The following is a 54,134-nucleotide window of genomic DNA, read 5'->3' as shown; positions in this document are numbered from 1 at the left end:
GGTGGACGGGCCATACGCTCTCCTGATTTGGTCTGCTACCTCAGCAAGGTTCGACGCGGTCGAAGGGGCTGACAGCTTCGTGATCGTGAACGGCAAGATTGCCTTTCAGTCTATCCACTACGGGCTTAGGTCCTGACCGTCATTACCAACAGTGACAGACCGGAAAAGCCGCGCTATCCGCGATAGTTTGCGAGAGGACGAAGTCGCGATCGTTTCCGTCTCCGTCCGGCTCCCAGCCTTCGGAAGATCGGAGGACTAACCGAATCCAGATCGAGGCGGATGAACGATTTGAGAATCGACTAGAAAGTTTGGCATCGCGCGCCCAATGAATCACGCAGTCGAAATCCTTCGCCAGCCAATGGGTGAGATCAAGGGACGAGCGGCGATTGACGCTTACCGGACTGTCGACCTGAACAATCGCGACCTTATCGCTAGCGCGGCAGACCAGCTAATCGCGAGAAAATTACCGGCCTTACGGCGATCCAGGATCAGGCGCGGGCCGATGCCTCACGAATCGAAACCTTGCTCGCAAGTTCCCACATAACGGCCCTTACGGGTGCGGCCGTCCGGGTCGGCGCTGCTGTTGCCGCGTGGCGCGGCACCCAGCCTTTGGTGCAGAGGTGGAGTTCACGCGTTGCCGGCCCTATCGGAAGAACGACCAGGCACATGTCGAGCAGACGAACGGAGCGACCGTGCGTCGGATGATTGGATATCGACACTACGCCGGCATCGCCGCCCGCCCGAGAGTTGAGCCGGTTCTACCGAAGCATGCGCCTCTTCGTGAACTTCTTCCAGCCCTCGTTCAAATTGAGGGAGAAGCGCCGCGACGGCGCGCAGGTCACGAAGCGGTATCGTGCTGGCGGATCCCGACATCGCCCCAGACGGTCAAGGATGAACTCTCGGGCATATTCGGTGGGTTGGATCCTATCCCGACAGGTTGCTGCGAACCGTGCAGCGGCGGGTCAAGACCTGGCGCAGCGACATGGCTAAGGCCCTGGTGTTTGGCGACGCCGAAATGAAAGGCGCCGATAGGATGGCCACTAACGCCCTGCGCAATGTGATGGCTCCGCGCGTCAGTGGCCATCCCGAACTGACCGAGACACAAGATACGCCTCGCTCAGGAACATTATCATGAGGCAACAAAAAATCGCGTTCGGGAACATCCCGGGATGAGGCAATACGAATCTCACCTCGGCTGGCCTTCGGATACGCCATAATCAATGTCGACTTTCGGACGTTAGCCAGCACATCTTTAACGTCCGAGATGCAGCGCTAGGCGGACATGCCGGTTAAGCGGCACCCTTTGGCGTCCTGTGTTGCATCGGCCGGGGCCTAGTGCAACACTGCACGACCAGCGGAGGAGGACACCATGTGCCGCAACATTAAGCCGCTGTTTAACTTCGAACCGGCAGCGACCAAGAACGAGATGCACGACGCGGCCCTGCAGTTCGTGCGCAAGATCTCTGGATCCACTCGGCCCTCACAAGCAAATGAAGCCGCGTTTTATGACGCGGTGGAGGAAATCGAACGATCTGTGCACAAGCTCTTGCACGCTCTGGAAACCAAAGCACCGCCCAAAGACCGCGAGGTCATCGCTAATAGGGCGCGCGAGCGTCAGATGCAGAGGCCATCTGCGAGGCGGTAACACGGCCGACCATGCACTTTGTGCCGGTGAAGCCTCCCGAGCAGCAAAAATGTCATGATGCTTTACCGGGTCCGGTTGATGCTGCCAGCAGAAACAGATTGAACGCGTTCCGGGCACACCTATCCGAGTTCGGGGTCGTGGCGCCAATCGGGCGGAAGGGGGTTGAGCAACTGCTCGTGGTTATCAACGACGAAAACGACGCCAGGATACCAGGATACCGCTGACGCTCGGCTATGCCTGCGCATGCGCGAGGCGCAGCTCGGGATAGGTGGCAACCCGGCCCTATTGCGACGCGACGAAGCGCCCCAACTTGCCGAGGGTCTGCAGCCCCAATTCCATTGCCCCGAAGCCCTTCGCCTCCTGAAACTCGGCAGCCGTGCTGAATACCATGCCCAGCGTTACCTTGGTCGCTCCATCCTGATCCTCGAACGAGGCCCAGGCATCGGCATGTTTCGGCCCGTTCTCGCCCCATAGCAGCGTATAGCCGATCCTCTCCTCGGGGCGGACCTCGGCATAGAGATGGTGGTTCGGGAAGACCGTGCCATCGGGCGCGATCATGTCGAATACCCATTCCCCGTCCGCTCGCAGGTCAATCCTCTTCGTTCGGCAGGAAAACCCGTCCGGCCCCCACCATCGCGGCAGCGTCTCCGGGTTCATCCACGCTCCCCACACCAAGTTCCGAGGCGCCTGGATTACCCGCTGCAGCACCATGGTCCGCTCCGCCGCGCCCGCGAGGTTGTCCAATCCTGCGCTGAAGCCCTGTCGGTAGCCCGCCTCCATGTCATCGGTCAGCGAGGAAAGCTGCACCGTCACCACTATCCGGCTGCGCTCGCCCGTACCTAAGAAATCCGCCGTCACCAGCGCAGCCGATTGGTTCACGCCCTCGGAGGAGATCACTTCGTAGTTCACGCTGCATACCGCTGGCTGCAACTCCAGCCAGCCTCCTTCGCAGCGAATGTCTGGTTGGCCTTCTACCTTGCAGACCGAGACCTCGCGTCCACCCACTTTGGTGTCAGCCTCCAAAAACTTCACCGTGACGTCGGGCGTGGGCGCGGCCCAGACTGCCCGCGCGGCCGGCGCCGTCCAGGCCTGCCATAACACGGATAACGGCGCGGCCATTTCCCGTTCGAAGGTCAGCGTCGCAAAGCGGTCTGGCCTATCATCAGCCGCGGCATGGATTGTGCTGCTCGAATGCGGGTTCGATGTCATTCTGCGCGTTCCTTCATCACATTCATCACATAGGCGTCCAACCGGTCGAGCCGTGCTTCCCAAAGAGCCCGCTGTTCATCGAGCCATGTGCGCACCGGCTCCAGCGCCTCCGGCACGATGGCGCAGGTGCGTATCCGCCCGTCCTTGGACGTGGCGATCAACCCTGCCTCTTCCAGCACTGATAGGTGCCGCATCACCGTGGGCAACCGCAGGCCCGTGGGGCCTGCCAATGTCGTCACCCGCGCGGGCCTCTCAGCCAGCCTGCTCAGAATTGACCGACGGGTCGGGTCGGCCAGAGCATGGAAGAGTAATGAGATATCGGGATCATGCTTAGCCATATCGCTAACTATCTCCGGCTTTGCCATGGAACGCAAGGAAAAACTTCGTCAGATTGCTAAGTTTCCTCCCCCGGATCATCGAACGGTCGCGAGACGGCGGCGTCGGAGACCTTTGGTCAACGAGCCGTTCGCATCTTTATCGACGTCGGCATCGCCGTGGCTCTCGGCCTTTTGTTCTGCCAGCTGGCAGGTACTGTCTTGGAGGTTCTGGCATCGAGAGAGAATGCCGGTGCGGGCGGGCAGCCGGCCACCCGTGACCAAACCTTCGTGCCGCTGGTTCGGGCGGTTTAACGCCTTCATCATCGCCGCGACCGGCATGATCATCCTGGCTTGCTCGGCGTGAACATAGGGCCGCTTCTCGCGGGAGCCAGCATATTCGGCGTGGCCCTCGGCTTTGGATCGCAGGCGCTCGTCAAGCATATCATTTCAGGGATCTTTTTCTTGTGAGACGATGGGTTTCGCATCGGCGAGTACATCGAGACGGGCCAGGCGAAGGGCACGGTCGAGGCTATCTCTATCCGCTCGGTAAAGCTGCGCCATCCACGCGGGCCATCTTTACGGTGCCGTTTGGCGAGGTAGGGGTGGTCAACAACCAGAGTCGCGACTGGGCGCTGATCAAGCTGGAATTCCTGTCTGCCCGCGACGCATATCACCAAAAGCGGCGCGGCAGCCTGGGTTTGTTGTTCGTGAGGCCCGTGTCAGCCACCGGCGGTTTGGTCTATGGGTTAACGCCGCCCGCGCGCGGTCATCTGTGGCGGCCCCATACCCACCCGGCACGACAGGAAGCTAATGCATATATCCGCTATGGATGCGCGGCCTCTCTTCGATCTCGGCATCCGGCGCCGGCGAGCCAGTGCCGTCTAAAATCGGCTCGCTTGCCTCGAGCTCGATCGCTTCCTGTTCCGTGATGCTTTCCGCTGCCATGCGCAGCATGCAGGCAAGAGAATGCAGCTTGTCCTTTTTTACCGACGGAACCAGCCTGCCTGCAAGGGTCAGCAGGCAGGCTGCGGTCTCCAACTGGCTCTTCGAGAGCCTCTCGGGAAGAAAAAGCGTCTTGGGAGGACGCGAAGATTTATACATCACACAGCCCGCAGGTCAGATTGCTAGTCTGTCGACAATGAACGGCTTTTGCTCGCCACGGCGGACCAGCAGCGAATAATCGATGCCAAGCAAGCGGCGCACGCTTGCCAAAGCCTCTTCGACGACATCGGTGTAGGCAACGATGCACCACTCGCCGTCGACCACCTTCGCCAGCCCGCATGGCCGTACATTCCATCTCAGTCGACCATGATGGGTCATGAAGTAGGTCTTCTGGATGCCTCCAACCGCAGATAGAGCTTCCTCAAGCGCATATTCCATTACGGCACAGGAGAGCTGAGTGATCGTTCCCCTGACGCCGCGATCCGCCGCATCTCCATAGACATAGGTTCGCGTCCATTCCGCATAGTCCGGACGCCGTGGCACGCCTGTGAGTTCGCACATGTCGGGAAAGACTTCCGACACCAGATGCGGCTCGCTGGTCGGGATCAGCCGCGCCGAGGTGATCACATGGCCATCCTGCATACCCAGAATGTAGGTTGCCGCATCCGTGTCGAACTGATCGATCTCGCGCCCGTCTGGGCTTTCAGGGCGCCAATGCTTTTGACGCACGAATGCATCGTGGCGACGGCGCAGGAACTCGTCGAATTCGTTTTCGTATAGCGCCTTGTTGCGCGAAGTTACGATATGCGCCCGTATCATGATCAGCTCACCCGAACAGTGAGCCGATGATGGCAATGAGCCACACGATTGTCAGGTATCAAGGTCGATACCTTGACAGGCTTATGGACGGATAATTCTTCTCCGGATCGCTTCCACGACCGCCTGCATGGTGGTCGCAGTACCCAATACCTCACGCGCCTTCTTTTCGTGCTTGCGCACGGTTGCCTCGCTTATACCCAGGATGACGGAGGTGTCCCAGGCGGACTTGCCTTCGGCAGCCCATAGCAACACTTCCCTTTGACGGTCCGTAAGAGGATCATCCTCGATTTCGCCATGCGAAAGCGCTTCGATCGACATTCCGGCGTAAATCGCCATCGTGACAAGCAAGGACTGTTCATGCTCGGACATATAGCAGCGGGGCCGTCCGGATGCGAACGACACGACAGATTGCCAATGGCTGTAGGAGTGCATGGGAACCGCGAACCCGCTGCGGATACCGAACTCGGTCGCTTCGTCCTGCACCAGCCTGTTTTCGGGTGTGCCGGACCAGCGTTCCGGTATCTCATGCCACTCGAAGGGTAAGCGTGACTTGGCCGAATAGATGCATACGGCGTCGGACTTGGCGTGTTCCTTCTCGCAATATCGCTCGAACCACCCCTTTGGCCAGCCCATCAATTCGACCATAGGCGCGAGCTTCTGCCCGCCCACAGGCACGCCCGACAGGATGAGATGCTCAAAGCCGAGAGATTTGGCGCTCGCCAGCAGGTCCTTCAAAAGCGCCGCGGAGCTGCCGTGGCTGCGGCATCTCTCGATGAATCCGTAGGCATCCGCTCCGATCATGGTCCTCGCCTCCCACCCAGCGCGAAAGCATCAGTATTGGTCAAAAAGGTCTAAATCCTTTGTACTACCAATCCAAGGTAGAGAACATCTCATTTTTGATGTGAGGCGGCCAATCCCGCCCCTCCGATGGACCTGGACGTGTGGCTGGGTTCTATCGCGTTCGCCTGCGCGGCCTTGCGGCACCGCGCGCCCCGCTGTCGCTTCCTTCACTGAGTTCAAGCCCCGGGGAGCCGTTTGTGGCTTCTGGCGCGGCTGAATGCAACCTCCTGAGCCCGAGACCTTTGCCAAGCGCCGTGACTTCTCAGCCTGGCTGGCGCTGCTTCCATTTGCGACATCAATCGGCGGCAAGCAGAACTTTGGGCGATAGCGGTGGAAGGAGCGTATGGTACGACTGGACTTCGCCTTTATGGAGTGGCTCTGCTCTAGCGCAGCTACGATTGGCTCCTGCCCGACAGAGCACTGGCGGATTCAGCTTTGGATGTGGCTCCGCAAGCGAAGGTCGGGCCGATCCTCATCAGTCTTGCGACTGGCGTCTTGCTGGACGCTCTTGGTCGACTGCTATTTCGCTGTTTGCGGCATCTCTTCCGACCGGTGAACCAGATCAACGAAATGCCAAGCGTCGATTGCTGCCCTTCGAACGTAAGGTGTATAGGATTCCCGCTGCCGCTGCAGCCTCTTTAAAGAACCGAAGACCCTGCTCCGGCGGCATCCGAGCGGAAACTACCCTGCCGCACATCGCGATTGCTTCTCGCGCCTCGTGGTCCGGCTTCACCGGCCAGCTTCCGAGGAGGAAATCGAGCGCCTGCTCGGCCGAGAACACCACACGGACTGAAGCGATTGGATCGCCAGTTCGAACACATACAGGCTCAGGAAAACGGTGACGGAACATGATCCGACAACGCGCGCTGACCACTGTTGTTCCTCGGCGAGTACATCGGAATCGGCCTTACCATGGCAGGCAATCTATGCTGGCAGGAGGACTTCGCCTGTCAATGGCCATAGAATCGGACGCGGTATCGTCGCGTAAATCAAACCCAGCCTGTGATGACAAGGGCGCACCGTTTGCGCGTTGATGACGTCGCGCCAATGCAGAGCTTAGGAAATTGGCATTGAGCCATGCTGTATTGTTTTCCCGACCGCCGCGTCAGCCGGCCTGAACAAAAATCATCTTCGACGCTTTCTCGCGACGACCTTGAGATGGGCAGTCCACCCATCCCTCCACATCGGCGGGGCGTAGCGTAGAGTACCTTCAGGATGAGGGAGCCGGACACCGGCGCGCCTCTCCAAAAATTGATGCCCAAAACGAAGATTAGCTGGTATGCGGCCCGCTCACAGGGATTGTGACGACCATGACGCTGAATGCCCACGCAGACAATTTACTCTTGCCGGCCAATATACATCCCGCCCTGGCTTCCGCGCTCGCGGCCAAAGGCTATAGCCAGCTGACGCCAGTCCAGCTGGAGATGGCGAATGGCGGGTACGGCGAAGCCGACCTGCTGGTTTCGGCGCAAACCGGCTCGGGGAAGACGGTGGCCTTCGGAATTGCGATCGCGTCGGCGCTACTTGGAGAGGCCGAGCGTTTCGGCGCGCCCGGCCAGCCGCTCGGCCTGGTCATTGCACCCACCCGCGAACTCGCCATCCAGGTCCAGCGGGAACTTGACTGGCTCTACGCAGCTGCGCAGATCCGAACCGCGACCTGCGTTGGCGGCATGGACATGCGAAACGAACGCCGTGCCCTGGAGCGTGGTGCGCATCTGGTGGTCGGTACGCCGGGACGGCTGCGCGACCACATCACCAAGGGAGTGCTTGACCTTAGCGCGCTGCGCACCGTCGTGCTCGATGAAGCCGATGAGATGCTGGACCTAGGCTTCCGCGAAGACCTAGAATTCATCCTCGGGGTCACACCGGAACAGCGTCGGACGCTGCTGTTCTCGGCTACAGTGCCGCGCGGCATTGCCGAACTTGCCAAGACCTTCCAGCGAAACGCGTTGCGGATCGCGGCAACGGTATCAACCGCGCAGCACGCCGACATCGAGTACCAGCTGATGCTGGTGCGGCGTGACGAGCGCGAACATGCCATCATCAACACCCTACTGGAATCCGACAGCACGAGCGCTCTGGTGTTCTGCCATACGCGCGAAGCCGTTCGCCACCTGACCGCACGCCTCGCCAACCGGGGCTTCTCCGTGGTTTCGCTGTCGGGAGAGATGGCGCAATCCGAGCGATCGAACGCGCTGCAATCCATGCGTGTTGGCCGCGCGCATGTCTGCGTGGCCACGGACGTCGCGGCGCGCGGCATCGATCTTCCAAACCTTGACCTGGTGGTCCATGCTGACGTGCCCAGCAACCCCGCGACCCTGCTCCACCGATCCGGCCGAACCGGCCGTGCCGGTCGCAAGGGTATCTGCGTGCTGATCGTTCCCGAGTACCGGCTCGGCGCTGCGCGGCGTGTGCTCGCGCTGGCCAACCTGTCGGCAACCATGCGGGCGGCGCCCGGCATCGCCGAGATCGAAGCACGCTACCGCAAGCACATCCTGGACACCGCACTCGCCGCTCCGCATCCGGATGAAACGGAAGCGGCTTTCGTCGCCGAGTTGCTGAGCCAGGCCGCGCCGGAGCGGATTGCCGCTGCCTTCCTGCGCCAGCAACTCGCCGCTCGTCCTGTCCCGGAGGAACTTTGGCCGCTTCCAATCGACGCGATGCAGGCGCGAAAGCCCGACCGCGAAAGGCGGTTGAAGGGGGACCGCGGCACGGCGCTCTCTCGCGAGCCGCGCGGCCAGGCCGTGGAGGGTGGCGTCTGGTTCACGATTTCGCTAGGACGCAAGCAGCGAGCCGATCCGAAGTGGCTGCTGCCGATGATCTGCAAGGCCGGAGGCGTGGCGAAGGGCGACGTCGGCTCAATCAAGATCGACGACACCGAGACCCGCTTCGAGATCTCCGCTAACAAGGCCGCCGCCTATAAAGAAAAGCTCAGGCGTCCCGGCAGTACCGAAAGGAGTATCGTCATTGCGCCCGCTGGCGAGCATCACCACGGGCAGCTTGGGCAAGCGAAACCCAAGTTCAAGCACGCCAGCAAGCCAAGCCACAAGCGCAAGGGCACCAAACCGGGCCGCCCTGTCTGATTGCACGGCGCCTGTCTTTGGCGCCCCACGGCCTTCCTGCCCCGTTCGTGTGTTTCGGCATCCAATTTTGCACCGCGGATTGACAACAGGTTCCTACGGGGGATCCGGGATCCTTTTCCACAAGCACCCCACTAAGTCGAGACGTGTCCGCCGGAGGGGAGACGATCGTGCTCTGGGACATTGCCTCGCCAACTCGGGAAGGTTCGTCCTATTCAGTCGCCCCTAGCAAATCTGCTTGTGACAGAGCAGCGCGCCGGGCTGCGTTGCCGAGATCGGCATGCCGCTGATGGTTCAAACGGCACTATCCTCAAGTAGCCGCGATCTGGTGGTCTCGCCGGTTGTAATGACGGGACCGCACCGAGCGTTCTGCAGATGTCCTAACGCCCTCACGACGCCAGCCCGAGTCTTCCGGCCATGCGGGGCGACGCGAGGGCCTGCCATTCCCGTTCCAATTTCGATCTCACGATTCTGCACAGCTTGTCTCGCCCCAATGAACACTATGTCGGTAGGGACATACCCTCATGGCTATCTATCAAGGCATGTCTTTTTTCTATTTCACCGCCCTCTCGGCAGCGCCTAGTAGCTGGCGACCTCCCCAAATGGGAGCATCTCGCTCAGGAGACACGGACAATGAATGCAGGCATACAGTCGGACGATTTGCCCCGGCTTCAGGAAATGCACAATGGGGAGAAGGTCGTCCCCACCTTCAGCGAAACTGAGATGAAACGTCGACAGGATGGCCTGCGTCGAATGCTGGCGGATCTGAAGCTGGATGCGGCTCTGGTGACGTCGTACCACAACATTAATTACTTCGCCGACTTCATCTATTGTTCCTTCGCCCGCCGCTACGCGCTGATCGTGACGGACACCAAGGCGACCAGCATTTCCGCAGGCGTGGACGCCGGCCATCCCTGGCGCAGAACCTTTGGCGACAACATCACCTATACGGATTGGCGCAAGGACAACTATTTCCACGCGCTACAGCGACAATTGAAGGGGCTGAAGCGGGTCGGGATCGAGTTCGACCATGTCACGCTGGAGAGCCGCGCACTTCTGCAAGAGGCTTTTCCGGACGTGGAGTTCCGAGACATCGGACAGCCGATCATGTGGATGCGCACGATCAAATCGCCGGAGGAGATCGCCATCATCACCGAAGGCGCCCGCACGGCGGACGTTGGCGGTGCGGCAATCAAGGCGCTGGTCGCCGAAGGCGTCCCCGAATATGAGCTCGCGCTGGCCGGTACCCAGGCGATGGTACGTCACATCGCGCAGGTCTATCCGCACGCCGAACTTATGGACAGCTGGGTCTGGTTCCAGTCAGGCGTCAACACCGACGGCGCGCACAACCCGGTCACCAGCCGCCAGCTGCAGAAGGGCGACATCCTTTCGATGAACTGCTTCCCGATGATCGCGGGCTATTACACGGCGCTCGAGCGCACGATGTTCTTAGATCACGCTTCCGACGAGCAGTTGAGGATCTGGGAGATCAATTGCCAGGTCCACCGCCGCGGTCTCGGGCTTCTGAAGCCCGGCGCGCGCTGCGGCGACATTGCCGCCGAGCTGAACGAGCTTTATCGCGAGAACGGCCTTTTGAAGTACAGGTCGTTCGGTTACGGGCATTCCTTCGGCGTCATGTGCCATTATTACGGCCGCGAGGGAGGCGTGGAGCTGCGGGAGGATGTCAACACCATCCTGCAACCCAACATGGTCGTTTCGATGGAGCCCATGGTCTCCATCCCGGAAGGTAGCCAGGGGGCCGGCGGATACCGAGAGCACGACATTCTGGTGCTTCAGGAGAACGGCAACGAGAACATCACCAAGTTCCCGTTTGGACCAGAACACAACATCATTCCCGCCTGATGCGAAGCCGAAGGCGCCCGCCCAAGGGTCGAGCGCCTTCGACCCTCCAGGAGGCATGCATGACTATCGGTGCCGCGCGCCAGACGCGCCACCGCTTTGCCCGCACCATGAGTTCGCCTAAAACCCGACGCTGGTTAGGCGGCGTTCCGTTTGCATGACTGAAAGAGGCCGGCCGCCGCAACTACCTGCAGTCACAACACCGAGGTTCTTCTATGCGGAGTATTCCGACCGATCTCTTGCGGACTTTCGTCACCATCATCGACGTGCGCGGCTACACCCGCGCCGGCGAGCGTCTCGGTCGGACGCAGCCCACGATCAGTTCCCAGATAAAGCGGCTGCAGGACCTGCTCGGCATCCAGCTTTTCAGCCGCGACATTAAGGAAGCCGGAGGCGTCTACCTCACCGAAGAGGGGGAGGTCGTGGCGTCCTATGCCCGTCGCATTCTGCTCCTGAACGATGAGATGGTACTGCGGATTTCCCGCCGCGACACGCGTGGAAAGCTGCGGCTGGGCATTCCCAGCGACTATGCGGATCATTTCATGCCCAAGCTCATGGCTGGCCTGACTTTCGATCAGGCCGGGTTCACCTTCGAGGTCGTCTGCGATCTTTCCTATGTCCTGCTGAAGGAGCTACGCGAGGGTCAGTTCGACATCGTGGTCGCGATGACGGCGGACGGTCCGGCGGAGTCGGCGTTCATGACCTGGCGTGAGCCGCTGACTTGGGTGGGCAGCAGCACCACGGTCGCGCTCGATGACCCCCTGCGCATCGTCAGCTTCCCGGAAGGCTGTATCTATCGTCGCAGCATGCTGGGCGCGCTGCAGCGGGAAGGGCGCAACTTCGATCTCGTCTATTCGAGCCCGAGTCAGTCCTGTCTCGAATCCGCGATCGCGAACGGCTTTGGCGTCAGCGTCCTGGCAAAGCGGGTCTTGTCCGACAAGGTCTGCCAGATCGGCCTCGACAAATCCCTGCCGCGTCTGGAGGATGCCGTCGTCGGCATTTACGTCAGCGACCGGGCCCGCTCGGCAACCCAGAGCTTTGCGGCACGCTTCGCCGACATGTTCGTCAGCCACAACGCCGAGGACTGAGTGCGCCCAGCGCACAATCGGGCAGCGCCGCGCGCCACCAGCTGAGTGGTGCAATGCGATGTGCCGCGTCACGCGCGCGATTTCCTTCCGCGCGCCGTCAGCAACATCACGCTTGCGAACAGTAGCGTCGATACCCCGAGCAACAGGGTGGCCGCGACCATGATTGTCGGATTGATCTGGTCACGGATCCCCGAGAACATCTGCACCGGCAAAGTGCGCTGCTCGGCTCCGGTCAGGAAAAGCGCGATCACGACTTCATCGAACGACGTGGCGAAGGCAAAGACTGCGCCCGACACCATGCCGGTCGCGATATTGGGCAGCGTCACGCGAAAGAAGGTCGAAAGAGGTGACGCGCCCAGGCTTCGCGCAGCCCGCGAGAGATTGGTGTCATAGGTCGACAGCGTGGCGGTGACAGTTATGACGACAAAGGGTGTGGCGAGCGCGGTATGCGCCAGGATCAACCCGAGCTTCGTGTCCGTCAGGCCAAGCTTGCCGAAGAACAGATAGGCGCCCACCGCAACGATCACCACCGGCACGATCATCGGCGAAATCAGGATCGCCATGACGAGCCTGCGGAATGGAAAATCGTGACGTGACATGCCCAAAGCAGCGAGGGTGCCGAGCGCTGTCGCCAATACGGTGGCTGCTAGCGCCACCACCATGCTGTTGGCGATGGCCTTGATCCAGCGTTCGTTGCCGAAAAAATCCTCGTACCAGCGTAACGAATAGCGCGCGATCGGAAAGCTGAAAAACGGATCATGGGACAAGGACAGCGGCACGACCACGAACAGCGGCATGACGAGGAAAGCCAGCACGGCGCAGGCGAAAAGGACAACGCAGACGCGCCCCAACCGCTCCGCCGGCATCGCGTATGTCGGAAGCCACATGATTGACCCTCACCCTAGCCGGATCTTGTCCGCGCCGACAAGGCGCAAGAACAGCACGTAGATTGCGACCGTGACGGCGAGAAGGACCACACCGAGAGCGGCAGCCATTCCCCAGTTCAGTTCGCGGTTGATGTAGATGGAGATGAGATTTGAAACCATCTGGTCGTTGGCGCCTCCAACGAGGGCCGGGGTTATGTAGTAGCCAAGCGACAGGATGAAGGTCATCAGGCAGCCCGCCACCACGCCCGGAAGCGTTTGCGGTGCGTAGACCCGCCAGAAGGCGCTCAGCGGCCCGGCCCCGAGAGATCGCGCGGCGCGCACATGCGAAGGATTGATCGCGCGCATGACGCTGTAGATCGGCAGTATTGTAAAGGGCAGCTGTATGTGGGTCATGGCGGTGACCGTACCAACGCGCGTGTAGATGAGCTGGACCTTCTCGTCGATGAGGCCCAGCAACATCAGCACGTCGTTGATGATGCCATCGGTCTGCAGCAGCGCCACCCACGCCGTCGTCCTGACGAGCAGGGAGGTCCAGAGCGGAAGCAGCACCATCAGCAGCATCACGCTGCCGACGCCTCGCGGTGCCAGTGTCAGGACATACGCAACCGGATAACCCAGCAACAGAGTGCCGACGGTCACCATCAAGCCTATCAAAAGGGTCCGTCCCAGCACCGCCAGGAAAATGCCCTGGTCTTCGTCCGCCCACCCCAACGAGCCGTCCGCGCTTCGGATCAGATCCATCGCCATCAGGAGATAGTAGGGGGTGACGGCCGTGCCATTGCGCTTGATGACAGACCAAATTTCGGCGCTGCCCCACATAGGATTGGACGCCAGCAGCGCATCCTTAAAGGACCCGCTTAGTTCGCTCGCCGCCAAGCGGCTTGCAGCGACGAATGCGCTGCGGCTTCCGGAAACTTCATAGTTGAGCCTTTTTCCCAGCAGCGCGGCCGTGCGGTTTGCATGCGCTGCCTTGAGGTCTTCCTCGAAAGCCTCGAACACTGCGTCCGAGGGGATTTGAGCTCCCTTCCATCCCTCGAGCGAGCCGAGCGTCCGAGGCAGGATCTGCCGCGTTTCAGGGTTGCCGACGGCGGCCACCAGTAGAAAGGCGATCGGCAGGAAAAACGACAGCAGGAGGAAGCCCTGCAGCGGCAGGGACAGAGCGAAAGCAGCGCGCCGCGCCGGGCGTTCGGCACGTTTGACTGCCATGAAAACATCGATTTGGTCGTGTAGCTCCGCAGTCATCCTACCCCCGAAGCAACAAGCAGTCATTGGCGTTGCAGGCCAGCCCCACCGTGTCGCCCGGGTAGAAGGAAAGTCCATCCGAGGCATTCAGGCGGATGGAAATATTGTCTTGCCCAAGAGCGCTGACCCTCAGCCTGAGGTGATCGCCGAGAAAGAAGGCTTCGCGGATTTGGCCCGAAAAGACATTTGAGCGACCTTCAGGCTCCGCGCCTGCGAGCCTCAGCTTCTCGGGCCTGATCATCAGGCGCAGGTCCTTGCCGTCGTTGCAGTGATCCGGGGCAACGCATTTCATGAGCGTGCCGTCCTGCGCCTTCACGACCGTCATCGGGCCTCGTTCCTGCACGTCGCAGACGATGGCATTGTTCTCGCCGATGAAACCAGCGACGAAGTTGTTTTCCGGCGCGTTGTATAGCGTTGCCGGGTCTGCGAGCTGCTGGATGACGCCGGCATGGAAGACCGCGATCCTGTCCGACATGGTCAGCGCCTCGGATTGGTCATGCGTCACATACACCATGGTGATGCCAAGCGAGGTCTGGATCTGCTTGATCTCCATCTGCATGTGCTCCCGCAACTGCTTGTCGAGAGCGCCCAGCGGCTCATCCATCAGCACCAGCGAGGGCTCGAAGACGAGCGCACGCGCCAGCGCGACACGCTGCTGTTGGCCGCCCGAGAGTTGACCCGGCTTCCGATCGGCCATGGCATCCAGATGAACCATTGATCGGGCCTTGCGAATGCGGTCCCGCGCCTCCATTCCCTTGACACCGCGATAGCGCAACGGGAAGGCGATGTTCTCGTCCACGGTCATGTGCGGGAACAGCGCATAGTTTTGGAAAACCATTCCGATATTGCGCTTCTCCGGTGGCAACTGCTCGACGGGCTTGCCGTCGAGCAGGATACGACCGAGCGTTGGCCTTTCGAAGCCGGCCAGCATCATCAACGTCGTGGTCTTTCCCGATCCCGAGGGACCGAGCATGGTGAGGAACTCACCTTCCCGAACCGACAGATTGAGGTCTTTCACCACGAAATGGATGCCGTCGTAGGACTTGCGCACGGACTGGAAGCAAACCAAGTCCCGGTCAGCCGCGCCCTTCATCATGTTGCGGGCAGTCGGCTGCCCGAAAGACTGAGCTTTGATGTTCATCGCCGGGTCGTTTCGATCTTTACTGCGACAGCCAGGATATGAAACGGCGGCGGATCTCCTCGCCGTGGTCGCCCCAAAAACCGTTGTCCAGCAAAAGTGAGGTGGTCATATTGGCGGGGCTGGTCGGCAGGTTCGCCTCGTCCTCCGGCGCGACGAAACCGCTGGCCGACTTTCGGACCGGTCCATAGGGGATATACTTCGTGGTGCCGGCAAGGATTTCGGGCTGTACCGCAAACTTGATGAAGTTCATCGACCCCTCGATGTTCTTGGCTCCCTTGGGAATTGTCCAAAACATCGAATCCAGGATCTGATTGTCCCAGACGATGGCGAACTTACGTCCTTCCTTATTGGCGTCGTGGATTCGACCGTTCCATGCCGTTGTCATCACCACTTCGCCCGAGGCGAGCAGTTGCGCAGCCTGCGCGCCGGCCTCCCACCACAGGATGTCCTTCTTGATGGTATCGAGCTTGGCGAAGGCACGGTCGACGCCTTCCTTGGTGGAGAGCACGGAATACACGTCGGCGCTTTCGACACCGTCGGCCAGCAGTGCGAATTCCAGGTTGGTCGCAGGGTTCTTCCAGAGACCGCGCTTGCCTGGGAATTTCGCCGTGTCGAAGAGATCGGCAATCGTCTTCGGCCCGTGGGAGAGCTTTTCGGTATCGAACGCCAGGATAGTGGAATAGACGATGTTGCCTACGCCGCACTCCGACGCCGTTCCCTCAATCCATTCTTCCTGGGAGCCGATCAGGGCCCAGTCAATAGGTTCGTAAATGCCTTCATCACAGCCTTGCCGCAAGGTCGGCGCATCGACATCGACCACGTCCAGGGTGGTGTTGCCGGCCTCGATCATCGCCTTGATTTTCGCGATCTCGCCGCCGTACTCCTGTTCGATGATGCGGATGCCGGTCTGAGCGGTATATGGCTCGAACACCGCCTGGCGCTCAGCGGCCTGATAAGCTCCGCCAAAGCTCATGATCGACAGGCTTTCCTCAGCCTGCGCGACGGCCGGGCAGAGCAAAATCGCGAGCCCAGATGCCAGAAGCATGGAACTTGTCCGTGAAGATGTCATCAAGCTTCTCCCTCCCAAATTCAGCCGCGGGGTGCGATGCGAAATCGGAATTACGCCAGTGCGCAGACCCTATTGGCTGCCTTGAGAGATAGAAAATTGAAATTCGTTATGACTTCATCGAGGATGAAGGCGATGCCCGTATTTGACAAAGGAGCATTGGCCAGCCCTCTAATCAGTGGTCCGGCTCATGCGGACGCCAATGCCCGAAAATTTGCGCGAAGATAGTTAGCTATGTCATCCAAAGTGGAGCGGAATCGGGAGCACATTCGACCAGATTTCGTGGCACGAAAACGCATTCTGAGCCACGTTCGACTCGGCCCTTCTACCAACGACGCTCAATTCGAGCTACCTGCATCCCTCCCCTTCTGCCTGGGTGAAACGCCTCCCAATGACCGCCGCAATAAGTGCAGTGGAAGCGAAAAGCACGGGCTTGCGCGAAAACGGGAGTTCAGTGCGCTGGGGGCGCTCTTCGTCGGCATCAACAAGCCGCGTCCTCCTCAGATTCGGCTGGTCATCGGCGCCAGATGGCAACTGGTCTGTGATCGATTACCCAATTTGGGGGATAACGCCCGATCCGCCGAGGATCGCTGAGATCGCGCTCATAACTCTCCGTGCAGTGCTCACACGCGGAGGCATCACGCGACACAACAAGTTGCAACAGTGCGCTCATCCGCCCTGCGGGCCGAAACGGGAGCGTTCGATAACTGGTTGAAATTGGAACGCCGCGCGAAGCCGATTGGACACTCGACAAATCGTATGAGGGACGCCTCCGCCTCTCGGATCTGCGCCAAGGTTACGCCTTATGCGTAACGTGGCACGCGCGGGCGTTGTGGTAAGCTCAGTCAGTTTCTCTACGGGCGGGAGGTAAGAAAGATGCACAAGATCAAAACCTTTGCGTGGGCAGGCACAGTTTTCTTGATGGCCACGGCTCCAAGCTTTGCAATGGGGTGGTGGTTTCCCGGTCAGGGGGATGACGGGGGAACCCCGCCGCAAAGCCATTCCGCGCCGGGGCCTGTCCTTGGGCTCGGCCTCCCAGCTTTGGCGATCGCGGGTGGGTACGCAGTGTATTTGCTCCGGCGCAGGAAATAGCTGTACGCGTGAGCGGCTGCGGTTTCACGCACTCCGTTCAGTGAGGTGCCGGGAGGCCGTGACGAAACGTCCAAAACAACTTTCCCGTGCCGATGCGTCCAGGTCACGCGCGCGCGCTTCGACCTCGGCGACCGCGCCTGATGCGGGCGCTCACCCGCAGGCCACACCGGTCACCCGGGGTCTGTTGTTTGGTGGCCTCACTATTGTCGGCTTCGCCAACGGCATCAGCGAACGGGCCGCCGATCAGATTGCCGGGAGCGGTGTCTTGTCGGCACTGTTCAACACACTCGGGGTCAGCGCGGTGGTCTGGGCGGCGGCTATCCTCGCCCTGTGGTTGCTTGCGCGGGCCCCGCGCGAGGCTCCGACATGGATGGACCTGGTCGCAGCCGCAGCCGCCGCGATCGCCTTCTTGCTGCCCGTCCCGTCTCTCGCCTGGCTGGCGATCGCGGGGTTGGCAGCTTGGCTCGCCTGGACCTCACCGCCGTATGGCCCCCTGCGGCGGGCCGCTGTCGTGCTCGTCGCCATGACCGTGCCGATGCTATGGGCCCGCATCCTCTTCGCTTCATTCAGCAATACGATCCTCGGCGTGGACGCCAAGCTCGTCGGCTGGCTGGTCGGAACGCAGAGCACGGGCAACACGGTCCCCTTCGCCAACGGAAACGGCGTGCTGTTCCTTGAGCCGGCATGCTCTTCACTCACCAATGTGTCGCTCGCTCTTCTGTGCGGCGCGCTGTTCGTGAAGGCCTACGATCGGCCATGGTCGCGGTCGATCATCGGTTCAATCCTGCTTGCCTGCTTTGTTACAATCGGGATCAACGTGTTCCGGATCTCACTCATTGGCGTTTTCCCCGGCTATTACGCGCTGATTCATGGTACAGCCGGCGCAATGGCGGCGGAATGGGTGACTCTCCTGGCGGTTCTCGCCATCTACACCGCAGGGATCAAGCCTGATGCGCCGGCTCACGCTTAGTGTAGTCCTTGGCATGCTGCTTGCAGCGAGCCTCGCTATCAAGGTCTATGGCCGAGCCACGCCGAGCGGCGGGATGGCCGATGTTGGCGACCAGGACATCGTGATCCTTCTTCAGAAGCACGGCTTTAAGACGCATAGAGCTGCCGCGGAAACGGATCCGGCATGGGTGCACGGCGTGACGGACGGCTGCCAAATCGACATCGCTGGCGTCTCTCCGCAGGGCTGGCATCGCGCCGTCGTCGACTGGTACGCAGCAGGAAAGCATCTTCGATATTCCGCCCTGGGCGAACTGCACTATGAGCAACCCATATTGACGCCGATGTTGACACACTATCTCGCGCGACTTCAGCGTTATGCTGGGATCAACGCCAAAGAAGTGAAGATCCGGGCGATCGTCGTTGCGCCCGGATGCCCGGCCGATGTCATTCCGTCCTCGGAACTGTCAGCGCTGTCGGATTGATGTTTGCGCCTGGAACCGCGATCACCCGAGCGTCGTCGGTCCGGGCCGTGGTTGCGAACTCGGCATCAAAAGCCGCGGGTCTAGTTCCTCCCAGCGCGAGCGCATGTCCTCGAGCAGGAAGGCCATCCCTGGGCTCAGCGTGTCGCCGCCATTGTCTAGCAGTTCACCAAGCAAGAGGCGCAGTCGGGCGTGGCCCTGCGCCACGACATATCCGCGCTCTAAGAACAGGCTTCTGATCTGGTTGGTCAACGAGGTGCATTCACTGACCAGGCGATCGCGCACTCGGTGCAGTGCCTGGACGTCGAGCTGCTCCTCGCTCTTGAGTTCGACGAAGCGCATGGTGGGTCGGGTCGCCGCTTCGGCGATCGCTTTGGCATCGCGGTCGTTATTCTTTTGAGCCTTGACGTAAGGCCGCACATATTCCGGCGACATCAGCCGGACCTCGTGCCCCAGCGCCAGCTTCCGGCCCATGTGATGGGCACCACAGCTTGCTTCCATTGCCATCGTGCAGGGAGATAGCTTTGCAGCGAACGCGATCACCCCGTCGCGTCGCATCCGCCGTCGCACGATCACTGATCCACTTCGTCCAATCCAACGACGCTACAGCTATTCTTGCCAGGTCGATGCCAAGGATCATAGGAAGAGCCTGGCGCCCAAGCCTGACGGCGGTCGCCGTCATTCCACGCTCGACGGCGGTGCGTGTTTCTCGTCACGATCTCGTGCGATGTAGCATTCGAATCTGTGCCGGAAACCGTTCTCAGGCTGGCGGATGGCTGGGTCGAAGGCATGAAGCTGGGTCGAAGGCATGAACTAGGACCATCAAGCTTGACGTCGGTCTTGCGCTCAAAGGCCTCCTCCTGCCACCAGATGAGTGTTGTCCGCGCGTTCTATCCAACGACGTGCGGGGCATCTACTGCCGACGGCGGGGTCTCACTGGCCGAATGTCCGAATTGATCGAAACGGCCCAACGTATTTGGCTTAACTTAATCGAGCGCCGTATCACTCTCATACATTCAGGCCCTCGCCTGTCGGCGCTCCCGGATGTGCTTGCTACAAGGAGGGTTCCATGACCGCGCGTCTCTTCCGATGCAACATCACCAATGCCGGCGGGGCCTCGATCGTCTGGGTCGACGATCATCTCGATCACGGCGAATGGGCCGACGGGAGCCTGCCCTCGCAGGCGACGGGCACCATCGCGCCCGGCGAAACCCGTAGTTACCAGGCGGAGTCAGGCGGAGACATTCCTATTCTAAGCAGCATCATGACGGGGACCGAGGGCTGGGTCCTTTTCCGCACCACCAATACCAGCGGCACCACGGAATTCTTCAAAATCTCCCACTACCTGCCCTATTGGTCCCCGCGCAGGGGCGCCGGCTTTGAGGCCATGCGCTTCGACCCGCGTATCTCTCCGGGCACGGCCGAATTCGACACGCGCGATATGACGCCCGCCACCATCTCGGTCAAGCGCACGAATCTCTCCTCGCCGCACGACGAGTTGGCCGAGGCGCAGAGCCTGCCGTGGCTGATTTTTTGGTCGGTCGGTCAGATTTTTACACAACCCTACGGCGATTTCCATTGGCATCTGAGCATCACTGTCAGCAATACTGCGCCGCCGGCCTCGACGACGATCCCGTTCCCCACCACGACACCACAAAACATCGACTCGCGGCCTTTCCGCTACTCGAACCCGGCAATGTGGGTAGGCGTCTGGGACAGCGATGATAACCGGGTGACCGCCGTCATCTCGGTTCAGCCGAACGGACTGTTGAAAGTCTCCGTCACAGAGCGCAACCCGGGCGGACCAGAGACCTTCGAGGCAACCGATGTGCCCATCTCAAGGACGTCGCTGCTCGGGATTCCCAGACTGTTCGATAATATCCCTGTCCTGCGCCAGCAGAGGGAGCTCGTCAACGAAGCACCTCGATGGATGGTACAGGTGGAGCGGCGGGGCGGAGATGAGTATGAGATGTTCGACGTAATCGCCCACGATCATCCTCTATATTCCGACGCGGTGGCGGAAGTAGAACGGGTCTTCGACGTCGCCGATACCTGGAGGCCGCAGAAGTTGGGTGGCGACTATCTGAGCCTGCCCAACGGCGCGGTTCTGGAGATACAGCGATTCACAGCCAGCGGAACCACCATAGGCTACGGCCTCAGATATGTCCGTCCGGCTTTCGTTCCAGTGCTGGTTGCCGGCTCGATCGACACCCATCTTCACCACCGATTGGTGTTGAACTGACGATATTTGCGCCAGCCGGCGGAGAGCTGGCGGAGCTCACCTGCCAGGGCGCTGGCCCCTCGTCGTTGCGGGCGTGACCGAGATCCTGAGGCTTTTGCCCCTCAGAAGCTCCTCGGCAGGCTGGCCGCCAGCCGGTGCCGCGGCCGAAAGCATGCGGCAGGCGGGGCCAACGTCATTGCCGGGGGCCGGGTCAAGAGCACAGCATCGCGCAATTCCGCCTCGTCCTCGATACAGGCGCTTGCTTTACCCTCACCGTAGCGGCCGCTAGCGCCAGTCGCTACCGCCAGGCGCCCGCTCGTTTTCGTCCCGGCGCATCACCCATCGCGGGCACCTGTGGTTATCATGACGTCCTCAAAACGTTCCAGCAAGGCTTGGCTCGGCGGAAGGGCTGGGACCGCAGTGAACAATAGAATGATCAATGCGGATAACGCGTTCGGCCATCAGGCTGAGATTGTAAAGCAGGTACCAGCGCGCGCACGGCAAAAGCATCGACTGGTCGAAATGTCTGAAAACAATGGTGGCAGAGCGTGGCGTCGACCACTCAGCTGACGATCAAGCAGGGTTCGAAAAAATTTCGCAACCGAACCGTTTTGCCTGCGGTCATACATTTTCAAAGAGCTTTCTGACTGCGATCATCCACGGACCGACGAACGACAGCATGCGTACGCTCTCTAAGCCATTGAAAAACGACATAGAGCGCCGGAACAACAAAGATACCGATGAACGAAGCCGCAATCATGCCGCCCGCGACGCCGGTTCCGACCGCACGGCGGCTAAGCATGCCGGCACCGCTGGCAAAAACCAGAGGAATCAGCCCCGCAATGAAGGCCAGGCTGGTCATCATCACGGCGCGGAAACGCGCGCGCGCCCCCTCAATGGCCGCGTCGACGATCTCCAAGCCCTTTTCGCGCCTATCCTTGGCGAATTCCACAATCAGGATCGCGTTCTTGGCGGCTAGCGCAATCAGCACCACCAGGCCGATCTGGGCGTAGATGTCGAATTCAAGACCCGCGAGGAGGATCGCGACAAGGGCGCCGGCGATGCCGACCACCACCGACAACAGCACCGGCACCGGAATCACCCAGCTCTCGTAAAGCCCCACCAGGAAGAGATAGGCAAAGATCGCGGCAAGCACGAGTATAGCCGTCGTCTGGCCTGCGGCTTCCAGTTCCTGCAATGCCGTTCCGGTCCATTCGTAGCTGTAGCCCGGCGGCAACGTCTGCTCGGAAATGGTGCCCATCGCGGCAAGCGCCTCACCCGAGGAAACGCCGGGGGCAGGCTGGCCGTTGACCGTGACTGAGCGATAGTTGTTGTAACGCACGACCGATTGCGGCCCGACGATATATTTCACCTCGGCCACCGCAGCGAGCGGCACCATCTCTCCCGAAGCGTTGCGTACATGAAGCCGGGAAATGTCATCGACCGAACCGCGATCCCCCTCGGCGGCCTGCATGGTCACTTTCCAGCTACGTCCATAGAGGTTGAAGTCGTTGACATAGAGTGCGCCGAGCGTGCCCTGCAGCGTGGTGAAGACGTCGCTTACCGAGACGCCAAGCACCTGCAGGCGATCCCGATCGAGGTCGAGATAAAGCTGCGGCGAACTGGCCGAATAGGTGTTGAAGGTCGGTCCCAGGCGCGGATTCTGGTTGGCGGCGATGGTCAGGCCGCCGGCCACGGAGGCAAGCTCGGCGGGCGCACGTCCCTGAAGGTCGAGCAACTGGTACTCGAAGCCGGAGCCTGTACCCAAGCCCATGATCGGCGGCAGGTTGAAGGCGAAGACCTGGGCTTCGCGGATGGCCGTGCCCTTCGCCATGGCCTGACCGATTGCAACCATGACCGAACTGTCGGGGTTCTCGCGCTCGGTGAAAGGCTTCATGGTTACCACCGCAAAGCCGCTGTTCGACTTGGCGAGCCCATCGAGGAAACTGTATCCGGTAACCGAGACCACGCTCTCCACGCCCTCTATCTCGCCGAGCATTGCCTCAACCCGTTTCACGATGGCATCGGTGCGGTTATAAGAGGTTCCCTCGGGAAGGCGGATCTCGGTGAAGAAGGCGCCCTGGTCCTCACTCGGCAGGAAGCCGGTCGGCACGACCTTGAACAGGTAGCCGCTGAAAGCGGCCGCAGCAACGAGCAGCACGACACCGATGACCGCCCTACGGGCGATCGCCCCCGCAATCCGCGCATAGCTGTCGCGCGCGCCGTCGATGCGCCTCGACAGCCAGCCGAGCGCACCTTTCTTCGGCCCATGATGGGGCTTCAGGAGAATGGCGCACAGCGCCGGGCTCAAGGTGAGCGCATTGATGGCCGAAAGCACCATCGATACCGAGACCGCGACGGCAAATTGCTGGAAAAGCTGGCCGCTGAGGCCGGGAATGAAGGCGACCGGTACGAAAACCGACAAAAGCACCAGCGTAATGGCTACTATCGCGCCGGTAATCTCACTCATCGCCCGGCGTGCCGCGTCCGCAGCCGACATGCCGGGATTCTCCTCCATGACGCGCTCGACATTCTCGACGACAACAATCGCGTCATCGACAACGATGCCAATGGCGAGCACCAGCGCCAGCAGCGACACGGTGTTCAGGGAAAACCCGAGAGCAAGCATGACCGCGAAAGTGCCGATCAGCGCCACCGGAACCGCAATCAGCGGAATAAGCGTAGCACGGAAACTGCCGAGGAACAGGAAAACGACCACAATCACAAGCCCGAAGGCCTCGAACAGGGTGTGCTCTACATTCTCCACGCTCGCTTTGACGAACTGCGACGTATCGTAGGTGATGTCGTAGGCCAGTCCATCGGGGAAGGACTCAGCCAGCCGCTCCATTGCGGCGCGCACGCCATCGGCTGCCGCAAGCCCATTGGCTCCCGGCGCCTGATAGGTGCCGATCATGGCGACCGGCTTGCCGTTATAACGGGCACTCACGTCGGAATTGGCGGCGCCAAGTTCGACCTTGGCTACGTCGCGAATGCGGACAAACGAGCCGTCCGACGAAGTCCGCAAAACCACATCGGCAAACTGGGCTGGATCGGTAAGCCGTCCCTGAGTCTGCAAGGTGAGCTGGAACAACGGATCGTCCGTCATCGGCTGGGCACCGATACGGCCGATGGCGGCTTGAACGTTCTGCGCTCGCAGCGCCACCACGACATCGGCGGGCGTGAGACCGATATTGGTCAGCCGGTCCACGTCAAGCACGATGCGCATGGAATAGTCCTGCGGGCCAAACATCGATGCATCGCCTACGCCGGGCACCCGCTTGATCGCATCGAGAACATTGATAGTGGCGTAGTTCGAGAGGAACAGTGAATCGTAGCTGTCGTTCTTGTCGTAGATGGAAAGAACCTGCATCAAGGCCGACGACTTCTTGCTGACGCTCACCCCCGTCTGCGTGACTTCAGCCGGCAGACCGGCTTCGGCGAGCGCCACGCGGTTTTGAACATTAACGGTCGCGATGTCGGGATCGGTTCCTACGGCAAAGGTGATGGTCAGATTATAGGAGCCGTCGGCACCGCTGGTCGATTTCATGTAGAGCATGTTGTCGACGCCGACGATCTTGGCTTCGATCGGCTGGGCGACGGTGGCTTCGACGACTTCCGGGCCGGCGCCGGGATAGTAGGCCGTAACGCTGATTTGCGGCGGCACGATATCGGGGAACTGGGCGACCGGCAGGCGGCCCAGCGCAATCAGGCCTGCCAAGGTCAGTACGATGGAAATGACTGCGGCAAGCCGCGGGCGGTCGATGAAAACCTGTGAGATCATGGTTCAGCCGCCCGTCGCCTGTCCGGCGTCCACCTTCATGCCCGGCCTGACTTTCCCGACCCCTTCGGTGATGACCAGATCGCCCTCCTCCAGGCCCTTAGCAATGACCGCCTGGCCTTTGGCATTGCGCGCCACATCGACACGCCTGAGTTCGGCAACCGAGTCGCCGCCGACCATGATAACGAAAGTGCCCGTCTGATCGCGCTGCACCGCCTGCTGGGGAACCGCCAGAACCTCCTGTGGCTGCGACTGTTCGAGCTGCACGCGAACCAAGGCGCCATCCAGCAGCACGGAATTCGGGTTGTCGAATCCGGCTCGCACCGTGATGGTATCGGTACCCTGGGCCACATTGGTGGAAACGAAGTTGATCGTGCCCTTCGAAGGATAGGTCGATCCGTCCGGAAGTACTAGTTGAACATTGGCTTCATTTCCGATCTCGCCCTTCTGTTGGCGTTCGCGGAAACGCAGATAGGTGGCTGTCGCTACGGAAAATTCGACATTGATCGGATCGAGCTGCGTGAGCGTGACCAGCGCCGCAGAGTCCGGTCCGACCAGCGCCCCAATATCGACGGCGGACAGACCTAAGTTGCCGTCGAAAGGTGCGATGATTTTAGTATAAGACAGGTTTAGTTCGGCATTGCTCTTGCTGCCGCCAAGGCGCGTCAACTCGCCTTCGGATTTCGCCAATTGCGCTTCTGCGGCATCGAGGTCGGCCAGAGAACCCGTCTGGCGTTGCAGCAGCTTGGCCTTGCGGTCGCGGTCTACCATGGCCAGGCGGCTTTGCCCCTCGGCAGCCGCGATCGATCCCTGTATTTCCTGAAGAGCTGCCCGATAGGCTCCGTCCTCGATTTCATAGAGGACAGTGCCCTTGGCGACGTTCTCGCCCTCGGTGAAGTTGATCGCTTCGACGAAGCCTGACGCGCGGGCACGGAGATCGACCTTCTGGCGCGCCACGACGCGCCCGGTGAAACCGATGCTTTCACGCAGATCCATAAGTTTGGCCGGCGCAACCACGACCGCCGGGGCCTTGGCTGCCTGCTGCGCCAAGGCCGGCCCGGCAATGAGAGAGGCTGACAGCAGCGCGATGATCAGGTTCGATCGTGACATGACAGTCCTTATTTCGTCAGAAACCGTATGCGTCGCACGTCTCCGTCCGCCCATTCGTTATCCGGAGGCAAACTTCATGCTGAATAGGCAGCCGATGTTGAGGGTGCTATGATGTCATGCTGCGCCCGAAGTACGTTACAGTAACAAGGCTTGCATCCGGCGGATGCTGAGGAAGGTCGCCCCAATCACCAACGGCGCTCTGTCGATAACTTGCAGGTTGGCGCGGTGTTGGCGCTCTGTCGCTATTGGAGGGGCAGGCCGGCTTTGGAAATACCATCCAGTAGCAACGAAACAAGGGCAGGATCGAAGCGGCGTCCCGTCATGTAGCGGCGAACCGACGTCTGTGATCCGAGGCCCGACCGTTGCAGCAAGGCTGCTGTCGTTCCTGCGGCAGAAAACATCCCAAGCTGCCCCAGGGTTGCAAGGCGCAGAATGCCGGCTTCACAGCAAGATGCCGGAGGGGCCTGTTCAAGGTGTGCGATGGCCTCTCCATAGGCGCCGCGCCGATAAGCGTCCGTGGCCAAAGCGGCATGAACCTCGGGACTCGCCCCTTCCGCGAGATCAAGCGACTTCTCGACCATCGACATTGCTTCGTCCCAGTGCCCGGTGAGCGCAAGAACTCCGGCAAAGGCCGCAATGGTCTCGTGGTCGCTCGGGTTCAGCACTGTTGCGCGTCGACCGGCCTTGATGGCAGCATCGGTGTGGCCCAGATGGAACAGCGCTTCCATTTGCGCCCGAACGCCGGCAACCGCGCCGGGTGCAAGGACAGTGGCCGTGTTGGCCAGGCTCAGCGCGCGTCTGGCGACCTCTTGGGAAGGCTGTAGCGGATTGAGCGCCGGCAACACCCGGGAAAGGGCCGCATGGGCGGCGGCATCGCCTGGACGAGCCTCGATTGTTTTCTCCAGACAGCTTCTCGCCGTCTGCAGCATTGCCGGATCAGACGCGTGAAGCGCCCGATAGGCGCGCAGGACGCACCCATAGCCCAATGTCGGCGCGGCATAATCCTTGCGCAACTCGGTATTGCTGATCGTCCCGCGCGGGCCGGCAAGGCGGTTTGCCAGCCGCGCCACTATCAAGCCCTGATCTTCCGCTTCCTCCTGAATCGACACGACGCGCGACATGAGGACTTCGCTGCCATCGCGATCGATGACCTGCCACCAAAGCGAACGCTGTGGCGAGTGCGGGCGATAGTCCACGTCGATCTGGTAAGCCGACTCGTACGCGCCAGGTAGTGACGGCACCATCTGCGCATTGCCAGCCAGAACCTGGTCCTCCGGCTTGTTTACGATCCTGACGGTCTGGAACTGGGACACGGCGACAAGCAGCGCCTCCTTGAAATCGCGCGCGGATTGCGTGGATTGGTCACCGTTCACAGTGACGTTCAAAAAGGCCCGAGGCCTTTCTGAAATTGCGCCTTCCCCCGGGGTCACGAACTGCGATAAGGCAAATCCCGCAAGCAGGATCCCGCTTACGACCAAACCGGTCGAAAGCCCCAAAAAAAGCTTCGATCCTTGCGATTGCTCATTCCCGGAGCTGGCATCCGGAACGTCGGCGACAGCGGCCGTATCGACAGCGGCTTGGGTTACGTCTTCCGTTCGGGATCGCCGGCTGAACACGGGCACGTAGCCGCCCTTCGGCAGATCGATGCGAAGCAGGTTACCCTGTCCGTGGACTTCGTAATAATGCGCCAGCGAGGAGCGCAGTCGCATCGCTTCTATGCGCACGATGGGGTCGATCAAAGGATCGAAATCTTCTGGGCGGCCAAATACGTCTACGGCGACAGAATAGGCCTTGATCTTGTCGCCTTCACCCTCGAGCAGCTTTTCCGTGACGTAGCGCAGGAAGCGCTTATTGCGCTCGGATGAGCGGAACTTGGGATCGGTCAGTATCCGCTCCAGCTCCGCCGATGCTTCCTCTGCGGAAACCGGCGGCTCCTCCGGTCCACCGCCGAAGGACAAACGCGCTTCTTCAGCAGCCATCTGCGCGCGTGCCGACCCTTTCCCGATTCCCACAAGGCGCAGGTGAAGCCGGCTCGACGCGTCCTGCTCCCAAAACATGTACGAATCGCCCCCGCCCGCATTTGGTCAACCGGCTGGTACCGTGCTAGGCATTGCCTGCGCAGGTCCCGTCCGAACGATGGCATGGGACGCGGGGTGCCGACATACCCTATTCGACGAGGGGGTCGATTGAGTCGACGAAGCGGCTGTTTGGAGCGCAGCCGCGCATTTGGGGGGTACCAATGAGCGTCCTTGCCAAACCCGATCAGCAGGGGTTGCATTTGGCTACGGCCGGCAACCCGTCCAATCGGGATTTCACGCACGAAGCCATCGCCGTTCCCAATACGGCCCTGGAACGAACATTGGGATCGTTCTGGCGCGCGCAAACCGCCGGCTGGCTTTTCGGCGCTGTATTCGGCTTCGTCAGCCGTATCGTCGCCTTCCAGGACGTCCCGCTTGCACTGGCCCTGACTGCTGTTCTCGAACCCCTCGGATTTTCGCTGACCGCGCTTGCCCACTGGATCTTCCGGGATCGGATCAGACATGGCGTGACCCTTACGATCGTTGCGGTGGCTTTGGTATTGTCCGTTGTGGCCGGGCTGGGCCAGATGCTGGTTGCCGATACGATCAAAATGGCGCTGCTGCCGCAAAACAACCCTGGCCTGGTTACCGGCAAGCTCGTCGTTCCCGCCGTCTACTATACGCTGGTGTTCATGGGATGGTCGCTTGCCTATCTATGGATCAACGCCGAGGCTGACGCCCGCACGGCGCGTTTCCAACGCGGCCAGGCGCGGGAAGTCGCTCTTCGCGCCGAACTGAACCGGTTGCGCTCGCAACTGGATTCGCATTTCCTGTTCAATGCCTTGAATGTCGTGGCCATGGAGATCCCTGAATCGCCCGATACGGCGCTTGAGATGACAAAGCGTGTGGCAGCCTATCTGCGCTATTCGCTCGCGCACCACGGCCAGCGATTGTGTCCGCTGGCCGAAGAACTGGAGGCAATGCGCAACTATTTGCGCATCCAAGAACTGCGGTTTGAAAGCCGGCTGGATTATCGATTTGATATCGAGCCAAACGTCGAGGATGCGTGGGTTCCCCATCTCATTCTGCAACCGCTTGTCGAAAACGCAGTCAAACACGGTCTTGCTACCGCTGACGGGAATCTTGCGATCGCGATTACAGCTGGACGGCGCAACGAGCAGCTCGCCCTGGAAATCCGCAACTCCGGCCAGTTGGAGCGACGTAGCCGCGACCGGCCGGCTGTTGGCCTCGCCAATACCCGCCGCCGGCTGGAACTGCATTACCCAGACCGTCATAGGTTGACCGTCAACCAGGCAGGGGATGACGTGGTTGTGCGGCTGACGCTATGGGGAAGCGCATGCTTCGCCTGATGCTGGTGGACGACGAACCCCGCGCACGCCGTGGCCTGAAACGCATCATAAGCGCGAGCGCGGACATCGAGGTCGTCGGCGAAGCGGATTCGATCGCCAGCGCGCGCCAGTTGGCCGATGCGCTCAAACCGGACGCCATCTTCCTGGACATCGAGCTCGGTGACGGCCGTGGCTTTGATCTTTTGAGTCAGCTCGATCCGAGACCGGCCATCGTCTTCGTTACGGGACACAGCGGGTACGCACCGGAGGCATTCGATGTCGCGGCCCTCGACTACCTCTTGAAACCGGTGGATGAGGACCGCCTCTCGGTCACTCTGGATCGATTACGGCGGCATCAAAAACAAGTTGGCACAGAGGATGCAGCCCGTTCGAACCACCCGCAACGCCGCCACATCAGACTGCCAGGCCGCTCGGCCATCGTACCGGTCGACAAGATCGCGCTTCTGATGGCCGAAGGTGACTTCACGCGCATCATGATGGCCGACGGCCATAATCATTTTTTTGTGTGCCGCCTGCTTCGAAGCTTCGAAACCGAGCTTCCCGAGCCGCCATTCGTGCGCGTCAGCCGTTCGCTTTTATTCAATCTCGATCATGTCCAGAACATCTCGGCACATGAGGGTGGGCGTTCCGTCGTATCGTTCGGCGAAAGATTGGAGCCGATCAGGCTCGGGCGCACGCCTACAAGGCGCCTGCTGCGCCATCTTCCCTTCAACTGACGGCGACCGCTTTGCCCGTCAACACGGAGGACGCCTCTCACCCCCGGCCTATGCGGGGGGCGTGCCATCTGCCGCTGCCCATCGCCTCGGTCTGCCGCGTTCGCTTATGAAATAGACGATGCTGTAAGCGACGATCGTCGCATCCACGAGAAAGAGTGGAAAATAACCTGCTACCCACGGCTCGCCGAGGCTGGTGAGAAAAAGATAGACAATGAAGGCTTTTTCAACCGTGCTGAAAAGCATCGTTTCAAAGCGCAGCCATGGACGGAATGCGGCGATCACCATCAGAACGCCTATGCAAAACACCATGAGCCCCCAATGCCGCAGAGCGGGGACGCTGGAGGGTGTATAATCGACGAAGCCGCCAAGCAGAGGACTGATCGTGCCTATATCGAGCGCCAGCGGCAGCGTCGCGCATGTGACCAGCCCGAACAGGATCAGGAACCATTTTACGGTTCGGTTGATGAAGGCGTTTATGGCACGCATGTCTTCTCGTGAAAATAGGACGGACAGTGACACCGATTGTTCCCGCTCGGCCCTCATGGCAGGCAGGAACGGCCGCCTGCCAAAGGGTCGTCACCTCAGCGGCTATTGCGCCATACCCGCCTGGGCGGCCGCAATCTGGGCCCTTATCGCATCCAGGTTGAAGCTCGCGCCCCTTTGCATCGGCGGGAATTCAATCGCCGACTTAGCGAGGTCCGCGACCTTCGCCTGCACGAAAACGAACCGCCAGAACTCGTATCTGAACCATTCGAAATACTGCAAGGAGCCTTCACTGGTTCCGTTGCTGGGCCAACCAGCGCGCTCGAACGGATCGAGCCGCAGGTTGGTGATGTAGGGTGCCGATAGCGAGGTCTTGCCGCCAAGCCAGCCCTCCGGCTGTTCGATGAAGCGGTATTTGTAGTCACCGATCCGCAGGGCGCCGAGGCGGCTCTCGCCGAAATACCAGACCTCCTCACGGTTCGACTCTGCCTTGCCAGTCAACATGTCGAGCTGGTTATAGCCGTCGAGATGGACCTTGTAGGTGCGTTCGCCTATCTTCTTTCCAGACTTCAGCTCGTCCACGATATCGGCATTGCCGGCCGCGGCTACGAAAGTCGGGAACCAGTCGAGCCCCGACATGATGCCGTTCTCGACCTTTCCGGCGGGGATCTTGCCCGGCCACCGGACGACCGTCGGCACGCGGAAGCCGCCTTCCATTACCGTGCCTTTGCTCTGGGCGAAGGGCGTCATGCCGCCATCAGGCCAGGTGAAGAGCTCGGTGCCGTTGTCGGTGGTGAAGACGATGATCGTGTTGTCGGCCTCGCCGATCTCATCAAGCTTCTGCATCACCGAGCCGACCATGTCGTCGAGTTGGGCCATCCCGGCTTCCTGGATCGACCAGCCATTCTCAGCATTGCGCATCGCGTCATATTTCGGCGATAGATGCGTCACGATGTGCATGCGTGTCGGATTGAGCCAAACCAGGAATGGCTTGTCTTCTTCCTGCGCCTTGTCGATGAATTTCAGCGTATGCTCCAGGATCTCGTCGTCGACGGTTTCCATGCGTTCGGCGCATAGCTCGCCCGCGTCCTCGATCTTCTGCTTTCCGATCTTGCCCCAGCGCGGCTGTTCGGTGGGATCATCCGTGTCGGTGGCCCAGCTGTGGATCATGTTGCGCGGCCCGATCCGCTCCTTCAGCGCCTTCGGGTAGGTCGGCTGACAGGGGTCTTCCATCGCGTCGAGATGATAGAGATAGCCGAAGAACTCATCGAAACCGTGGACGGTGGGAAGAAACTCGTTCAGGTCGCCCAGATGGTTCTTGCCGAATTGCCCGGTCGTGTAACCCATGTCCTTGAGCACTTCGGCCATTGTCACCGCTTCCGCCGGCAATCCGGTAGAGGCGCCCGCCTGGCCCACCGTCGTCATGCCTGTGCGCACCGGAAGCTCGCCGGTTATGAAGGCCGAACGACCCGCCGTGCAGCTGGCTTCCGCATAGTAATCAGTGAAAATCATGCCCTCGTCGGCAAGTTTGTCGATATTGGGCGTCTTGCCGGCCATCATCCCGCGATGATAGGCGCCGATATTCCACATGCCGATGTCGTCGCCCATGATGACCACGATGTTGGGCTGTTGTTCCTGCGCGATCACCGGAGCGCTCGCCGCGATAAACACGGCAGACGACAGCGTGATCCACAGCTTCCTGGCTACGTTCATGGCATGTGTCCTCGTCGTTCCCGACTGCCAGAAAGGGGCCGGCAGCCTCCACCCATGCGCCCCAGTCGCAACTGCTGATGCTGCGGGGGCGGCGACCAGACGTTATCGATCCTGCGCGAGCTTCCGCCGCCCGCGCCTTGCCGGCCTGGCACCGATGCACAATCCCACTCTGAACCGCCGGTTGGAGTACGTAACTGTAACAACAGGCATAGTAAGTCCCCGCGAGCGGCGCGGGTTTAGCGACATAGCGGCCCCGCTTTTTTCGCATGCGCCTGCCGGAGCGACTGCCAGTGCTCCCACGCCCGGAGCGATGGACTTGTTACGGTAAAGTACTTCGTTCGGGAGGTGGTCCGGGTCCCTACTGACACGATGGCGATCACGACCGGGACAAGCGATGATGGACCGCGTTGAACAGGCGCAAGGAAGGCCTTGTGAAGACAACAACGAAGTCTTCGTTCCGGGCGCAACTTTCGTCATGGGATCGGACGAACATTATCCGGAGGAGCGCCCCGCGCATCCCGTCACCGTGGATGGCTTCTGGATGGATGCCGCACCGGTAACCAACCGGCAATTCGCAATGTTCGTTGCCGCGACCGGCTATGTCACCATGGCCGAAAGAGCGCCTGACCCCAAGGATTATCCCGGCGCCCTGCCTCATATGCTGAATCCGGGAGCGCTGGTCTTCGAGCCGCCGCGTTCACTGCCCAGAGGCCGCGACATGAGCCAATGGTGGCACTTCACATTTGGTGCCGATTGGAAGAATCCCTACGGCCCGAAAGGAACTTTCCTGGCAGAGGCCGATCACCCCGTGGTGCAGGTGGCTTATGAGGATGCCCGCGCCTACGCCGCTTGGATTGGCAAGGACCTGCCGACGGAAGCCGAATGGGAACTGGCGGCGCGCGGAGGTCTCGAAGGAGCAGAATATGCCTGGGGCGACGAGTTCATGCCCAAGGGCCAGCCGATGGCCAACACATGGCACGGATCATTCCCGATCCGGAACACGTTGATCGACGGTTTTGCACGTACTTCGCCCATCGGAAGCTTTCCCGCCAACGGCTATGGCCTCTACGACATGATCGGAAATGTCTGGGAATGGACGAGCGATTACTGGAGTCAAACCCACCCGGTTCCGGCTGCAAAACCGTGCTGCGTCCCGAAAAATCCCCGCCGCGAAGACCGGACCGAAAGCTGCGATCCAAGGCAACCAGCCATCCGCATACCAAGGCGCGTGCTGAAGGGAGGATCACATCTTTGCGCACCCAACTATTGCCGGCGATATCGGCCGGCGGCGCGCCATGCTCAACCCGAGGATACGTCGACGACACATATCGGTTTCCGCTGCATCAGGCGCAGAGGTGTCCAGGCCGATGCCGTGTCATCGCCCTTGAAAGCCGAACAAGATGAACAGAACATTTAGAGAAACCTTTGCCAGGAACTGTAATCCTGCTAGAGCGGCGGCAGTCGCTGGCGGCATCCTCCTTTGCCTGTTCTTCGCGCCGGCCGCTTTCGCGCAGCCGCTGCCTTCATGGAATCAGAGCGCCGCAAAACAGGCAATCATCGATTTCGTCACGCGCGTGACATCGGAAGGCTCCTCCGAGTTCGTCCCGCCGGCCGAGCGGATCGCCGTTTTCGACAATGACGGGACGCTCTGGGCCGAAAAACCGGTACCGTTTCAATTCCTGTTCGCTCTGGACGAGATCAGGAGAATGGCTCCCGAGCATCCGGAATGGAACAACGAGGAGCCCTTCAAATCCGTCCTGAACGGCGATCTGAAGATCCTCGCCGGCATGGGGAAGAAAGCAATGGCCCAGATTATGGCCACCACCCATGCCGGCATGACGACCGACGCGTTCGCGCAATCCGTTTCCAACTGGATCACATCGGCCGAACATCCGCAGCGGCATGTTCCCTACACAAAGCTTGTCTACCAACCGCAACTTGAGCTTCTGGATTATCTTCGCGCGCACGGTTTCAAGACATTCATCGTATCCGGCGGCGGCGTCGAGTTCATGCGGGTCTTCGCTAAGGAAGTCTACGGCATTCCGCCGGAACAGGTCATCGGCTCCTCCGGCAAGGTGGAATACCGATATGGCAGCGGCGGAGAGCCGGAACTGATCAAGCAGCCGCAAATGGAATTCGTCGACGACGGGCCAGGCAAGCCGGTCGGCATCAACCGTTTCATCGGCCACCGCCCCTTGATGGCGATCGGCAATTCCGATGGCGACCTGCAAATGATCGAATACACGATGGCCGGCGAAGGTCCGAGGCTGGCCGTCTATATCCGCCACGATGATGCCGAACGCGAGTATTCCTACGACCGTGCGGACCGGCTGGCGAAGCTCGACAAGGGATTGGACGAAGCACAGGCGAAGGGCTGGCCGGTGGTGAGCATGAAAAAGGATTGGACCGTGATTTTCCCGGCGTCCCAATAGCGACAGGCCGACGGGCAGCGAGCCAGAGGATCTCTGAATTCGCCGCCGTCTTGATTGGACGGAATTGTGAGATGCCGACCGACGAGGAACAGGCCGAAAGGGGAGCCAAAAGGCTGATGCTGAGGTTACCGGCGCTTCGTCGTCAAATCGAGGTCTTGGTCAGCAACGGCGAAATTTGCGCCCTTTGTACCGCTTTCGAGGACGCAACGACGACGCTCGACCGGCTGCGAAAAGAGAAAGCTTCCACTGTGATTATTCGAGACTACGAGCAAATCTGCGCGGAGATCGAATGCGAGGTAGTTGCCCTGTGCAAGGAAGCCTTCGACCGCCAATAGCGCCTTGAAGCCATATCCGCGCGCTGCGACCACCGTGGCCGACCGATGATCTTGTAACAGTAACGTACTGCCTGAAGGCCGCGGGTTTGGAAACAACGATTCCCAAGTCAACACCCGGACTGCCCGGCACCATGCTCTGGAGACAAGAGATGAAGGTTATTGGACCCGTATCGGCTCTTACCCTTGCCCTAACCGGTTCCTCGATCGCGGCCGACATGAACAACCCCGTGGTGCCCGAAAACCAACCAGTCGCAGCGCAGGGATGGACGGTAACGGCAGCACCCTATTTCTGGATGGCTGGCATTTCCGGCAACGTCGCGCAGTTCGGCAGCCCGACGGTCAGCATCGACCGCAGCTTCAGCGACATCTTTGATGACCTGAAATTTGGCGGGATGGTTCTCGGCGAAGCCCGCAACGGTCCATTCAGCATCGTCGGGGACCTGATCTACACCAAAATGGCCTCCGATCGAGGTACGTCGCGCGGAATCGTGGCTTCGAAGGTCGCGGTTTCATCCGAGACGTTTACCGGCTTCCTCGGCGCCGGCTATGCTGTCGTGGACAGCGACCCGCTCCGGTTGGACGTAATTGGCGGAGCACGGCTCTGGTCCGTCGATACCGATATCGCAATAAGCGGCGGTATCCTTGATGACCAGACATTCCACGACGGAGCCACTTGGGTCGATGCCATGGCCGGCTTGCGACTGAATTATTCCCTTACACCCAAGCTGTTTCTGACCGGCTGGTCATTCGTGGGCGCGGGCGCCGCCGACGTAGACTGGGACGTTGCCGGTGCAGTCGGCTATCACATCAGCGACCGTTTTTCGGCCCTGGTCGGTTATCGTGCCCTCGGCGTCGATTACGAAAAGGGCAGCTTCGTCTTCGACATCGTTCAGCAGGGTCCGATCCTCGGACTGACGATGCAATTTTAGCGGCCTATTTAATGTGAGTTGCCGGTCATTGGTCGCTTTCTGCGAAGCATCGTCTGTTTGCGGTTTCTTCGACAATTTGCAGTCAGCATCAATGCATTTCCGTCGGCATTCATTTTGCGCAGCCCACAGTGCAAGTGGGAAGCAGTGAGGAGAAGGAAGCTGCCAAGGCGGCAGCCACTGTCGATCATATCTTCGTCGAAAGCACGGGGTCGGGACCTCTCTCCGGCCTCACTTTCGCGGTCAAGGATGTCTTCCACGTCAAGGGCGGCGTTACTGGCTTCGGTCATCCCGATTGGTTGCGGACGCACGGCGCCGAAGCCGTCACGGCGGTCGCCGTGCAGCAACTGCTGGATGCTGGAGCGACCATGGTGGGGAAGACAGTCACCGACGAACTGGCATATTCCCTCACTGGTGAAAATTATCACTACGGCACGCCGATCAATCCGCGCGACGCCACTCGCATTCCAGGCGGCTCATCCAGCGGCTCGGCGTCGGCGGTAGGAGGCGGCCTCGTCGACTTTGCTTTAGGCTCCGACTGTGGCGGCTCCGTCCGCATCCCCGCAAGTTATTGCGGACTGTTCGGCATGCGTCCGACCCACGGCCGGATCTCTCTTGAAGGAGCTATTCCGTTCGCTCCGAGCTTCGATTGCGCTGGCTGGTTCGCGCGTGACATCGGTTTGTTTGACCGGGTTGGGCGAATTCTCCTCGGAAAAGAAGCGCCCAAGCAGGAAATTCGCACTCTTCTGCTGGCCACGGACGCCCTAGCTGACCTCGCTCCAGAAGTACAGGAGGCGCTGCTTGGGGCAGTTGCTCTCGTAGAGACCGTGGCCGGGCCGGCGAAAAGAGTGACGTTGGCCGAGAATGGCCTTGATCGCTGGTCTGAGACTTTCCGCACCCTTCAGGCAGCAGAGATTTGGGGGTCTCTGGGTGAATGGATTGAAAAAGTTCGCCCGATGTTCGGCCCGGGGATAAGAGAACGCTTCACTTCCGCGGCAACCCTTGACCCCACGGCTGTCGACGCGGCCCGGAAACAGCGAGTTAACATCACGGAACGCCTATGGACGCTGCTGCCGGTTGGCACAGCTTTGATACTTCCGACCGCGCCGCGCAGCGCACCCTATCTCGCCTCGAAAAATGAGGAACTCGAGACGATCTACCGCCACCAGGCGATGAATCTTCTTTGTGTTGCTGGACTGGGAGGATTGCCGCAAATCTCGCTGCCGATGGTCGAACTCAACGGATTGCCGATCGGCCTGTCGTTGATTGGTGGTAGGGGAACTGATCTGGCTCTGCTTGATCTCGCCAAAAAAATTTGCGGTGAACACTCACGTGACGGCCTGGAGATTGCATGACTAATATACCGTCCGAAATGACCGAACCAGCGATCAACAGACCAGAGATCGAGACGGAGGTCAGGGCCGCTGTCTTGCGCTATGAGGCCGCGCTGACCGGTAATAATCTGGCGGTGCTTGATGAGCTTTTTTGGTCAAGCGCTCGTACGGTCCGCTACGGCGTCACCGAATGCCTTTACGGCAAGGATGATATCGACGCATTCAGAAAATCTCGCCCGAGCAAAGGCCTCAATCGCTCTATACAGCGATTGGAAATAACGACCTTGGCGCGGATTTCGCGGTTGCGAATCTGGAGTTCCGACGCGAGGGAGAACCTCGCGTCGGACGCCAGAGTCAAACTTGGGTACGTTTGGTCGAGGGATGGCGTGTCGTAAGTGCCCATGTCTCTCTGCTCACCGCATGACGGCCGCAGCCCTTGGCGTTTGACTTCGCTCGATTGCCGACAGTTGTACGACTGCGGGAAATTCTTCCCGTTCGGCATCGAACTGTTGGAGGGTGCCTGTTACAGCCGCGCTGGCAGGCATGCGCTCAGCCTCGAAGGACTGAACGGCAACGTCTCTCCGCTCCTCGAAGATATCGCCGCGTTCCGGCTTTTCCCGAGTCATCTGAACTCGACCGCCGAACTGCGATCTCTGCTTGAAGGCAGCTATCTGTCGCAGGCGGATGACGAGCGCATTCTCCAGGACCCGCTAAGCTTCCGCACGGCTCCCTACCTGTCCGGCCAGCTTCGCCGACAGCCTGTCGCGCGCCAGGGCGCTTGTGGAGATCCCGATCAACTCTTCGGACGACAATCCGGAATCGCGGTGAGCGTTGAGCCGAATCAAATTTCGTTCAGGCGCGGCGGGCTCCGTAAAAGGCGGGCGAGCGCCGACAATCGCCGGAGGGAATATCTGCATTACCGCACACCCGCCTTCAACCATCCGGATAGATGTCGGCGCCGGTCCGAAATCGGGTCTGCTTGAGCGCAGCAGCCATCAGCGCCTGCGTGTAGGCGTTCCGCGGGGCATCGAAAATCGCCACAGTTGGCCCTTCCTCTACGATACGGCCTTCCTTCATCACAATGATGTAGTCGGCTATCGCCCGCACCACGGCAAGATCATGACTGATGAACAGGTATGACAGGGCATGGTCGGCCTGCAATTTACGCAGCAGCTCCACGATTTGCTTTTGCACGGAGCGATCGAGCGCCGATGTCGGCTCGTCCAGCACGACCACCTTGGGCTTCAGGATCATGGCGCGCGCGATGGCGATGCGCTGGCGCTGCCCGCCTGAGAATTCGTGCGGATAGCGGTTGCGCGAATTGGGATCGAGCCCCACTTCCACCAGCGCCTCGACAGCGCGCCGGTCACGCTGGGCCGAGGAGAGGCCCGCCTCATGAACCAGCAAGCCTTCCGTGACGATCTGGCCGACCGTCATGCGCGGCGACAAAGAGCCGAACGGATCCTGGAAGACCAGCTGCAATTCGCGCCGCAGCGGTCGCATGGCCTGCCGGTCGGCTTCCGAAATGTCCCGATCGGCGAAATGGATCGCGCCTCCGCTCGGCAGGAGCCTTAGCAGAGCACGGCCGAGGGTCGACTTGCCCGACCCCGACTCGCCGACGATACCGATGGTCTGACTGCGCTTCAGCCGGATGGAGATGCGGTCCACCGCGCGCAACAGGAGTGGGTCGCGGACCAGAAATCCGCCGCCGATCCGGAACACGACCTCGACATTGCGTCCTTCCAGCAGAACTGGCGCATCCGCGGGCGGCGGCGCCTTGCTGCCGGTGGGTTCGGCCGCGAGCAGCATTTTCGTGTACGGGTGCTGCGGAGCGGCGAACATCGCCTCCGTTTCGCCCTCCTCCACCACCTCGCCCTGGCGCATGACATAGACCCGGTCGGCCAGGCGCCGCACGATGCCGAGATCGTGTGTTATGAAGACGATCGCCATGCCGAACTGGCGTTGCAGGTCGACCAGCAGCGTAAGAATTTGCGCCTGGATGGTCACATCCAGTGCTGTCGTCGGTTCGTCGGCGATCAGGATGTCGGGATCGTTGGCGAGCGCCATGGCGATCATCACGCGCTGCCGCTGCCCGCCCGACATTTCGTGTGGATAGGATCTCATCCGTTGCTCGGGATCGCGGATGCGCACCAGATGCAGAAGCCGCAGCGCCTCGATCCTAGCCTTTGCGGCGCTCAGGCCCTGGTGGCGCCGGATCGGCTCCATCAACTGGCTGCCGATGGTGTAGAGCGGATCAAGCGAGGTCATCGGCTCCTGGAAGATCATGCCGATCTTGCGGCCACGAATGCGGTTGAGGTCGGACTTGGGGAGTGTAAGGAGATTGCGTCCCCGGTAGTCCACGGTCCCGCTCGCCTCGCCATTTGAGGCGAGGAGCCGCATCGCAGCCATCATTGTCTGGCTCTTACCCGAGCCGGATTCGCCAACGATCGCGATTGTCTCTCCGGCCTTCACGGTGACGTTGACGCCGTTCACTGCCTCGATCACGCCATCGAGCGTGCGAAAGCGGACTTTCAAGTCCTTCACCGAAAGAATGGTCTCTTGTTTGGCCATCTATCGATCCTTCGGATCTAGCGCATCGCGCAGGCCATCACCGACGAAGTTCAGCGCAAACAGCGTCGAGACCAGGAAGAACGCCGGGAAAAAGAGCAACCAATTGGCCGTGCCGATGTTCTTGGCGCCGGCCGAGATCAGCACGCCCCAACTCGTCATCGGCTCCTGCACGCCGAGGCCGAGAAAGGATAGGAAGCTTTCCAGGATGACGACGTGCGGCACGAGCAGGGTCATGTAGATGACGACCGGGCCGAGCAGGTTCGGGATCACATGGCGCAGCAGGATGCCGCGCGCGCTGACCCCCAACGCCTCGGCGGCCGATACGTATTCCTGACGGCGGATCGACAGGGCCTGGCCGCGCACGATGCGGGCCATGTCGAGCCACAGCACCGCGCCGACGGCGAGAAACATCAGCACGAAGTTCCGCCCGAAGAAGACGACGAGCATGATGACGAAGAAGATGAAAGGCAGCGAATACAGGACGTCGACGACGCGCATCATCACCTCGTCGGTCCTGCCGCCAACGAAACCGGCGGTCGCGCCGTAGAGCACGCCGATGGCGACGGCCACTATGCCGGCAAGCAGCCCGATCGCCAGCGACACGCGGCCCGCTATCAGCGTGCGCGACAACAGATCGCGCCCGACATTATCGGTACCGAACAGGAAATAGTGCTGTTTGACCGAGGCACTCATCACCATGCGCGATCCGTCCGGCGACGTCTGCTCGATCTTGGCGTCGTTGAACGTATCGGAGCGCTCGAGGTAGCGCAGGTTGCGCTCGTCGATCGTCCTCGATGAGGTAAGCGTGACATAGATGCGCTCCCCCTCCTGACCCCATTCGGCAACGTCGAGGCGCATCCGCCTCACCGCTTCGTTGAGTGCCTTCTCGATCATCTGCGTCTGGGGATAGGCGGAGAAGCTCGGCGGCGTGCGCACATAATCGGAGTAGATCGTGGTGAACTGGTGCGGCACGAAGTAGGGTCCGACAATGCAGACGATTGCCATCAGCGCGAGATAAAGAAGGCTCGCCATCGCCGCGCGGTTGGCATTGAGCCTTGCCCAGGCGTCGCCCCAAAGCGAGCGGCCAGCGCTCCCATCCTCAACCGGGGCGGAGAGGTCAGTCATAACGAACCCTCGGATCGACAAAGGCGTAGAGGATGTCGACGATCAGGTTGAAGACGATGGTGAAGATGGCGATCACCACCACCGTGCCCATCACCAGCGTGTAGTCGCGGTTAAGCGCCGCATCGACGAAATAGCGCCCGACGCCGGGAATGGAGAAGATCGTCTCGACGATGACAGAACCTGTCAGCAGGGCAGCCGCGGCAGGTCCGGCATAGGAGATGACGGGCAGCAGCGCGCCGCGCAATGCGTGGCGAACGACCACTGACCAGTTCGATAAACCCAATGCCCTGGCGGTGCGGATGTGGTGCGAGCGCAGCGCTTCAATCATCGAGCCACGCATCAGGCGCGCCACGATGGCGATCTGCGGTAAGGAAAGCGTCAGTACCGGACCGACCTTGTTGAGCAGCGCGCCTTCGCCCCAGCCACCGATCGGCAGCAGCTTCCAGGTCAGGCCGAACAGAAGCTGGATCACCGGCGCGATCACGAAAGTGGGAATCGTGCTGCCGGCGGTGGCGGTGGCGATCACCAGATAGTCGCCGAGCCTGTTCTGGTTGAGAGCGGCGATGATGCCGAGCGCGCCGCCGACGACCAGCGCGAGGACCAGTGCCGAAGCGCCAAGCTGCACCGATATCGGTAAGCCATTGGCGAACAGCTCACCCACGGTGAAATCCGGCAAATTGTAGCTGGGGCCGAAATCGCCATGCAGCAGGTTGTTAAGATAGGTGAGAAATTGCCGCCAGAGCGGCTCGTCAAGGCCATATGCCTTTTCGAGATTGGCCTTCACCTCGGGCGAAAGGCCCCGTTCCTGGTTGAACGGCCCGCCGGGGGCAACGCGCATCAGGAAAAACGCCAGCGCGATGATCACGAACAGCGTCGGAATGGCGGTGAAGAGCCGCCTGATCACATAATGCAACATGCCCCCGAGCCCCTAGCAACAAGCCGGAACGCCGCCCCCGACGGGGCGGCGGGATCACAGGCAAGTATCACTTCTTGCTGATGAAGCGTGTCGGATGGATATCCATGATGTTCGGCACGAAGCCCTCGAGCTTCGGCGAGATCAGGTTCTTGTAGCTGTAGTAAAGCAGCGGAATCTGGCCGACGTCATCGATCAGCACGCGCTCGGCGTCCGAGAGAAGCTTCATGCGCTCCTCAGGGTTGCCGCCGGCGGCGGCAGCCTTGTCCATCAGCCCCTCGAATTTCGGGTTGTTGAAATTGGAGTAGTTATTGCCTGAGGCCTTGCGGGAGATGCCGAGGAAGCTTTCCGGGTCCTTATAGTCGGCTATCCAGCCGGCGCGCGCGACATCATAGTCGCCCTTCTGTTCCAGGTGACCGTAGTGCGTCTTGGTGTCGGTGTTGAGCAGCGTCACCTCGACGCCGAGCGGCTTCAGTTGCTCCTGGATAGCGACCGCCGTGTTCTTGTGGTTCTCGGACGTGTTGTAGCGGATCTCCATCTTCAGCGGCTTTTCAGGCGTATAGCCGAGCTCTTCGAGGATCTTCTTGGCCTCGTCCTCGCGATCGATCTGCGACATCTCGGCGAAGTCGGCAATTGCCGAGTTGTAGCCTTCGATCCCCGGAGGCACCATCGAGTAGCCGGGCAACATGGAGTTCTGCCAGACCTTCTCGGCGAGAAAGTCGCGGTCGATCGCCATGGAGACAGCGCGGCGCAGCTTCTGGTCCGACCATGGCTCCTTGTCGGTCTTGATCGCGTAATAATAGGTGCCGAGATAGGGACCGATGCGGAGCTGATCGCCGAACTTGGCCTTTAGGTCCGCCATCTGCTCGGTCGGAATGTCGTCATTGCTGTCAAGCTCGCCGGCTTCGAAACGCTTGATGGCGGTAGAGCGGTCCTCGGTCGGGATGTAGTTGACCACGTCGATCTTGACGTTCGCGGCATCGTGGAATTTCGGGTTCTTCACCAGCCTGATGTGATCGTTGGGCACGAATTCAGCCAGCGTGTAGGCGCCATTGGACACCAGATTTCCGGGCTTGATCCAGTCGGCTCCAAGCTTGTCGATCGAGGCCTTGTTGACCGGAAAGGTCGACTGATGGGTCAGCATCTCCAGAAAATACGGGGTCGGAGCATTCAGCGTCACCTCGAAAGTTGTGGGATCGACCGCCCTGACGCCGAGTTCCTCCGGCTTGGCCTTGCCGGTATTCACGGCCTCGCCGTTCTTCACGACATAGAGCATGGAGGCGTATTCGGCACCCGTTGCCGGGTTTTCCAGCCGGCGAAAGGCATAGACGAAATCATCGGCCGTCACCGGGCTGCCGTCCGACCAGACGGCGTCCTTGCGCAACTTGAAAGTGTAGACCTTGCCGTCGTCCGAAACCGTCCAGCTTTCGGCGGCACCCGGAATGAGGTTGGCATCTTTGTCCTGCATGACCAGACCCTCGAACAGATCACGCAGGATATGGGCTTCGTAGACAGTCGAGGTCTTGTGCGGATCAAGCGATTCCGGATCGGCGGAATTGCCGCGGTTATAGACCACTTCGGCGAAGGCCGGCATGTACAGCGCCCCCGCGCTGAGGGCCAGGGTTGTGGCGAACACTGTCGCCTTCAGCATCGACTTCAGCATTGTGGCTCTCCTCCCGGCGCGCTCGGCGCCGTACCTTTCGTTGAGCCCGCAGCAAATTTACGGTCGGGCGGGCCCGCCTTCGGTCCCGTGCCCGAAGGCGTGATGCACAGACACTAGCGCGTGCATGCGAATTTTCAAAACGTCTCGTGATGCCGTAAGGGCAGCTTGGGCCCCGTAGAACCTGGCCATGCAGCACCCATTCCGGCTTGCCAAACGGCAGACGGCTCGCCTCGCCCGCAACGCCTTCGACGCGTTGAACTCCCCACAGTGTCAAGCGACACGAGGGATTGTTCCCTTTCCCGACATGAGGAACTACCACCCTCATTGGGTTGTGGTTTCAGGCCTATATCGATCGGCATCGACGTGTCCTTCTTGCAGGAGCGGAAGACCCCGGCACCTTCATCATCGAGACCGTGAAGACCACCAGCCGGGACGCCTCTTACGACAATGACACCTTTTACGAAGCCTTGCGCCTGACCATTCGGCGATATGGCATCGACAATCCCTATACCGGCCGCGGCGATCCCCGGTCTTCTCGCACACTGCCCGCACAATCTCCGCGATGTTCTGGCTACCCATATCCTTAAGCAGACCGGTTCCTATGAGCAGGCGAGCTACGCCATTTAGGATACGCCAGACATGATAGCGCATCACTATGGCCGCTTCCTGCTGCAGGACAAGGCAGCGCTAGCCGCGAGGATTCTGAGCCAAGTGTGGGAAGCGGCATAGTCACATAGCATGCGGGCGTCTGTCCGATGCTCAATGCTTGAAGCAATGCTCCCGGTGCCAAGCCGGGAAATGCCGATGCGGCCGATTACTGATCCGGGATGGCTCGAGTGCACGGCCCGCTTCGGTTTACGATCGCTCTGATTCCATCGATGTCATTTGCTTGAGATGAGGGTTTCGAGATCGTCATTCCGGCTGATCAGGCTGCGGTCGAACATCCAATGTGCGGTCCCGGAGAGCGCGAGGCCACTGCTGACGAGATCACCCCGACATCAGTTAATATCCGCCGAGTCTAGCTGGCATCACGATGGCCCTTGTCAGGATGTAGTGCAGTATTGCTGCCACCAAACAGGCGGGAACGGATGCACTGACCCAAATGAACAGCCCATGCGCGGCAAGCGACTGCGGATCGAACAGGGCGTAGTACACAAGACCGCCCCCCACCAAGGCCAGGAACGAGGCTGGATTGATGCCGCGCAAGAAGGCGTAGTCGGAATCGGAACGGTCGTTAAAGACATCGCACTGCTTGATCCGGCCGCGACGCAAGATGAGGTAGTCGACTGCCGTCACACCGGAAAGCGGTGCAAATCCGAGTGCGGTCCAAGCCAGAAACTTGAAGAAATTGTCGTATATTTGGCCGGGAAAGAAGGCGATAACGATCACCGGGATAAACAGTGCTCCCGTCAGCAACCCCCATGGAACCGCCTCGAAGTAGCGCCCGCCGGCCTGTCGCATCGCCAGGCACATGCCGTAGAAAATGCTGACGATGGCAGTGATGTTCGCCAGTCCGACGAAAAGCAAAGCCGTTACCCCGACAGCGGCTCCGCCGAGCGGAATCATCCAAGCGGTCGGGTCGTGTGACCCCAGGCTCAGCGCCGCGAACAACCCGACCAGTTCGCCGAGAACCGCTGCGGCGAAGATACCGAACAGATTGGGCCAAAGCGCCGCGCGGGGCGTACGTGTGAAACGCGAAATATTGCCCAGCACTGGCCACCAGCCGAAACCGGCGGCGAGATTGAACTCAACTGCGATCATGAAGTTGATCCGCTTGTCATCAAACGGCGCAAGTGGGGCGGCGTTGGCGATATCACTCCAGCTCTTGTGGCTGAAAATTAGGAACAGAATGCCGAAGCACAGGACAAGCTTTCCCGGTCCGACAAACCGATTGAGCCATTTGACGGCGGTCGGCCCCTTCCAGAGTAATAGCCACGAGATCAAGATTGCCAGGATCGCGAAGAACGTCACGCCAAGATCGTTTTCACCGATTTGCGTGCCGCCGACCTGGTTCACGACGCCGCTGATCGCTCGTCCAAACATGATTGACAAGACCGCCGACCACCCGACCCCGTAAATGGCAAGGAAGAACCCGACGAGGATCAGAATGCCCGTCGGGCCAAAGACACTGCGCATCAGCGTGAACTGCTCGATACCGAATTTTCCGGTCGAAATGCAGACACTGACCGCCATGATCGACACGCCGATCACATTGCCGATTATGATTGCATAGATCCCGTCCCTTGCTCCGACGACAAGGGCTGTACTGCCGCCGAGCAGGAAAGCCCATGTGGCGATGGCAAGGCCGATGTTGATCCAGGAGTGATCGAGGAAGCCGAGTTCGCGTTCCTCCTTCAGTACCGGAAGTGTGCCGAAGGCGGCGCTTGCGCCGGTGAACTTGGTTGTGGGGGCCATCAGTTGCCTCCACTCCACATGGCGATCGCGCCGACCAAGATAACCGCCGTTACGGCGAACCAAATTCCGAGTTCCCGACCCGATATATCGGTGCGGGCCGGATCCTCGTAGTTTGGGTCAGCTATGATATTCAGCCGCCTGTCAAGTTCCCTACGTATTTCATTGTTTGTGTCTGCTGAAGCGATAGTCATCTCATCCTCCTCCAAAGATTAAATGAATACCGACGCCTTAGCGTTGAAGTTGCTCAAAGCTAAGGCTCGGGGTGTCTTGTGTGCCAGGCACATCGAAACCGCCGCAGCGCCATCCTCGGCGAAGTCAACTCGGCCTATGTGCCCGCCTGATGTTCGGTAAGCTCGCAAGCGGGGTTCTCCTATCTGAACGACCCCATTCCCGCAGTTGTTTCGAATGTGGCATGCCTCTGTTCGAGCCAGGTCCCCATCGCTTCTCACGTTGAGGCAGTTTGACTTTCGTGTCAAACATTTTTCCTGACAATGATGTAAAAACGTTTAGTCGGACCGCACATAGCCGGGAAACGGCACTGGCTTGCAGCGAAAAAAACGCGACGGTCTGGGAGAATGTGCAAAGCCACCTACAACCTGCCCGAACAAACGGGGCTTAAATCGTTATAGAACAATTGCTTACATCTCTACGCCAGACGCGTCACCGGTCTCGGCAGGATAGAAACGCGGGGAATGCGACGGTTGTTTTTTGCCTGAAAGTACCCACCCACCTCGAAATGCGTATTGACACTGATGTCAAACACATCTAGCCTCAGTATTGACATCGCAGTCAGTCAACGTCGCCTTCAACATCTGAAGCGTAAGGTCGATCTTCCTTCGGGCGCCGAACCGACGCCGCCGCCTGGAAGCCTTTCGGGCAGCGCTCAACGCCAGGGGCTCATCAATGGAATCCAGCGCTCTCATTCATCTTGAGGATCGTGTGAAATCGGTGAAGCGGGCCAAGAGCCGCTTTTACCGCAACCCTGGCGTTCGCGCGGAGTCGCTTCTGGAGGCCGCGCTCGAATGTTTTGCCGAGGAAGACTACGAGAGCGTCACGATCCCGCTCATCGCAAAGAAACTGGGCGTTGCTCACTCGCTTATCTACTATTACTTCAAGAACAAAGATTCGCTTTACCAGTCTTCAGTGCTTCATGCGCTTGACCGGCTGATGACCAACTATGGCGAGGTCGTCGCGCGACATGAAAGCCCAGCCGAGTTGCTTAGCGCCTATCTGGATATCAACGTCGAGATGTCGGAGACGCTGCGCAGCTTGGTGCGCATCATGTTCGTCAATGCAGGTCGTGCTAAGGATGCGGGCCCCAAATTCATCGATAGCTTCGTCGAGGACTTCTATGAGTCCGAGAAGAGGGTTCTCGCCGATTGCATCCGCAAGGGCGTCGCCGCCGGCATGTTCATCTGCCCCGATCCGGATGAAATGGCGGCCTTCATCTCACGCAATATCGACGGCATCTACTTTGGCAGCTTCATGCCGCACGGAACATCTATTCCTGCGGCGATGAGTTACCTCAAGGAGGTGATCTGGGGGCTGCTGCAATATGCCGGGAATCCTTCGGCCAAGCGCCCTACGACGATCAAGACTAGGAGATAGCCATGTGCCAGGTATGCGGCTGCGGGCCTGAGAATGTTCGCATTGACGGACAGAGCGATGCAGGGCCGCAAGGCCATGGTCGCCACCATCATCCACATGCGCACCATCATCACCACGACAACGGCACCCATCATCATGATAAAGGGCATCATCATCACGATCACGGGGCCGGAGATTTCCATGATCATGATCACGACCACCCGCATGATCACACTTCTACAGGCGGCATACCGACCGGCGATCTGCATTTCGGCAGGGAAGCAGCCGCGACACATGTGGCGGGAATCAGCCAGAAGCGGCTGGTGCAGGTCGAACAGGAAATTCTGGCCAAAAACAACATTTTCGCCGACGAAGTGCGCGACGAACTCCGCTCGCATGGAGTGCTCGCGCTCAATCTCATCGCCAGCCCAGGAGCGGGCAAGACCACCTTGCTGGTCGAAACGCTGCAGCGGCTGCAGGAAACGTTCCCAACCTGGGTGATCGAGGGCGATCAGGAGACGTCGAACGACGCCGATCGCATTCGGGCGACGGATACCCAGGCCGTGCAGATCAATACCGGCAAGGGCTGCCATCTCGACGCCGATATGATCCAGCGTGCCCTGACATCGCTTTCGCTGCGGCAGGGCGGCATCCTTTTCATCGAAAACGTCGGCAATCTTGCCTGTCCCGCCGGCTTCGACCTTGGTGAAACCCACAAGGTGGTCATTCTCTCGGTGACCGAAGGGGACGACAAGCCGGTCAAGTATCCCGAGGCGTTCGCCGCGGCAGACCTTCTGGTCATCTCGAAGGCCGATCTGGCGCCCTACTGCGATTTCGACATAGCGGCCTGCATTCGGCGCGCTCGTGAAGTGAACCCGACGATCGACAGCATTGTCGTTTCGGCACGCGATGGCACGGGCATGACGGAATGGCGGCAATGGATCCTTCGCGCCCGGCAGCGGCAGTTGCAGGACCTGGCGCGAGATCTGCAGGCACGGGTGGAATTCATCCGCAAGACACTGCACGCGTGAGGTGCCGTCATGCATGAACTGACCATTGCCTCGAGCCTCATCGATCTCGCCCACGACCATGCCTCTAAACATGGCGGTGCCCGCGTGACCGACATGCATGTGCGTCTGGGTGCGATGTGCGGCATTGCTCGCTCGCTCTACTTCTGCTTCGGCCCGGCTACGCGCGGCACGCTTTGCGAAGGCGCCAAGCTGCACATCGAAGAAGTGCCTCTGACGATTTTTTGCGACAGTTGCGGCGAGGCGCGGTCTCCAATTTCGTTTTCCAATCTGCGCTGTCCCGATTGCGGGCGACCTTCGCGAAAGGTGCTGAGCGGGCGCGAGATGGAATTAACCCACATCGGGCTTGAAGAAGAAGCTCCGCATCCGGCGCTGGCCCCAGTCGGGCAGGCGCTTCAGTAGTTCATCTGTTGGGAGGAACAGCATGCTTGATCGAAAAACAGACATAGCGAAGTGGCAGTTCACGCCACATCAACACCAAGGCCCCGCTGAGCAGTTTGGCGAGCTCGATCACATTTTCTCTCCGAAGCTGCACAACGGCGCGTTCAAATCCAGGGGTCTCGCCACATTCATGGGCGCGCCATACTGCCCGCCGGACCGCCACAAGATCCGCGAAATGGGCGCAAAGATCTGCTTTCTGGCTGTTCCGTGGGACCAGGGCCAGATCGTGCGCGCCGGTGCCTCTCAAGGTGCGTCGGGCCTGCGCGAGGCGACGACGCAATACTTCCCCTATATGTTCGAGTATGACGTCGATTTGTTGAGCTTCTTCCGCGTCGTCGACTGCGGTGACGTACCGACGGTACCGGGTAACAACGTCAAGTCGCAGCAATACACCACCGACTACGTCACCGAGTGCCTTGAAGGCGGCGCCAAGGTGATCCTTTTCGGCGGCGACCATTCCTTGCCAATCCCCGGCGCCAAGGCTCTGTCGCGTTTTACCGGCAGCGGCAAGATGGGCTATCTGCACGTCGACAGCCACCTCGACGCCGGGCCCGACTGGGCAGGCAATTTGATTACCAACTGCTCGGGTGCCCCCCGCGCGCTAGACCTGCCAAACTGCTCCGCCAAGAACATGGCGCATATGGGATCGCGTAACGGCCTCAATCCCAAGGACTGGTGGGATTTCTATGTCGACAACGACATCCGGGTCGTGACCATGCCCGAGATGATCGAGCGCGGGCTGGAAGTGTGCGCAAACGAGATTTTCGAGCGGGTGAAGAAAGACGCCGATACGCTGTATTTCACCTGGGATACGGACTCGATCGACATGAGTTGCATGCCCGGCTCCACCTCGCCGGAATGCTACGGCCTCAAGGGGCGGGAAGCGATTCAGTTCGCACGTATCGCCGGTCGTCACGGCTGCGACATTCTCGATGTCGTCGAGCTCTGCCCCTACTTCGACTCCAGCCAAATCAGCGCCAAGATGACGGTCAACATGATCTACCACTATCTCGGCTCACGCGCCCAGACGCTGCGTCAGCAGGGCAAGCAGCCGTAACAATTCTCAGGGAGGAGACACAGTCATGAACCCAGCAAAAGCCTATGCCCACCTCTTTTCACCGCTTGGCGGCGACGCCGGCGACAATTATCGCGCACCGGGGCTGATTACGTTCCTGCGTTCGGCCCATGTGCCACTGAACGCAGAAGCGCTGAAGGCCTGTGGCGCCAAATATGCCTTCGTCGGCGTGCCGTTCGACGAAGGCAATGTCGGCAAGCCCGGATCGGAGGACGGTCCGCGCGAATTCCGCCTCGTTTCCCAGGAGTATTTCTCCTACTGGTTCGAATACAATGTCGATCTACATGGCAAGGCCGTCGATTGCGGCGACGTTTCGATGCCGAAGGTCAGCCCGGAAGTGGCGCATGAGCGCATCTATCGGGCGGTCCGGGAGGTCCTCAAATCCGGCCTCACGCCCATAATCTGTGGCGGTGACCGCTCGATCTCGATCGCTGCAGCGCGCGCACTTTCCGACCACATCGGATCGTCAAAAAAGATGGGCTACATGCACTTTGGCGCTCAGCTCGACATGGCCGACAGCTGGGCTGGCGAGCGCAATCTTGCCCCTTGCGCTATGGCGCGGATCACCGAGCTGCCCAATCTCGACATTAAGAATGTTGCCCATCTTGGGGCGCGCAACGCCATGAATCCCAAGGACCATATTGATCTGGCGACAGATCGCGGGCTCCACTACAACTCCATGTTCGATCTGATTGACGCGGGCATTTTCCCGCTGGTCGACAAGGCGATTGAGCGGGTCTGGAACGGAACCGACGCGCAGTATCTCAGCTTCAATTTCAACGTCATGGACTCGTCGGCGGCGCCCGGCGTCACCTCGGCGGAACCCGGAGGCATCGAGTCTCGGGAAATGATGCGTATTGCCGACATGATCGCCAAACGTGGTGGCGTCAGCGTGATCGATCTGACCGAGCTTTGCCCGATTTTCGATATCAGCGGCACGGCAGCACGCTTGGCCGCCTGTGTCATCATGCGCCTGATGGCGTCGTTGGCCGCACAGGAGGGGGACGTGATCGACGCCAGCCTGCGCCGCACCGATCTGGTCGCCGCTGAGTAATCGACAACCATTTGGATAAGGCCGGCTGAGGCCGGCCGCAGGAGATCATGGTGAACACGATAAGGAACACAAGAAACATGATGCGGTTGGCGGCTGCGGTTGCTGTCGCATACGCCGCTTCGACGATGCCAAGCTATGCGCATATTCTCCCCGAGGCCGGTAGCTTCGGCGCTGGCCTATCCCACCCGCTGTCCGGGCTCGATCATGTTCTGGCTATGGCCGGGGTCGGCATCTGGGCCGGGCAGAATGCCGACAGCCAGCCATTGTTTCGCTGGCTTCCGCTCGGTTTCGTTATCGGAATGGTGGCAGGCTCGGTTTTCGGCATGACGGGGCTGTCGCTTCCTTTCGTCGAGTTGGGAATCACGGGATCAGTCGTCCTGCTTGGCGCAATCGTCGCACTGGGCAGCCGGGTGCCATTCGGTGCGGCGCTTGCGATCACCGCCGCGTTCGGAAGTCTGCATGGTTTTGCTCATGGCCAGGAACTGCCGATCGCCAGCAATGCCTTCCTCTACGGACTGGGCTTCGTCGCATCGACCGTCGTCCTGCATACGGCAGGCTTCTCGCTAGCCACCATCATTGCTCGCTTGTCGTGGCGCACGGCACTCAGAGTGGGCGGTGGCAGCATCGCCGCCACAGGCGTTTCCCTGGCCGCAGGCCTCGCCGGCTGATCAGCTGAGCCAGGCCACAGCTGCACTACGCCTGGCCTGAACGTTGGAAGGCGCTCAGGCCGATCGATGAACCAGGCAGGCGCCTGGTTATTCCTACGAAATCTGGTCGCGTTCCTTTCCCGGGGATAACGAGGAGCGCGAGACGTTACTGGTGCGATTCTGCAGCGCCAGCGCGAAACCTATGTGCCCAAAACGACTGGAGGAACGAGATGACTTTAAGCTGGCGCTTTTCCGCCCTTGCCGATCGCCACCGTGCACTGGGTTCCAATCTTGAGGATTGGAGCGGAATGGGCACCGCCTGGACGTATGACGCCGATCCGTTCGATCAGCATGTCGCAATCCGCACTAAAGCTGGCCTGATGGACGTATCGGGGTTGCGGAAGACGCACCTCATCGGGCCGCATGCGATTGCGATCCTTGAGTACATAACCACGCGCAGTGTGGCCAGGATTCAGCCAGGCCGTTCCGTTTATGCCACCATGCTCAACGAACGTGGCCACCTGACTGACGATTGCGTTCTCTATCGCAATGGTCCCAATGCCTGGATGTTGGTCAGCGGTACCGGCACTGCGCATGAGGAGATTGTCAAGCAGGCTGCGGGGCGCAATTGCGCGGTGCTTTTCGATGACGATCTACACGACCTTTCGCTGCAGGGGCCGGTGGCCGTCGATTTTCTGGCCAAGCATGTGCCTGGCATCCGCGACCTCAATTATTTCCACCACATCCACACTACGCTGTTTGGTGCTCCGGTGAAGATTTCGCGGACGGGCTATACCGGCGAGCGCGGCTACGAGATTTTCGTACGTGGCCAGGACGCGCCGCTCGTCTGGGATACAATCCTATCCGAAGGCAAGGCCATGGGGATTATTCCATGCTGCTTCAGTACGCTCGACCTGTTGCGCGTCGAGAGCTATCTGCTGTTTTACCCCTACGACAACTCGCAGATGCATCCGATTCCAGGCGAACCAATTGGCGACAGCTTGTGGGAGCTTGGCCTCGACTTCACGGTGTCGCCCGGCAAGACAGGTTTCCGAGGCGCCGACGAACACTATAGGCAAAAGGGCAAGGAACGCTTCAAGATCTTCGGCATGTTGATCGAGGGTCACGAAATGGCTGATCTTGGCGACGAGGTATGGGCCGATGGTAAAAAGGTCGGTGTCATCACCTGCCCGTCCTATTCCAAATTGACCCGGCGCTCGATGGCGATTGCTCGGCTCGATGTCCCATATGCCGAGCATGGCACCAGATTGGAAGTGCACGGCAAGTCGCTTCGGGCCAATGCCGTCGCCCACACTCTGACCTTCGATGATCCGGAAAAGAAGAAGCGCACAGCCAAAGGCTAATCGTCACGCCACACGACTGAGCGGTTGACGCGAGTCCCCGCCGCCCTCGGCGGGGATCTGACCAGATCAAGTCGCCGCACCCTGCCCGCAATGTGGCGGCCACCCTTCTAGTTCCGACACAGCCAATGATCGCTCATGGCGCAACTGCACCCTCCCGTGTGTTCACCGGCGCTGTCTGGTTTCTGAGTAGCGGCGAAGCTGGTCTCTACCGCCGGACCGGCGCAAGGCAGCCCGAGACTAGCCTACGGACGCGCGGCATGGCCCGCCGCATTCAGGATCGCCGCCCAGTCATGCCGCCCGCCAAGCATGCGCACAACCGACACGCCGGCACCCCTCAATTATGCAGACAGCCAAATGGCTGCCGTGGAGGTGAATCCGAACAGGCGGGTCGAATCCTGTATGCTCCCGCGCCATGGTGAGTCTTGTGATCCGCGAATTCCGCCTCAAGGCAGGCGCCGGTGTTTCGGATACTGACAGTGAATCGGTGCTCGCAGCCGGTGCAGGCCACTGCTCGACATATCCCTGCGCGTCGGACTCCCGGCCCGCGAGGACGTCATAGCTCGGAACGTCCTCAATGGTCTCGCTGATCGTATCCCCACATCGCTGGTATACAAACTCAAGCGATGGTTCCAGAGGAGGCGACATGCCCTGCCCTCTCGATTGATGGTCGGGTGGCCGGGGTTGACGAAACGCTCACCTCAATCCCTGCTATGCGAGTTCACTATAGATCGGCACGGTCGGAGCATGGGCCTCGACCGCTTCCACGACGGTATCCGCGAGGGGAAGGTGGCTCTTCTCGGCCTGCCACGCCTGCCGAAATCGCTGGACGGTTCGGCGGCGGTGTCGATGACGAGCTTCACCGGGCGCAATGAGGATCCCCGCCTGTGCGGCGGGGGTCCTCTGTCAGGGGCGATCAGTCCCGGTTGGGCTGGGACCAGATCAGCTGGAGACCTTCCTCGCCTTCCACCTCAATCAGGGTGGCGTAGATCGGAGCTGGGAAGCTCGGGTCGTCCAGCTTGACCGAAAGGTAGTCGCGGCCTTCAGCGGAGACCTTCTGCCAAGCGGCGCCGAGTTCGACATTATGTGGAGCTCCACATAATGTCGATTATGCATAGCGTGTCGTTATGCGGAGTGGGTGGTCTGGAGTGCCCGGTTTCCGG

Annotated in this window: 45 protein-coding genes and 8 pseudogenes; 27 read left to right on the top strand and 26 right to left on the bottom strand. The window is 60.4% G+C overall.

Annotation, left to right across the window (positions count from 1 at the left end; all coding sequences use genetic code 11):
• Positions 1–614: 614 nt before the first annotated feature.
• The 3 genes and pseudogenes from ACLKMW_RS21670 to ACLKMW_RS21660 form a co-directional block, all read left to right on the top strand.
• A pseudogene (locus tag ACLKMW_RS21670) lies at positions 615–876 on the top strand (ISNCY family transposase); the annotation flags it as partial.
• Between the two features lie 106 nt (positions 877–982).
• Entirely contained in the window at positions 983–1,135 is a 153-nt protein-coding gene (locus ACLKMW_RS21665) for a hypothetical protein (protein WP_415726605.1), read from the top strand.
• 234 nt (positions 1,136–1,369) lie between these two features.
• Entirely contained in the window at positions 1,370–1,645 is a 276-nt protein-coding gene (locus tag ACLKMW_RS21660) for a DUF2277 domain-containing protein (RefSeq protein ID WP_415726603.1), read from the top strand.
• 282 nt (positions 1,646–1,927) lie between these two features.
• Here the strand turns inward: ACLKMW_RS21660 and ACLKMW_RS21655 are convergent, their stop codons facing one another.
• The 3 genes from ACLKMW_RS21655 to ACLKMW_RS21645 all read right to left on the bottom strand — a co-directional run bounded on the left by ACLKMW_RS21655 (position 1,928) and on the right by ACLKMW_RS21645 (position 3,612).
• A complete protein-coding gene (locus ACLKMW_RS21655) occupies positions 1,928–2,854 on the bottom strand; it encodes an SRPBCC family protein (RefSeq protein ID WP_415726602.1) in 927 nt (308 codons plus the stop codon).
• Positions 2,851–3,192 carry an ArsR/SmtB family transcription factor gene (locus ACLKMW_RS21650; RefSeq protein ID WP_415726601.1) on the bottom strand — a complete coding sequence of 114 codons (342 nt, stop codon included), beginning with the start codon at positions 3,190–3,192 and terminating at the stop codon, positions 2,851–2,853. Before ACLKMW_RS21650 ends, ACLKMW_RS21655 begins: the two co-directional genes overlap by 4 nt.
• 75 nt (positions 3,193–3,267) lie before the next feature.
• Positions 3,268–3,612, bottom strand: coding sequence for a hypothetical protein (locus tag ACLKMW_RS21645; RefSeq protein ID WP_415726609.1), 345 nt, complete (start codon positions 3,610–3,612; stop codon positions 3,268–3,270).
• On the opposite strand from ACLKMW_RS21645, the pseudogene ACLKMW_RS21640 reads away from it, so the two are divergent.
• Positions 3,526–3,815 (top strand): annotated as a pseudogene (locus ACLKMW_RS21640) (mechanosensitive ion channel family protein); the annotation flags it as partial. The gene ACLKMW_RS21645 and the pseudogene ACLKMW_RS21640 sit on opposite strands and share 87 nt — an antisense overlap.
• Before the next feature lie 163 nt (positions 3,816–3,978).
• On the opposite strand, the gene ACLKMW_RS21635 reads toward ACLKMW_RS21640, so the two are convergent.
• The 4 genes from ACLKMW_RS21635 to ACLKMW_RS21620 form a co-directional block, all read right to left on the bottom strand.
• The gene (locus tag ACLKMW_RS21635; protein WP_415726608.1) at positions 3,979–4,272 is read right to left on the bottom strand and encodes a hypothetical protein; all 294 of its coding nucleotides are present in this window, start codon (positions 4,270–4,272) and stop codon (positions 3,979–3,981) included.
• Positions 4,273–4,287: 15 nt separating this feature from the next.
• Positions 4,288–4,932 (bottom strand): acyl-homoserine-lactone synthase, encoded by a 645-nt coding sequence (locus ACLKMW_RS21630; protein WP_415726600.1) that lies wholly within the window; start codon positions 4,930–4,932, stop codon positions 4,288–4,290.
• An 81-nt stretch (positions 4,933–5,013) separates the two neighbouring features.
• Positions 5,014–5,733: a helix-turn-helix transcriptional regulator gene (locus ACLKMW_RS21625; RefSeq protein ID WP_415726599.1), complete on the bottom strand. Its 720-nt coding sequence runs from the start codon at positions 5,731–5,733 to the stop codon at positions 5,014–5,016.
• Between the two features lie 601 nt (positions 5,734–6,334).
• A complete protein-coding gene (locus tag ACLKMW_RS21620) occupies positions 6,335–6,622 on the bottom strand; it encodes a DUF982 domain-containing protein (RefSeq protein ID WP_415726607.1) in 288 nt (95 codons plus the stop codon).
• A 460-nt stretch (positions 6,623–7,082) separates the two neighbouring features.
• Between ACLKMW_RS21620 and ACLKMW_RS21615 the strand changes: the two genes are divergently transcribed.
• From ACLKMW_RS21615 to ACLKMW_RS21605, 3 genes are all read left to right on the top strand, one after another.
• Positions 7,083–8,855 carry a DEAD/DEAH box helicase gene (locus tag ACLKMW_RS21615; RefSeq protein WP_415726598.1) on the top strand — a complete coding sequence of 591 codons (1,773 nt, stop codon included), beginning with the start codon at positions 7,083–7,085 and terminating at the stop codon, positions 8,853–8,855.
• A 630-nt stretch (positions 8,856–9,485) separates the two neighbouring features.
• Positions 9,486–10,715, top strand: a complete 1,230-nt coding sequence (locus ACLKMW_RS21610) for an aminopeptidase P family protein (protein ID WP_415726597.1) — start codon at positions 9,486–9,488, stop codon at positions 10,713–10,715.
• A 212-nt stretch (positions 10,716–10,927) separates the two neighbouring features.
• Complete coding sequence (locus ACLKMW_RS21605; RefSeq protein ID WP_415726596.1) at positions 10,928–11,800, top strand: LysR family transcriptional regulator; 873 nt, start codon at positions 10,928–10,930, stop codon at positions 11,798–11,800.
• Between the two features lie 68 nt (positions 11,801–11,868).
• Here ACLKMW_RS21605 and ACLKMW_RS21600 read toward each other — a convergent pair whose 3' ends face one another.
• Genes ACLKMW_RS21600 through ACLKMW_RS21585 form a run of 4 tightly spaced genes read right to left on the bottom strand, consistent with a single transcriptional unit; the run spans position 11,869 to position 16,115 of the window.
• Positions 11,869–12,687 carry an ABC transporter permease gene (locus ACLKMW_RS21600; protein WP_415726594.1) on the bottom strand — a complete coding sequence of 273 codons (819 nt, stop codon included), beginning with the start codon at positions 12,685–12,687 and terminating at the stop codon, positions 11,869–11,871.
• Between the two features lie 9 nt (positions 12,688–12,696).
• Positions 12,697–13,893 (bottom strand): ABC transporter permease, encoded by a 1,197-nt coding sequence (locus ACLKMW_RS21595; RefSeq protein WP_415726593.1) that lies wholly within the window; start codon positions 13,891–13,893, stop codon positions 12,697–12,699.
• A gap of 37 nt (positions 13,894–13,930) precedes the next feature.
• Positions 13,931–15,070, bottom strand: coding sequence for an ABC transporter ATP-binding protein (locus ACLKMW_RS21590; RefSeq protein ID WP_415726592.1), 1,140 nt, complete (start codon positions 15,068–15,070; stop codon positions 13,931–13,933).
• Positions 15,071–15,089: 19 nt separating this feature from the next.
• Complete coding sequence (locus ACLKMW_RS21585; RefSeq protein ID WP_415726591.1) at positions 15,090–16,115, bottom strand: ABC transporter substrate-binding protein; 1,026 nt, start codon at positions 16,113–16,115, stop codon at positions 15,090–15,092.
• A 1,171-nt stretch (positions 16,116–17,286) separates the two neighbouring features.
• On the opposite strand from ACLKMW_RS21585, the gene ACLKMW_RS21580 reads away from it, so the two are divergent.
• Both ACLKMW_RS21580 and ACLKMW_RS21575 read left to right on the top strand, forming a co-directional pair.
• Complete coding sequence (locus ACLKMW_RS21580) at positions 17,287–18,198, top strand: exosortase/archaeosortase family protein (protein ID WP_415726590.1); 912 nt, start codon at positions 17,287–17,289, stop codon at positions 18,196–18,198.
• A gap of 13 nt (positions 18,199–18,211) precedes the next feature.
• Positions 18,212–18,658 (top strand): hypothetical protein, encoded by a 447-nt coding sequence (locus tag ACLKMW_RS21575; protein WP_415726589.1) that lies wholly within the window; start codon positions 18,212–18,214, stop codon positions 18,656–18,658.
• Here the strand turns inward: ACLKMW_RS21575 and ACLKMW_RS21570 are convergent.
• Positions 18,642–19,248: pseudogene (locus tag ACLKMW_RS21570) on the bottom strand (IS110 family transposase); the annotation flags it as partial. The gene ACLKMW_RS21575 and the pseudogene ACLKMW_RS21570 sit on opposite strands and share 17 nt — an antisense overlap.
• A gap of 476 nt (positions 19,249–19,724) precedes the next feature.
• On the opposite strand from ACLKMW_RS21570, the gene ACLKMW_RS21565 reads away from it, so the two are divergent.
• Entirely contained in the window at positions 19,725–20,897 is a 1,173-nt protein-coding gene (locus tag ACLKMW_RS21565; RefSeq protein WP_415726588.1) for a hypothetical protein, read from the top strand.
• Between the two features lie 402 nt (positions 20,898–21,299).
• Here ACLKMW_RS21565 and ACLKMW_RS21560 read toward each other — a convergent pair.
• From ACLKMW_RS21560 to ACLKMW_RS21545, 4 genes and pseudogenes are all read right to left on the bottom strand, one after another.
• A pseudogene (locus ACLKMW_RS21560) lies at positions 21,300–21,386 on the bottom strand (IS6 family transposase); the annotation flags it as partial.
• 121 nt (positions 21,387–21,507) lie between these two features.
• The gene (locus ACLKMW_RS21555) at positions 21,508–24,657 is read right to left on the bottom strand and encodes an efflux RND transporter permease subunit (RefSeq protein WP_415726587.1); all 3,150 of its coding nucleotides are present in this window, start codon (positions 24,655–24,657) and stop codon (positions 21,508–21,510) included.
• Between the two features lie 3 nt (positions 24,658–24,660).
• Positions 24,661–25,764 (bottom strand): efflux RND transporter periplasmic adaptor subunit, encoded by a 1,104-nt coding sequence (locus ACLKMW_RS21550; protein WP_415726586.1) that lies wholly within the window; start codon positions 25,762–25,764, stop codon positions 24,661–24,663.
• Between the two features lie 242 nt (positions 25,765–26,006).
• Positions 26,007–27,743 carry a tetratricopeptide repeat protein gene (locus ACLKMW_RS21545; protein WP_415726585.1) on the bottom strand — a complete coding sequence of 579 codons (1,737 nt, stop codon included), beginning with the start codon at positions 27,741–27,743 and terminating at the stop codon, positions 26,007–26,009.
• A gap of 260 nt (positions 27,744–28,003) precedes the next feature.
• Here ACLKMW_RS21545 and ACLKMW_RS21540 point away from each other — a divergent pair, with 260 nt between their 5' ends.
• Positions 28,004–29,152 carry a sensor histidine kinase gene (locus ACLKMW_RS21540; RefSeq protein WP_415726584.1) on the top strand — a complete coding sequence of 383 codons (1,149 nt, stop codon included), beginning with the start codon at positions 28,004–28,006 and terminating at the stop codon, positions 29,150–29,152.
• Complete coding sequence (locus ACLKMW_RS21535) at positions 29,140–29,868, top strand: LytR/AlgR family response regulator transcription factor (protein WP_415726583.1); 729 nt, start codon at positions 29,140–29,142, stop codon at positions 29,866–29,868. Before ACLKMW_RS21540 ends, ACLKMW_RS21535 begins: the two co-directional genes overlap by 13 nt.
• A 48-nt stretch (positions 29,869–29,916) precedes the next feature.
• On the opposite strand, the gene ACLKMW_RS21530 is transcribed toward ACLKMW_RS21535, so the two are convergent.
• Positions 29,917–30,354: a hypothetical protein gene (locus tag ACLKMW_RS21530; protein ID WP_415726582.1), complete on the bottom strand. Its 438-nt coding sequence runs from the start codon at positions 30,352–30,354 to the stop codon at positions 29,917–29,919.
• Positions 30,355–30,456: 102 nt separating this feature from the next.
• On the bottom strand, positions 30,457–32,064 hold the full coding sequence (locus ACLKMW_RS21525; RefSeq protein ID WP_415726580.1) for an arylsulfatase: 1,608 nt from the start codon (positions 32,062–32,064) through the stop codon (positions 30,457–30,459).
• A 397-nt stretch (positions 32,065–32,461) separates the two neighbouring features.
• Between ACLKMW_RS21525 and ACLKMW_RS21520 the strand changes: the two genes are divergently transcribed.
• The 7 genes and pseudogenes from ACLKMW_RS21520 to ACLKMW_RS21490 all read left to right on the top strand — a co-directional run bounded on the left by ACLKMW_RS21520 (position 32,462) and on the right by ACLKMW_RS21490 (position 38,074).
• On the top strand, positions 32,462–33,481 hold the full coding sequence (locus ACLKMW_RS21520; RefSeq protein ID WP_415726606.1) for a formylglycine-generating enzyme family protein: 1,020 nt from the start codon (positions 32,462–32,464) through the stop codon (positions 33,479–33,481).
• On the top strand, positions 33,465–34,496 hold the full coding sequence (locus ACLKMW_RS21515) for an HAD family hydrolase (protein ID WP_415726579.1): 1,032 nt from the start codon (positions 33,465–33,467) through the stop codon (positions 34,494–34,496). The genes ACLKMW_RS21520 and ACLKMW_RS21515 overlap by 17 nt, the downstream gene beginning before the upstream one ends.
• Positions 34,497–34,567: 71 nt before the next feature.
• Positions 34,568–34,831, top strand: a complete 264-nt coding sequence (locus tag ACLKMW_RS21510; RefSeq protein ID WP_415726578.1) for a hypothetical protein — start codon at positions 34,568–34,570, stop codon at positions 34,829–34,831.
• Positions 34,832–34,980: 149 nt separating this feature from the next.
• Entirely contained in the window at positions 34,981–35,760 is a 780-nt protein-coding gene (locus tag ACLKMW_RS21505; RefSeq protein WP_415726577.1) for a hypothetical protein, read from the top strand.
• A 128-nt stretch (positions 35,761–35,888) separates the two neighbouring features.
• Entirely contained in the window at positions 35,889–37,112 is a 1,224-nt protein-coding gene (locus tag ACLKMW_RS21500) for an amidase (protein WP_415726576.1), read from the top strand.
• Between the two features lie 17 nt (positions 37,113–37,129).
• A pseudogene (gene hpxZ / locus ACLKMW_RS21495) lies at positions 37,130–37,515 on the top strand (oxalurate catabolism protein HpxZ).
• A gap of 19 nt (positions 37,516–37,534) precedes the next feature.
• The gene (locus ACLKMW_RS21490) at positions 37,535–38,074 is read left to right on the top strand and encodes an aromatic amino acid lyase (RefSeq protein WP_415726575.1); all 540 of its coding nucleotides are present in this window, start codon (positions 37,535–37,537) and stop codon (positions 38,072–38,074) included.
• Here ACLKMW_RS21490 and ACLKMW_RS21485 read toward each other — a convergent pair.
• The 4 genes from ACLKMW_RS21485 to ACLKMW_RS21470 all read right to left on the bottom strand — a co-directional run bounded on the left by ACLKMW_RS21485 (position 38,025) and on the right by ACLKMW_RS21470 (position 43,363).
• Positions 38,025–39,662 carry an ABC transporter ATP-binding protein gene (locus ACLKMW_RS21485; RefSeq protein WP_415726574.1) on the bottom strand — a complete coding sequence of 546 codons (1,638 nt, stop codon included), beginning with the start codon at positions 39,660–39,662 and terminating at the stop codon, positions 38,025–38,027. The genes ACLKMW_RS21490 and ACLKMW_RS21485 overlap by 50 nt on opposite strands.
• Complete coding sequence (locus tag ACLKMW_RS21480) at positions 39,663–40,787, bottom strand: ABC transporter permease (protein WP_415726573.1); 1,125 nt, start codon at positions 40,785–40,787, stop codon at positions 39,663–39,665.
• Entirely contained in the window at positions 40,780–41,703 is a 924-nt protein-coding gene (gene oppB / locus ACLKMW_RS21475; protein ID WP_415726572.1) for an oligopeptide ABC transporter permease OppB, read from the bottom strand. Before oppB ends, ACLKMW_RS21480 begins: the two co-directional genes overlap by 8 nt.
• 67 nt (positions 41,704–41,770) lie before the next feature.
• Positions 41,771–43,363 (bottom strand): peptide ABC transporter substrate-binding protein, encoded by a 1,593-nt coding sequence (locus ACLKMW_RS21470; RefSeq protein WP_415726571.1) that lies wholly within the window; start codon positions 43,361–43,363, stop codon positions 41,771–41,773.
• A 332-nt stretch (positions 43,364–43,695) separates the two neighbouring features.
• Here ACLKMW_RS21470 and ACLKMW_RS21465 point away from each other — a divergent pair.
• A pseudogene (locus ACLKMW_RS21465) lies at positions 43,696–44,092 on the top strand (hypothetical protein); the annotation flags it as partial.
• Positions 44,093–44,122: 30 nt separating this feature from the next.
• Here ACLKMW_RS21465 and ACLKMW_RS21460 read toward each other — a convergent pair.
• The 3 genes and pseudogenes from ACLKMW_RS21460 to ACLKMW_RS21450 form a co-directional block, all read right to left on the bottom strand.
• Positions 44,123–44,352, bottom strand: a pseudogene (locus ACLKMW_RS21460) (HNH endonuclease); the annotation flags it as partial.
• Positions 44,353–44,365: 13 nt separating this feature from the next.
• On the bottom strand, positions 44,366–45,778 hold the full coding sequence (locus ACLKMW_RS21455) for a purine-cytosine permease family protein (protein ID WP_415726570.1): 1,413 nt from the start codon (positions 45,776–45,778) through the stop codon (positions 44,366–44,368).
• Positions 45,778–45,969, bottom strand: a complete 192-nt coding sequence (locus ACLKMW_RS21450) for a hypothetical protein (protein ID WP_415726569.1) — start codon at positions 45,967–45,969, stop codon at positions 45,778–45,780. Before ACLKMW_RS21450 ends, ACLKMW_RS21455 begins: the two co-directional genes overlap by 1 nt.
• Positions 45,970–46,681: 712 nt before the next feature.
• On the opposite strand from ACLKMW_RS21450, the gene ACLKMW_RS21445 reads away from it, so the two are divergent.
• From ACLKMW_RS21445 to ACLKMW_RS21415, 7 genes are all read left to right on the top strand, one after another.
• Positions 46,682–47,386, top strand: coding sequence for a TetR/AcrR family transcriptional regulator (locus tag ACLKMW_RS21445; RefSeq protein WP_415726568.1), 705 nt, complete (start codon positions 46,682–46,684; stop codon positions 47,384–47,386).
• Between the two features lie 2 nt (positions 47,387–47,388).
• Complete coding sequence (gene hypB / locus ACLKMW_RS21440; protein ID WP_415726567.1) at positions 47,389–48,396, top strand: hydrogenase nickel incorporation protein HypB; 1,008 nt, start codon at positions 47,389–47,391, stop codon at positions 48,394–48,396.
• Positions 48,397–48,405: 9 nt separating this feature from the next.
• Entirely contained in the window at positions 48,406–48,795 is a 390-nt protein-coding gene (gene hypA / locus ACLKMW_RS21435; RefSeq protein ID WP_415726566.1) for a hydrogenase maturation nickel metallochaperone HypA, read from the top strand.
• Between the two features lie 22 nt (positions 48,796–48,817).
• On the top strand, positions 48,818–49,891 hold the full coding sequence (locus ACLKMW_RS21430; RefSeq protein ID WP_415726565.1) for an agmatinase family protein: 1,074 nt from the start codon (positions 48,818–48,820) through the stop codon (positions 49,889–49,891).
• Between the two features lie 25 nt (positions 49,892–49,916).
• The gene (locus tag ACLKMW_RS21425; RefSeq protein ID WP_415726564.1) at positions 49,917–50,963 is read left to right on the top strand and encodes an arginase family protein; all 1,047 of its coding nucleotides are present in this window, start codon (positions 49,917–49,919) and stop codon (positions 50,961–50,963) included.
• Between the two features lie 47 nt (positions 50,964–51,010).
• Positions 51,011–51,631, top strand: a complete 621-nt coding sequence (locus ACLKMW_RS21420; protein WP_415726563.1) for a HupE/UreJ family protein — start codon at positions 51,011–51,013, stop codon at positions 51,629–51,631.
• A 209-nt stretch (positions 51,632–51,840) separates the two neighbouring features.
• Complete coding sequence (locus ACLKMW_RS21415; protein ID WP_415726562.1) at positions 51,841–52,974, top strand: aminomethyltransferase family protein; 1,134 nt, start codon at positions 51,841–51,843, stop codon at positions 52,972–52,974.
• Between the two features lie 913 nt (positions 52,975–53,887).
• Here the strand turns inward: ACLKMW_RS21415 and ACLKMW_RS21410 are convergent.
• Positions 53,888–54,055, bottom strand: a pseudogene (locus ACLKMW_RS21410) (DUF736 domain-containing protein); the annotation flags it as partial.
• Between the last annotated feature and the right edge of the window lie 79 nt (positions 54,056–54,134).

This window comes from Borborobacter xinjiangensis, assembly GCF_047739745.1.
Classification (GTDB): Bacteria; Pseudomonadota; Alphaproteobacteria; order Rhizobiales; family Rhizobiaceae; genus Pseudaminobacter.
Note: the sequence above shows the minus strand (reverse complement) of the source record. Positions and strands in the feature narration are given on the sequence as shown.

What these genes read in the sequence shown, in the direction of transcription:
- ACLKMW_RS21655 (WP_415726602.1), bottom strand. Translation starts at nt 2,854, where the DNA reads ATGACATCGAACCCGCATTCGAGCAGCACAATCCATGCCGCGGCTGAT.
- ACLKMW_RS21665 (WP_415726605.1), top strand. Translation starts at nt 983, where the DNA reads ATGGCTAAGGCCCTGGTGTTTGGCGACGCCGAAATGAAAGGCGCCGAT.
- ACLKMW_RS21620 (WP_415726607.1), bottom strand. Translation starts at nt 6,622, where the DNA reads ATGTTCCGTCACCGTTTTCCTGAGCCTGTATGTGTTCGAACTGGCGAT.
- ACLKMW_RS21565 (WP_415726588.1), top strand. Translation starts at nt 19,725, where the DNA reads ATGACCGCGCGTCTCTTCCGATGCAACATCACCAATGCCGGCGGGGCC.
- ACLKMW_RS21510 (WP_415726578.1), top strand. Translation starts at nt 34,568, where the DNA reads ATGCCGACCGACGAGGAACAGGCCGAAAGGGGAGCCAAAAGGCTGATG.
- ACLKMW_RS21650 (WP_415726601.1), bottom strand. Translation starts at nt 3,192, where the DNA reads ATGGCTAAGCATGATCCCGATATCTCATTACTCTTCCATGCTCTGGCC.
- ACLKMW_RS21635 (WP_415726608.1), bottom strand. Translation starts at nt 4,272, where the DNA reads ATGTATAAATCTTCGCGTCCTCCCAAGACGCTTTTTCTTCCCGAGAGG.
- ACLKMW_RS21530 (WP_415726582.1), bottom strand. Translation starts at nt 30,354, where the DNA reads ATGCGTGCCATAAACGCCTTCATCAACCGAACCGTAAAATGGTTCCTG.
- ACLKMW_RS21430 (WP_415726565.1), top strand. Translation starts at nt 48,818, where the DNA reads ATGCTTGATCGAAAAACAGACATAGCGAAGTGGCAGTTCACGCCACAT.
- ACLKMW_RS21600 (WP_415726594.1), bottom strand. Translation starts at nt 12,687, where the DNA reads ATGTGGCTTCCGACATACGCGATGCCGGCGGAGCGGTTGGGGCGCGTC.
- ACLKMW_RS21535 (WP_415726583.1), top strand. Translation starts at nt 29,140, where the DNA reads ATGCTTCGCCTGATGCTGGTGGACGACGAACCCCGCGCACGCCGTGGC.
- ACLKMW_RS21605 (WP_415726596.1), top strand. Translation starts at nt 10,928, where the DNA reads ATGCGGAGTATTCCGACCGATCTCTTGCGGACTTTCGTCACCATCATC.
- hypB (WP_415726567.1), top strand. Translation starts at nt 47,389, where the DNA reads ATGTGCCAGGTATGCGGCTGCGGGCCTGAGAATGTTCGCATTGACGGA.
- ACLKMW_RS21555 (WP_415726587.1), bottom strand. Translation starts at nt 24,657, where the DNA reads ATGATCTCACAGGTTTTCATCGACCGCCCGCGGCTTGCCGCAGTCATT.
- ACLKMW_RS21450 (WP_415726569.1), bottom strand. Translation starts at nt 45,969, where the DNA reads ATGACTATCGCTTCAGCAGACACAAACAATGAAATACGTAGGGAACTT.
- ACLKMW_RS21590 (WP_415726592.1), bottom strand. Translation starts at nt 15,070, where the DNA reads ATGAACATCAAAGCTCAGTCTTTCGGGCAGCCGACTGCCCGCAACATG.
- ACLKMW_RS21645 (WP_415726609.1), bottom strand. Translation starts at nt 3,612, where the DNA reads ATGCTTGACGAGCGCCTGCGATCCAAAGCCGAGGGCCACGCCGAATAT.
- ACLKMW_RS21610 (WP_415726597.1), top strand. Translation starts at nt 9,486, where the DNA reads ATGAATGCAGGCATACAGTCGGACGATTTGCCCCGGCTTCAGGAAATG.
- ACLKMW_RS21445 (WP_415726568.1), top strand. Translation starts at nt 46,682, where the DNA reads ATGGAATCCAGCGCTCTCATTCATCTTGAGGATCGTGTGAAATCGGTG.
- ACLKMW_RS21515 (WP_415726579.1), top strand. Translation starts at nt 33,465, where the DNA reads ATGAACAGAACATTTAGAGAAACCTTTGCCAGGAACTGTAATCCTGCT.
- ACLKMW_RS21470 (WP_415726571.1), bottom strand. Translation starts at nt 43,363, where the DNA reads ATGCTGAAGTCGATGCTGAAGGCGACAGTGTTCGCCACAACCCTGGCC.
- ACLKMW_RS21455 (WP_415726570.1), bottom strand. Translation starts at nt 45,778, where the DNA reads ATGGCCCCCACAACCAAGTTCACCGGCGCAAGCGCCGCCTTCGGCACA.
- ACLKMW_RS21550 (WP_415726586.1), bottom strand. Translation starts at nt 25,764, where the DNA reads ATGTCACGATCGAACCTGATCATCGCGCTGCTGTCAGCCTCTCTCATT.
- ACLKMW_RS21575 (WP_415726589.1), top strand. Translation starts at nt 18,212, where the DNA reads ATGCTGCTTGCAGCGAGCCTCGCTATCAAGGTCTATGGCCGAGCCACG.
- ACLKMW_RS21525 (WP_415726580.1), bottom strand. Translation starts at nt 32,064, where the DNA reads ATGAACGTAGCCAGGAAGCTGTGGATCACGCTGTCGTCTGCCGTGTTT.
- ACLKMW_RS21520 (WP_415726606.1), top strand. Translation starts at nt 32,462, where the DNA reads ATGGACCGCGTTGAACAGGCGCAAGGAAGGCCTTGTGAAGACAACAAC.
- hypA (WP_415726566.1), top strand. Translation starts at nt 48,406, where the DNA reads ATGCATGAACTGACCATTGCCTCGAGCCTCATCGATCTCGCCCACGAC.
- ACLKMW_RS21625 (WP_415726599.1), bottom strand. Translation starts at nt 5,733, where the DNA reads ATGATCGGAGCGGATGCCTACGGATTCATCGAGAGATGCCGCAGCCAC.
- ACLKMW_RS21425 (WP_415726564.1), top strand. Translation starts at nt 49,917, where the DNA reads ATGAACCCAGCAAAAGCCTATGCCCACCTCTTTTCACCGCTTGGCGGC.
- ACLKMW_RS21505 (WP_415726577.1), top strand. Translation starts at nt 34,981, where the DNA reads ATGAAGGTTATTGGACCCGTATCGGCTCTTACCCTTGCCCTAACCGGT.
- oppB (WP_415726572.1), bottom strand. Translation starts at nt 41,703, where the DNA reads ATGTTGCATTATGTGATCAGGCGGCTCTTCACCGCCATTCCGACGCTG.
- ACLKMW_RS21585 (WP_415726591.1), bottom strand. Translation starts at nt 16,115, where the DNA reads ATGCTTCTGGCATCTGGGCTCGCGATTTTGCTCTGCCCGGCCGTCGCG.
- ACLKMW_RS21540 (WP_415726584.1), top strand. Translation starts at nt 28,004, where the DNA reads ATGAGCGTCCTTGCCAAACCCGATCAGCAGGGGTTGCATTTGGCTACG.
- ACLKMW_RS21660 (WP_415726603.1), top strand. Translation starts at nt 1,370, where the DNA reads ATGTGCCGCAACATTAAGCCGCTGTTTAACTTCGAACCGGCAGCGACC.
- ACLKMW_RS21415 (WP_415726562.1), top strand. Translation starts at nt 51,841, where the DNA reads ATGACTTTAAGCTGGCGCTTTTCCGCCCTTGCCGATCGCCACCGTGCA.
- ACLKMW_RS21545 (WP_415726585.1), bottom strand. Translation starts at nt 27,743, where the DNA reads ATGGCTGCTGAAGAAGCGCGTTTGTCCTTCGGCGGTGGACCGGAGGAG.
- ACLKMW_RS21485 (WP_415726574.1), bottom strand. Translation starts at nt 39,662, where the DNA reads ATGGCCAAACAAGAGACCATTCTTTCGGTGAAGGACTTGAAAGTCCGC.
- ACLKMW_RS21420 (WP_415726563.1), top strand. Translation starts at nt 51,011, where the DNA reads ATGGTGAACACGATAAGGAACACAAGAAACATGATGCGGTTGGCGGCT.
- ACLKMW_RS21615 (WP_415726598.1), top strand. Translation starts at nt 7,083, where the DNA reads ATGACGCTGAATGCCCACGCAGACAATTTACTCTTGCCGGCCAATATA.
- ACLKMW_RS21480 (WP_415726573.1), bottom strand. Translation starts at nt 40,787, where the DNA reads ATGACTGACCTCTCCGCCCCGGTTGAGGATGGGAGCGCTGGCCGCTCG.
- ACLKMW_RS21630 (WP_415726600.1), bottom strand. Translation starts at nt 4,932, where the DNA reads ATGATACGGGCGCATATCGTAACTTCGCGCAACAAGGCGCTATACGAA.
- ACLKMW_RS21595 (WP_415726593.1), bottom strand. Translation starts at nt 13,893, where the DNA reads ATGGCAGTCAAACGTGCCGAACGCCCGGCGCGGCGCGCTGCTTTCGCT.